This is a genomic window from Variovorax sp. VNK109 (assembly GCF_049445855.1).
Taxonomy (GTDB): Bacteria; Pseudomonadota; Gammaproteobacteria; order Burkholderiales; family Burkholderiaceae_C; genus JAGOCV01.
In genome coordinates this window covers 57,672-113,394 of the sequence record NZ_JBMSDV010000005.1, presented here as the reverse complement: position 1 = coordinate 113,394, position 55,723 = coordinate 57,672, and the positions used below count along the sequence as shown (strand labels likewise).

The following is a 55,723-nucleotide window of genomic DNA, read 5'->3' as shown; positions in this document are numbered from 1 at the left end:
CGGCCACAGCGCCGCCTTGGTGAGGAAGGCGACGGCAAGAATGGCCAGGCCCGTGTGCAGCAGGCCCACGTCTTCGGGCGCCGTGAACGGAATGCGCTGCGCGAGGTCGGCCATGTTGAGCGTGCCGCTCACGCCGTAGACCATGGAGACGCCCACCAGGAACAGCGACGACGCGGCAAGGTTGATCGCGATGTAGTGCAGGCCCGACTTCACGCGGGTCGGCCCCGAACCGTGCAGCAGCAGGCCGTAGGACGCGGCCAGCATGATCTCGAAGAAGACGAAGAGGTTGAACAGATCGGTCGTGAGGAACGCGCCGTTCAGGCCCATCAGCTGGATCTGCAGCAGCGGGTTGAAATGCACGCCGGCCTTGTGCCAGCGTGCGACCGAGAACAGCATGGCCGCGCAACCTGCGATGGCGGCCAGCAGCAGCATCAGCGCCGAGAAACGGTCGACGGTCAGCACGATGCCGTAGGGCACGTCCCAGTTGCCGGGCAGGTAGATGCCGAAGGCTGCCGGTTCGGGCTGCGCCTTCACCCAGACCAGCAGCGCGATGGCCAGGCCCAGCCCCATGAACGTGGACACCACGCCCAGGCCTGCCTTGAGGTTGCGGCGGTGCTCGCCGAAGAACAGCATCAGCGCGGCCGTGAGCATGGGCAGCAGGATGGGCGCGATGACCAGATGCGGCATGGCCCAGTCGACCCAGCGCATCATGCGTCGTCCTCCAGCTTGCCGTCCACGTGGTCGTTGCCGGCAAAGCCGCGTGCGGCCAGCAGCACCACGAGGAAGAGTGCCGTCATGGCGAAGCCGATGACGATGGCGGTGAGCACCAGCGCCTGCGGCAACGGGTCGTCATAGTTGGCGAGCGTGGCGGCCAGGCCCGGCAGCAGCACCGGCTCCTTGTCGACCGACAGGCGCCCCATGCTGAAGATGAACAGGTTCACGGCATACGACAGCAATGACAGGCCCATGATCACCTGGAAGGTACGCGGACGCAGCAGCAGCCAGACGCCCGAGCCCGTGAGCACGCCGATGGCAAGGGAGAGCATGAGTTCCATCAGCGGCCTCCCGTTGCGACGTGGTGTTCCGGTCGCGCGTCGGGCACTTCGTCGGGCCGGGCCGGACGGCGGTGACCGCGCACGGACTGGTGGCCCAGTGCGGTGAGCAGCAGCAGCGTGGAGCCGACCACCAGCGTGAACACGCCGATGTCGAAGAACAGCGCGCTGGCGATGTGCACGTCGCCGATGACGGGCAGGTGCAGGTGCGCGGTGTGGGTGGTCAGGAACGGGTATCCGAAGAAGAGCGCGCCCAGTCCCGTGCCGGCGGCCGCCAGCATGCCGAAAGCAATCCAGCGCTGCGGCATCAGGCGCATGTGCGCCTCCACCCACTGCGTGCCCGCGATGATGTACTGGATGAGGAATGCGGTCGAGAGCACCAGGCCGGCCACGAAGCCACCGCCGGGTTCGTTGTGGCCGCGCATGAAGAAGTACACCGAGATCACCGCGCAGATGGGCAGCAGCAATCGCACCAGCACGGCTGGCACCATGAGGTAGCCCCGCGCCGTGTCTTCATTGCGCGGGTTCACGAGGTCGGTGGCGAGGTCGGGCGGCACGGCCTGCTGCTGCGGTGGCAGCATCACCGTTTCTGCGGCGGGGCGGAAGCGGCGCAGCAGCGCATAGACGGTGAGTGCCACGGCGCCCAGCACGGTGATCTCGCCCATGGTGTCCAAACCCCGGAAGTCCACCAGCATCACGTTCACCACGTTCGTGCCACCGCCTTCGGCCAGCGCCTTCTCCAGGAAGAACGGCGAAATGCTCTGTGGGAACGGCCGCGTCATCACGGCATACGCCAGTGCCGACATGCCGGTGCCTGCAGCGATGGCGATGAACAGGTCGCGCGAGCGCCGGCCCAGCGTTCGCGCGCGCGTGCCGCCGCGCTGCACGTTCTCCAGCCGCTTGGGCAACCAGCGCAGCCCGAGCAGGAAAAGGATGGTTGTCACCACCTCTACCGCCAGTTGCGTGAGAGCGAGGTCGGGCGCGGAGAACCACACGAACGTGATGCAGGTGACGAGGCCCGCGGCCCCCATGAGCGTGAGCGCCGCCAGCCGGTGGTACTTCGCCTGCCACGCCGCGCCGACGGCACAGGCCATGCCGATCAGCCACAGCAGCAGGAAGATGGGCGACAGCGGCAACGTCTCGCGCGTGCCGGGACTGGCGCGATGGCCGGCCGACTGCATCCACATGGCAGCGATGCCGGCCAGCAACGTGATGCCGATCATGGCGGCCATCTGGCCCTGCAAACGTCGCGTGCCGAGCCAGCGCACGGCGAGACGCGCCAGCTGGCTCAGTGCGGCCATCGTCCATTCGAAGTTGCGCTTGCCGCTGAAACGCCCGACGATCGGCGCCACTTCCAGCCGGCCCTGCTGGCGCTGGTAGCGCAGCAACAGGTAGAACGCGATGCCGCCGACCATGGCGACGATGGACATCATCAGCGGCGTATTGAAGCCGTGCCAGACAGCGAGGCTGTATTCGGGCAGCGTGCCGCCGACGACAGGCCGCGCCGCAGCGGCGAGAAACGCACCGACGGCAAAGGCCGGCGCAACGCCCACCACGAGGCAGGCCATCACGAGCAGCTCGACCGGCACGCGCATCCAGTGCGGCGGCTCATGCGGCTCGCGCGGCAGGTCGTCGGCCTTGGGGCCGAAGAACACGTCCACGGTGAAGCGCAGCGAGTAGGCCACGCTGAACACGCCGGCCAGCGTGGCCGCGATCGGCAGGCCGAAGTTCACCAGCGGTGTCGCGCTGATGTACACCGTCTCGGCAAAGAACATTTCCTTGGAGAGGAAACCGTTGAGCAGCGGCACGCCGGCCATGGCCGCACTGGCCACCATGGCGAGCGTGGCGGTCACCGGCATCATGCGCGCGAGACCGGAAAGGCGGCGTATGTCGCGCGTGCCGCTTTCGTGGTCGATGATGCCGGCCGCCATGAAGAGCGACGCCTTGAAGGTCGCGTGGTTCATGATGTGGAAGACGGCGGCCACCGCAGCTACCGGGCTGTTCAGGCCCAGCAGCAGGGTGATGAGGCCCAGGTGCGAAATGGTCGAATACGCCAGCAGGCTCTTGAGGTCGTGCTGGAACATCGCCGCCCACGCACCCACCAGCAGCGTGCAGATGCCGGCGGTGCCGACGATCCAGAACCATTCCTCTGTTCCTGCGAGTGCTGGCCACAGGCGCGCCATCAGGAACACGCCGGCCTTCACCATCGTCGCCGAGTGCAGGTAGGCCGAGACGGGTGTGGGCGCGGCCATCGCGTTGGGCAGCCAGAAGTGGAAGGGGAACTGCGCGCTCTTGGTCAGCGCGCCCAGCAGGATGAGCACGAGCGCCACGCTGTACAGCGAATGCGACTGCAGCTTCTGCACGCTGTTGAACAGCACGTCCATGTCGTAGCTGCCGATGATGTGGCCCACCACCAGCACGCCGGCCAGCAGGCACAGGCCGCCAGTGCCGGTGACGGTGAGCGCCATGCGCGCGCCGCGCCGTGCGTCCTTGCGGTGATGCCAGTAGCCGATGAGCAGGAACGAGAACAGACTGGTCAGCTCCCAGAACACGACGAGCTGGATCAGGTTGCCCGAGAGCACCACGCCCATCATCGCGCCCATGAACGACAAAAGGAAAGCGAAGAAGCGCGGCACCGGATCCGACGGCGACATGTAGTAGCGCGCGTACAGCGCGACCAGCGCGCCGATGCCCAGCACCAGCATGCTGAACATCCACGAGAAGCCGTCCAGACGCAGGACGATGTTCAGGCCGAGTGAGGGAATCCAGGCGATGTCCTGGCGGATGACGCCGCCGTCGGCGACCTGGGGAAAGAGGGTGGCTGCGTAGATGGTGCAGCCGAGTGCGGTGAGGCCGGCCAGCGTGGACTCGCGATTGCGCGCGTCCGCCGGCAACATGGCGGCGATCAGGCTGGAGAGGAAGGGTAGTAGGACAAGGTAGACCAGAGACATCTGCGGTCGATTCTAAAGGCGCATGCCCCCGCGCGCCCAATGTCCGTGGCCCCTGCGGGTTAGTCGGGACGATCAGTTTTGTGTCAGCGCAGCATCTGCACCGTGCGGATGCCCACCCATGTCAGCGCGAGCGAGCCGCCCAGGTGCAGCATGGCCGTGCCCAGTGCGATGCCCAGACGCCCCTGCATGAGGAAGCCCGTCACTTCGGCCGAAAAGGTGGAGAACGTGGTGAGGCCGCCGAGAAAGCCGGTGACCAGCATCAGCCGCCACACCGGATCGAGCTGCGGCATCGTCTCGAAGCTCGCCACCGCCACGCCGACCAGATAGCCGCCGATGAGGTTGGCCGCGAGCGTCCCCCACGGGATGAGGCCCGCCGGCTGCGAAAGCCACTGCGCCAGCCCCCACCGTGCAAGAGCGCCGGCAGACGCACCGATGCAGATGGCGAGGACGGGCAGCAGCATTTGCACAAGCCGTTCAGAGTTTCATGTTCTGCGGCATCCATGTGACGATGCCGGGGAAGAAATAGATCAGCAGCACGGCGGCAACCATCAGGATGAACATCGGCAGCGTGACGCGTGCGATGTAGGGCAACTGTCGTCCTGTCATGCCTTGCAGCACGAAGAGGTTGAAGCCGACGGGCGGCGTGATCTGCGCCATTTCTACCACGAACACGACGAAGATCCCGAACCACAGCGGATCGATACCGGCGGCAATCACCGTCGGCATGATGACGCCCATGGTCAGCACCACCATCGAGATGCCGTCGAGGAAGCAGCCCAGGATGATGAAGAACACCATCAACGAGCAGATCAGCTGGAACTGGGTGAGACCGAGGGACGCGATCCACTCTGCCAGATGGCGCGGCAGGCCGATGTAGCCCATGGAGAGCGTGAGGAACGCAGCGCCCGCGAGGATGAGCGCGATCATGCAGTACAGGCGCGTGGCCCCCATCAGCGAATCGCGGAAGGTCTGCCAGTTCAGCGAGCCCTGCGCGGCCGACAGCACGAGCGAGCCCACGACGCCGACGGCAGCGGCCTCGGTCGCCGTGGCGATGCCGGAATAGATCGAGCCGAGCACTGCCGCGATCAGCAGGATCACCGGGATGAGCGCGCGCGATTCGCGCAGCTTGTCCATGAAACTCATCGACTTGTCGGCAGGCGGTACCAGCGAAGGATGGCGCAGCGCCCACAGCGCGATGTAGCCGGAGAACAGCACGGCCAGCAGGACGCCCGGCAGCACGCCGGCGATGAACAGCTTGGCAATGGACACATCCGCCGCCACGCCATAGACGATCATGATGATCGATGGCGGAATGAGCAGCCCCAGTGTGCCCGCGCCGGCGAGCGTACCGATGACGATGTCGTCCGGGTAGCCGCGCTTTTTCAGCTCGGGCAGCGTCATGCGGCCGATGGTCGCGCAGGTGGCAGCGCTCGAGCCCGAGACGGCCGCGAAGATCGCGCAGCCGACGACGTTGGTGTGCAGCAGCCGGCCCGGCAGCGACTGCATCCAGGGCGCAAGGCCCTTGAACATGTCCTGCGAAAGCCGCGTGCGGAAGAGGATCTCTCCCATCCATACGAAAAGCGGCAGGGCGGTGAGGGTCCAGCTCGACGCGGAACCCCAGATGGTGACGGCCATGGCGTCGCCTGCGGGACGCGAGGTGAATAGCTGCATGCCGATCCATGCGACGCCCGAGAGCGTCAAACCGATCCACACGCCGCTGCCCAGGATCAGGAACAGCGACAGCACCAGCAGGCCGGTGATGAGAAGGTCATTCATGGAAAGCCGTCATTCGTTGTGCAGGGCGTCCTGCGATTGATTCACCACCCGCTTGCCCATCAGCTCCATCACGAAATCGTCGAGTAACGCGATGGCCAGGACCACGCCGCCGATCGCCATCGTGAGCTGGGGGATCCACAGCGGCGTGGCGTCGTTGCTGGTGGAGATGTCGTGGAAGGCGTGCGATTGCCACACCAGCCGGCAGCTGTAGAAAGCCGCCAGGCCGGCGAGCATCGTGCCTGCGAACAGCGCCCAGATTTCCAGGCCACGCGCAGCCTTGCCTTTGAGGCGGGCGATGAACAGCGTCACGCGGATGTGCTCGCCATGCTTGAGCGTGTGCGCGAGCGAAAGGAAACCCGCGCCGGCCATCAGGTAGCCCGCATAGGCGTCGATGCCAGGGATGTTGAAGTGGAGCTGCCGGCCGGCGATGGACAGCAGGACCGCGATGAGCAGCCCGATCATGAAAAGCGCCGCGAGGGCCGCGGCGCTGTCATACAGGGCATCGAGTGCCTTGCGCATGCTTACTTCTTGAACCCGTCGATGACCATCTTGCCTTCAGGACCGGCCTTTTCCAGCCATTCCTTCAGCATCGTCTCGCCGACCTTCTGCAGGTCCGCCTTCAGCTGGGGCGAAGGCGGCAGCACCTGCATGCCGTTGGCCTTGAGCGTGGCGAGCGTCGTTTCGTTCACCTTTTCGCTGGCGGTCCAGCCGCGGGTTTCCGCGTCGGCGGCGGCCTTCATGACGGCTGCCTTGGTCGGTGCGTCGAGCGCGTCGAAGGCGGCCTTGTTCGCGATGACCGCGTTCTTGGGCAGCCAGGCTTGCGTGTCGTAGTAGTACTTCAGGTGTTCGAAGAGCTTGCTGTCCACGCCGGTCGCGCCGGAGGTCATGGTGGACTCGACCACGCCGGTGGCCAGCGCCTGCGAGAACTCGGCAGCCTGCACGGTGACCGGCTGCGCGCCGATCAGTTCGGCAATGCGTGCGGTGGCGGGGCTGTACGCACGCCACTTGATGCCCTTGAGGTCGGCCACGGAAGAGATCGGCTTCTTGGTGTAGATGCCCTGGGGCGGCCATGCCACTGCGTACAGCAGCACGATGCCCTGTTCGGCGAGTTTCTTCTCCAGCACCGGCTTCTGGGCGGCATAGAGCTTTTTCGACTCGGCGTAGCTGGTGGCCACGAAGGGCAGGCCGTCGGTGCCGAAGACTTGCCATTCGTTCTGGAAGTTCGGCAGCAGGATCTCGCCGAGCTGGGCCTGGCCGCCTTGCACCGCACGCTTGATTTCCGGCGCCTTGAACAGCGAGGCGTTGGCGTGCACGGTGATCTTGAGCTTGCCGCCCGTTGCCTTGTCGATGTCGTTGGCGAACTCGGTCAGGTTCTGCGTGTGGAAGTTGGTCGCCGGGTAGGCGGCGGGCAGGTCCCACTTGGTCTGGGCGAATGCGCTGCCGGCGGCCACGGTGAGGGCCAGGGCGGTCAGCGAGAACAGGCGACGTTTCATGAAGAGCTCCGTTGAGGTTGAAAAGGACGGTGACGGCACTGTAGTGCTGCCACCGATCCGGGCTGATTGGTGTTTTCCCTAAATGTCAACAAATTATCGACAAATTATCTATTTGCTCCCTACAATTCGTGACATGCAATATCAATGCCAGTCAGGAGGCCTTTGATGGCGAGCAAAAAGCCGGGACGTACGGGTGAGGTCATGCCGCCCATCGTTTCTTCCGCGCATCTCGTGTCCCCGCGCAGCGCGGAGATGAGCGAGTTCGAATTCGGCCTCATCGTGGCCGGCAATGCCTTCCATCGATGGGTCGTGCACTGCATGAGTGCGGCAGGCCTGAAGGACCTCACACCGCTGGACGTGCTGGTGCTGCACCACGTCACGCACCGCGCGCGGGACAAGCGCCTGGCCGACATCTGCTTCATCATGAATGTCGAGGACACGCACCTCATCAACTATTCGCTGAAGAAGCTGCAGGGGATCGGCGTGGTGGCGTCCAGCAAGAACGGCAAGGAAGTCACCTACGCCTCCACCGACGAAGGCCGTTCGTTCGTCGACCGCTATCGCGAGATCCGCGAGCAGTGCCTCATCAATGCGCTCAAGGCCGACGAGGGCCTGAACCGCGACATCGGCGAGCTCGCGCGGCTGCTGCGCGTGCTCTCGGGCGTGTACGACCAGGCGGCGCGTGCGGCCGCGTCGCTCTGAACCAGGAAGGTGCATCGTGCAACGCCGGCAATTCATCCATTCACTCGGTGCGGCAGCAATCGCATCGCCGCTGGTGGCGACGGGCGCATCCGCGCAGACCGCCACCTGGCGCTTCGCCACTGCGTACGGCGACGCCGTGCACCACACGCGCAATGTGCGCCTCTTCTCGACCGAGTGGCAGGCTGCATCGCGTGGCGCGGTGGAGGTGGACCTGCAGGTCAATGCGGCGCTGAAGAAAATGCCCGAGATATTGCCCGCGCTCGAAGCCGGCGAGATCCAGCTCGGCGAAGTGCTGATGTCGGCTTACGCGAACCTCGTGCCGGCGCTCAACATGGATGCGATTCCTTTCATCGTGCGGGGTCCGGAAGATGCGCGGCTGATGTGGCAGGTCTCGCGGGCTTCGATCGAGAAGGCGCTGGCGGCGCGTGGCCTCGAACTGCTCTACGCGGTGCCATGGCCGGGGCAGGGCCTGTTCTCGCGAAAGGCTGTCGCGCGACTGGAAGACCTGAAGTCGATGAACTTCCGCGTGTACAACGACGCGACGCGCCGCATGGCGGAGCTCTCCGGCGCGACACCGGCCAACATCGCGGCGAGCGAACTCGCGGCTGCCGTGGCCGACGGCCGCGTGGACGCGATGATCACCTCCAGCGTGACCGGCGTGGACAGCCAGGCATGGTCGCGCATGAAGGTGTTCTACGAATTGCGTGCGTGGATTCCCAAGAACATGGTTTGCGCCAATGCCAGGGCGGTGGCTGCATTGCCTGCGCCCGCTCGCGAGGCATTGCGCACCATGGCGGCGCAGGCCGAGAAGCGCGGGTGGAGCCTGGCCGATGCGGCCGACGACGATGCGAAGCTGCAACTCACCCGAAGCCGCATGAGCGTGGAGCCCGCGCCCTTCGAACTGCGGCGCACGTTGTCGTCGCTGGGCGAGAAGATGAGCCGCGAATGGGCGGCTCGCGCGGGCATCGACAACGCGATCGTACTGCTGGATTTCTTCAACAGGCGTGGCTGATATCAGCGGCCGCGCATTCACTTCATCCATTCCCCATTTACCGATATGAGCGAAACACAGACTCCGGTCACAGCGCGCTGGCAATTCTGGATCGACCGCGGCGGCACGTTCACCGACATCGTCGCGCGCAAGCCCGACGGCACGTTGACCACGCACAAGCTGCTCTCCGAGAACCCCGAACAGTACAAGGACGCCGCGGTGGCCGGCATCCGCCATCTGCTGGGGCTGCAGCGCGGCGAGCCTGTCACGCCCGGACTGGTGGAGTGCGTGAAGATGGGCACGACAGTTGCCACCAATGCACTGCTCGAACGCAAAGGGGAGCCGACGCTGCTGGTCACCACGCGCGGCTTCCGCGATGCGCTGCGCATTGCCTACCAGAACCGGCCGCGCCTGTTCGACCGGCGCATCCTGCTGCCCGAGTTGCTGTATGCGCGCGTCATCGAGGCCAACGAACGCATGGGCGCGCATGGCGATGAAGTCGAGCCGCTCGATGCTGACGCCCTGCGCACCGGACTGGCGGCGGCACGCAAGAGCGGGCTGGCGAGCGTGGCCATCGTTTTCATGCACGGCTATCGCCACGTGGCGCATGAGCTGGAGGCGGAGGCGCTGGCGCGCGAAGCCGGCTTCACGCAGGTGAGCGTGAGCCACAAGGTCAGTCCGATGATGAAGTTCGTGAGCCGTGGCGACACGACGGTGGTGGATGCGTACCTCTCGCCGATCCTGAGGCGCTATGTCGACCAGGTGGCGGGCGAGATGCCCGGTGTGCAGTTGTTCTTCATGCAATCGTCCGGCGGCCTGACAAACGCACACGCCTTCCAGGGCAAGGACGCGATCTTGAGCGGTCCGGCCGGCGGCATCGTCGGCATGGCACGCACGGCGCAACTCGCGTTCGGCGGTCATGCGGGTTCGGGCAGCGCAACCGGCGGGCAGGTTCGCGTGATCGGCTTCGACATGGGGGGTACCTCCACCGACGTGAGCCACTTCGCGGGCGAATTCGAGCGCGAGTTCGAGACGCAGGTGGCCGGTGTGCGCATGCGTGCGCCGATGATGAGCATCCACACCGTCGCAGCGGGTGGTGGCTCGATTCTTCAGTACGACGGCGCACGATTCCGCGTGGGCCCCGAGAGCGCGGGTGCCAATCCAGGCCCGGCGTGCTACCGACGCGGCGGTCCGCTCGCCGTGACGGATGCGAACGTGATGGTTGGCAAGATCCAGCCCGAGCATTTCCCGCGCGTGTTCGGCCCGTCGGCGAACGAAGCGCTCAGCCGTGATGCGGTCGTCGAGAAGTTCTCGAAACTCGCGGATGAAACGGGGCGCACGGCGGAAGAAGTGGCCGAGGGTTTCATCAGCATCGCGGTGCAGCAGATGGCCAACGCCATCAAGAAGATTTCCGTCGCGCGCGGCTACGACGTGACGCGCTATACGCTGCAGTGCTTCGGCGGCGCAGGCGGGCAGCACGCCTGTCTGGTGGCCGATGCGCTGGGCATGACGCGGGTGTTCGTGCATCCCTTGGCCGGCGTACTGTCGGCCTACGGCATGGGTCTGGCCGACCAGAACGTGATCCGGGAGCAGGCGGTCGAAGTACGCCTCACGCAGGACGCGCTGGCAGGCATCGGCGAGAAGCTCGATGCACTGGCTGCCGAGGCAAAAGAAGAACTGCTGCGCCAGCAGGCGGGCAGCGGTGCGGTGCAGATGCACCGGCGCGTGCACATCAAGTACGAAGGTACCGATTCGGCGCTGGTGGTGCCGCTGGGCTCCATCGCGGAAATCGAGTCGGGCTTCGAACGCGCGTACCGCCAGCGATTCGCCTTCCTCATGCAGGGCAAGGCGTTGATCGTGGAGGCCGTGTCGGTGGAGGCGGTACTTGCGGGTGATGCGCCTCAGGAGCCGCGGCACGCCTTGCACGAGCCGCGCGAGGTGCCACGTCGAAACACCGTGCGCATGTACTCGGGTGGACAGTGGCACGACGCCGCGCTCGTGGTGCGCGAGGACATGCGCGCAGGCGACGTGTTGCCCGGCCCGGCCATCATCGCCGAGAAAAACGCCACGACCATCCTGGAGCCCGGCTGGGAGGCGCAGCTCACCGCGCTCGATCATCTGGTGCTGGAACGGCGTGTGCCGCGCACGGTGAGCTTTGCCGCTGGCACCACGGTGGACCCGGTGTTGCTCGAGGTGTTCAACAACCTGTTCATGAACATCGCCGAGCAGATGGGACTGCAACTGCAGAACACGGCCTATTCGGTGAACATCAAGGAGCGGCTCGACTTTTCCTGCGCCCTGTTCGACGCACAGGGCAACCTGATCGCCAACGCGCCGCACATGCCGGTGCACCTGGGCAGCATGGGCGAGAGCATCAAGACGGTGATCCGCGAGAACACCGGCAAGATGCAACCGGGCGATGTGTACGTTCTCAACGACCCGTACCACGGCGGCACCCACTTGCCCGACGTGACGGTGATCACACCGGTCTACCTGGGCACGGGCGGTGGCGACAAGCCGTTGTTCTACGTGGGCAGTCGTGGCCACCAGGCCGACATCGGCGGCACCACGCCGGGCTCGATGCCGCCGTTCTCCACGCGCATCGAGGAAGAGGGCGTGCAGATCAACAACTTCAAGCTCGTGGCGCAAGGCGTGCTGCGTGAAGCAGAGATGATCGCGTTGCTCAGGAGCGGTGAGTACCCCAGCCGCAACCCGCAGCAGAACATGGCTGACCTCAAGGCGCAGATCGCGGCCAACGAGAAGGGCGTGCAGGAGTTGCGCAAGATGGTGGCGCAGTTCGGTCTCGACGTGGTCCAGGCCTACATGAAGCACGTGCAGGACAACGCCGAGGAGTCGGTGCGTCGCGTCATCACACGGCTGAAGAACGGTGAATTCACGCTGCCGCTGGACAACGGCGCGCAGATCCGCGTGGCCATCCGCGTCAACACGCTGGCGCGCAGCGCCGAGATCGACTTCACCGGCACGTCGCCGCAGCAGGTGAACAACTTCAATGCGCCGACCGCGGTCTGCATGGCGGCGGTGCTTTATGTGTTCCGCACGCTGGTGGACGACGACATCCCGCTGAACGCAGGTTGTCTCAAGCCATTGAAGGTCATCATTCCGGCGGGCTCGATGCTGAACCCGAACCCGCCGGCCTCGGTGGTGGCGGGCAACGTCGAGACTTCCAGCTGCATCACCAATGCGCTGTACGGCGCGCTCGGCGTCATGGCCGCGAGCCAGTGCACGATGAACAACTTCACTTTCGGCAATGCGCGCTACCAGTACTACGAGACGATCTCCGGCGGCAGTGGCGCAGGTGACGGCTTCAACGGCACGAGCGTGGTGCAGACGCACATGACCAATTCGCGCCTGACCGACCCCGAAGTGCTGGAATTCCGCTTCCCTGTGCGGCTGGACAGTTATGAGATCCGTGCCGGCTCCGGGGGTGCGGGGCAGTGGAAGGGCGGTGACGGCGGCGTGCGGCGTGTGCGGTTCCTCGAGCCGATGACCGCAAGCATCCTGTCCAACGGTCGCGTCAACGGCGCGTTCGGAATGGCGGGCGGCCACGATGGGGCCGTCGGCATCAACCGTGTGGTGCGCGTGGACGGCAGCGAAGAAACGCTGGGCCATATCGGCCAGGCGGAGATGGCGGAAGGCGATGTGTTCGAAATCCTCACACCGGGCGGCGGTGGTTACGGACAGGCCTGACCGGGCGCATCGACCAGAAAAGATCGGCAGAAGAAAAAATGCCGCCCGAGTCCGGGCGGCATTTCATGCATGCGTCGTTGGCGGAAGTTTGCCGCCTGACGCATGACGCCTCATGGCGCGGTCAGGGCTTGGCGGGCGCTGCCTCTGCCTTCGCAGCCGCCTTGTCTGCCACCTTGGCAGCCGCCTTGCCGGCGGGCTTGCCAGCACCCTTGAACGCTTCACCATTCACCGTCAGGCCTTCGGCCGAGAGCTTGGCGGCGCGTGCGTCCTTGACGCCCTTCATGCGCTGCATGAAGTCGTCCCAGTTCTTGAACTCACCCTTCTTGCGTTCGTCCAGGATGCGTGTGGACAGGCTGGGGCCGATGCCCTTGACGCTGTCGAGTTCTGCGGCGCTGGCCTTGTTGACGTCGGCCGCGAACGAGGCGCTGGCCCACAGCATGGCCGTGGCCAGCAGGATTTTCTTGAGCATGAGTTTTCCTCCGTGCATGTTGATATGGAAGCTCCGCGATTGCGAAGCCGCCGTCCAACGCCGTGTGGAAAAAGCAGGTTGACCCTCAGGTCTGTTGCAACTGTTTTATTTGGTCAGCACGCCGGCCGGCTGCTTAGAGTTCTTCGACGCGCTGTGGCGGGTAGCTGTCCCAGGCCTGGCAGCCGGGACATTGCCAGAAGCGCTGCTGGGCCTCGAAGCCGCATGCGGCGCAGCGATAGCGCAGCAGCGGCCTGGCTGCATGGTCGAGCGCGCGCTGCACCTGCGGATGGAACTGCTCGTGCTCGAACTTCTCGCTGGCGATCCAGCGGGCAGCTGCGACCAGTGAGGGCTCGCGTTCCAGATGCCGCGCATACCAGTCGCGCGGCTCGGCCTGCGCGGCGGACGCGCTACCAGAGGCGCCACCAGAGGTGCCGTCTGGCGGGACGGCGCCGCTTTCGATCAGTGCTTCCAGCACGTCCAGCGACGGCATGGCCTGGTAGCTGTGCAGCAGAAGCGCGCGGGCCGCATCGACTTCGCCGCAGGCCTTGCCCGCAGTCAGCAAGGCGCGCGCGAAAAGGGGAAGTGTCGCCGGGTTGGCCTGCGCCAGCGTGCGCAGATGTTCCCAGGCCTGCTGCCCGTGTCCCTGGACGAGCAGCAGCGAGGACAGGTCCATGCGCGGACGCGGCGCTTGCGGTGCGGTTTGTACGGCAGTCTCCAGCAACGCGATGGCCTGCGTCTCGTGGCCTGCAGCCAGCTGTGTGGCCGCCTGCTCGCACAGGTAGTGCGCCTGCCGGATGCTGAAGCTGGCAGTGCCCGATTCATCAAGCTTGCTGGCGATGGCAGCGGCGTTCGCCCACTCGCGCGAGCGCTCATAGATGGCCAGGAGCGCGAGCCGTGCCTGGCCTTCGTGTGCGGTACCTTCCAGGCGGCGCAGCGCATCCTCGGCACGGTCCAGCAGGCCAGCCTTGAGGAAGTCGAGTGCGAGCGCATGTTGCGCGCGGTCGCGATCGACCTGCGACAGGTCGGCACGGGACAGCAGATGCTCGTGCACGCGTACGGCGCGTTCGTACTCACCGCGCCGGCGGAACAGGTTGCCGAGCGCGAAATGCAGCTCGGACGTGTCGGGGTCGTTCTGTACCGCTTCGATGAAGGCATCGATGGCCTTGTCCTGCTGCTCGTTGAGCAGGAAGTTCAGGCCCTTGAAATAGGCCTTGGGTGCCTGGCGGTTCTCGATGCGCAACTGCCGCAGGTCGACACGCGAAGCCAGCCAGCCCAGGACGAAAGCCACCGGCAGACCCAGCAGCAGCCAGCTGAAATCAAATTCCATGGTGGCTGCCAGGCGGCATTTCTGATTCGCCGCTTGTGGGCTCGACCTGCGACTTGCGCGCCGCAGTGCGATGACGCCACCAACGCGGAACCATCGCAAGGGTTCCGGCAGCAAGGCCCAGAGCGAAGGCGGCCAGCACCACCAGCACCAGCGGCGCGCGCCATTGCGTGCCGAAGAAGAAGTGCACGGTCACGTCATGCTGGTTGTTCAGCGCAAAAGCGAAGAGCGTAAAAAAAATGGCTGCCTTGAGCAGCCATGCGAGGTATTTCATTCGTCTCCCGGGGGCAGCGAATGAATTCTAGTCGTCTCTACTCACCGACACCGAGTTCGGCCGTGCGTTTGTCCACGGCTTCGCGCAGGGCTTTGCCCGGCTTGAAGTGGGGGACGCGCTTTTCGGGAATGGCCACGCTCTCGCCGCTGCGGGGATTGCGTCCCATGCGCGGTGGCCGGCGGTTGATGGAGAAACTGCCGAAGCCGCGGATTTCGATGCGGTGTCCGCGCACCAGTGCGTCGCTCATTGCGTCAAGAATCGTCTTGACGGCGAACTCGGCGTCGCGGTGCGTGAGCTGGCTGAAACGCGCGGCCAGTTCTTCAACAAGGTCGGAACGGGTCATGATTTCTGGGTTGGCAGGGTCTGCTGCGGCGCAGACCGGGCCACGAAGGCCCTGCCTGCGCCGTGCGCATCGCGTCAGTTGCCGCTGTTGTTGTCCAGCTTGGCACGCAGCAGCGCGCCCAGGCTGGTCGTACCGGCGTTCTCGCGGGCAGACTGCTGGCTCAGGCTGGCCATGGCTTCCTGCTGGTCGGCAGCGTCCTTGGCCTTGATCGACAGCTGGATGTTGCGGGTCTTGCGATCCACGTTCACCACGACTGCCGTGACTTCGTCGCCTTCCTTCAGCACGTTGCGCGCGTCTTCGACGCGGTCGCGGCTGATTTCGGATGCGCGCAGGTAGCCCAGGATGTCCTGGCCGAGGTCGATCTCTGCGCCACGGGCGTCAACCGTCTTGACCTTGCCGGTCACGATCTGGCCCTTGTCGTTGACCGACACGAAGGTGGTGAACGGGTCGGCGTCCAGTTGCTTGATGCCCAGGCTGATGCGTTCGCGGTCCACGTCCACGGCCAGCACCAGGGCTTCGACTTCCTGGCCCTTCTTGTAGTTGCGCACAGCGGCTTCGCCGGGCTCGTTCCAGGACAGGTCGGACAGGTGCACCAGGCCGTCGATGCCGGCAGCCAGGCCGACGAACACGCCGAAGTCGGTGATCGACTTGATCGGGCCCTTGACGCGGTCGCCGCGCTTGGTGTTCTGCGCGAATTCCTGCCACGGGTTGGCCTTGCACTGCTTCATGCCAAGGCTGATGCGGCGCTTGTCTTCGTCGATCTCGAGGACCATGACTTCGACTTCGTCACCCAGCGACACGATCTTGGAGGGCGCCACGTTCTTGTTGGTCCAGTCCATTTCGGAGACGTGCACCAGGCCTTCGATGCCGGGCTCGAGTTCCACGAACGCGCCGTAGTCGGCGATGTTGGTGATCTTGCCGAACATGCGTGTGCCTTGCGGGTAGCGGCGGTTCACGCCCATCCACGGGTCGTCGCCCATCTGCTTGAGACCCAGCGACACGCGGTTCTTCTCGGTGTCGAACTTGAGGATCTTGGCGGTGATTTCCTGGCCGGCCTGAACGACTTCGCTCGGGTGGCGGACACGGCGCCATGCCATGTCGGTGATGTGCAGCAGGCCGTCGATGCCGCCCAGGTCCACGAACGCACCGTATTCGGTGATGTTCTTGACCACGCCGCGGACGATGGAGCCTTCCTTCAGGGTTTCCATCAGCTTGGCGCGCTCTTCGCCCATGGAGGCTTCCACCACGGCGCGGCGGCTCAGCACCACGTTGTTGCGCTTGCGGTCGAGCTTGATGACCTTGAATTCGAGGGTCTTGTTCTCGAAGGGGGTCAGGTCCTTGATGGGACGCGTGTCGATCAGCGAACCCGGCAGGAAGGCGCGGATGCCGTTGACCAGCACCGTGAGGCCACCCTTGACCTTGCCACTGGTGGTGCCGGTGACGAATTCGCCGGATTCCAGGGCCTTCTCGAGCGCGAGCCACGAGGCCAGGCGCTTGGCCTTGTCGCGCGAGAGGATGGTGTCGCCATAACCGTTTTCGATGGCGTCGATGGCCACCGACACGAAGTCGCCGACCTGGACTTCGACTTCACCCTGGTCGTTCTTGAATTCGTCGACAGGCACGTAGGCTTCGGACTTGAGGCCAGCGTTGACGACCACGAAGTTGTGCTCGATGCGCACGACTTCGGCGGTGATGACTTCACCCGAACGCATTTCCGAGCGTTGCAGGGATTCTTCGAACAGGGCGGCAAAAGATTCAGACATTGAGGTTCCTTCCGTCCACAGGTTCACAGCTGCACCATGCGGCCATTTCCAAGACTGAGGACGGTTTCGTTTGCGGAAAATGATTCCGCGGTTGGTTGATGAACCACCTGGCCTGTGCGCATGCAGCGCGGAGGGGGCCGGGTGGGCCGTTCTCCAGCCGCTCAGGTTGCCCCGAACGGCTGCTTTGCCTGCCACCACGTCAGCACCTGATTCACCGATTCTTCGATCGAGAGATCCGAGTTGTCGAGGAGGTGGGCATCTGCTGCTGGCTTCAAGGGCGCAACGGTCCGGGAAGAGTCCCGGGCGTCGCGCGCTTCAAGATCAGCGCGCAAGTCGGCGAGTATAGACGAAAAACCCTTTGAAATCAACTGCTTATGGCGCCGCTCCGCACGCTTGGCGGCGCTGGCGGTCAGGAACACCTTCATCGTGGCCTGCGGGAAGATCACGGTGCCCATGTCGCGCCCGTCGGCCACGAGTCCCGGCAAGCGGCGGAAGCTGTGCTGCAGCACGATCAGCGCATCGCGCACGGCGGGCAGGGCGGACACACGGGAGGCATCCATCCCTGCCTCTTCGGTACGGATGGCGTCCGAAACGTCCTCGCCGTCCAGCAGGATGCGGCCTTCCGAAAAGCGGATCGGCAGGCGTCGGGCCAGCGCAGCGATGGCGGTTTCATGCTGCGGCTCGGGCGACATGCCGGCGCGGCGGCCGGCAAAGGCGGTCACGCGATACAGCGCGCCCGAGTCGAGGAAGTGGTAGCCGAGCGACTTCGCGACTTCGGCGGCCACCGTGCCCTTGCCGGAGGCAGTCGGGCCGTCGATGCACAGCACGGGCACATCGTCATTCGCGGCGTGGACGACCGAGAACAATGTTTCGAAATAGTCGGGAAAGGTTTTGGCGACGCACTTCGGGTCTTCAATGCGCACCGGCAGGCCGGCGGGGTTGAAGGCGGCCAGCGAAAAGCACATGGCGACGCGGTGATCGTCGTAAGTGTGGATGCTGGCGGCGCGCCAATCGGCCGGTTCGGCGGGCGGCGTCACGCGGATGAAATCGGCGCCCTCTTCGACAGTGGCGCCGAGCTTGCGCAGCTCGGTGGCCATGGCCGCAATGCGGTCGGTCTCCTTCACGCGCCAGCTTGCGATGTTGCGCAGGACGCTCGGACCATCTGCGTACAGCGCCATGACGGCCAGCGTCATGGCGGCATCGGGGATGTGGTTGCAGTCCAGGTCAATGGCGCGCAGCGGCCACTCACCCCGATGGATCCGCAACGAGTTCGGTCCGCTTTCGATGCGGGCGCCCATGGCGCGCGCTGCATCGATGAACCGGATGTCGCCCTGGATGGATGCTTCGCCGACCCCTTCGATGCCGATACCGTCGCCGTCGGCAATCGCACCGAGGGCGATGAAATAGCTGGCAGACGACGCGTCCGATTCCACGTGCACATCGCCAGGGGATACATACCGGCTGCCGGCGGGGATGGTGAAGCGCTGCCACCCGTCGCGACGGACCTGGATGCCAAAACGCGCCAGCAGCGCCAACGTGATTTCGACGTAAGGACGCGAGATCAGCTCACCCACGACCTCGATGACGATGTCCCGTGCCGAAACGAGGGGCAGGGCCAGCAGCAAGGCCGTGAGGAACTGGCTCGAGACATCACCGCGGACCTGGATCGGCGCATCCAGGCGGAGCGAGGGCAGACCGATCCGCAGCGGCGGGTAGCCGTCCTGGCCGATGTAGTCGATGTGGCAACCGAGTTGGCGCAAGGCTTCCACCAGGTCGCCGATGGGGCGCTCGTGCATGCGGGCCACGCCACTGAGGGTGAAGTCGCCGCCGAGCACCGCAAGTGCTGCCGTCAACGGGCGCATGGCCGTGCCGGCGTTCCCGAGGAAGAGTTCCGCGGGCGATTCCGGCGGTTTGCGGCCCAGTCCACGGATCACCGTGGCACTGCCGTCCTGGCTGACGCCACAGCCCAGCCGCTCCAGCGCGGTGAGCATCACGCGGGTGTCGTCGGAGTCGAGCAGGCCATGCAGCGTAGTGACGCCTTCGCTCAGGGCGGCCAGCAACAGCAGGCGATTGGAGATGCTCTTCGAGCCGGGCAGGGCGACAGTGCCGTGCGCGCCGGACAGCGGCGGAACGTCCAGGAATTCGGTGGCGAACATGAAAGGAGAAGCGCGTTGGCGCTTCAATGCGAAGGCTTGTTGGAGGTCATGCGCCAGTTGGCGCGCGTCTGGCTGGCCTGGTGGATGAGGCCTTCGAGCGCCTCGCCATTGCCGCTTTCGATCATGAGTTCGAGCGCCTGCAGCGTGCGGCGGAACAGGTCGGCCTGAGCGAGCAGTTCCTCGCGGTTGGCCAGCATCACGTCCCGCCACATCTTGGAGTCGCTGGCGGCGATCCGGGTGAAGTCGCGGAAACCCGGGCCTGCCAGTGAGAGGAAATCGCGCCCGTTGGGCTGACCGGTGATGGTGTTCATGAGCGCGAAGGCGATCAGGTGCGGCAGGTGGCTCACTGCAGCGAAGGCCGCGTCATGCGATTCGGGCGACATGCGCACCACGTTGCAACCCAGTGCCTGCCACGTGGCCGCCGCCTTCTGGAGGTTGGCAGTCAGCGTGCGTTCGATGGGGGTGAGGATGACCTGTTTGCCGGTATAGAGATCGGGGTCGGCATGTTCGACGCCGGACAGTTCCTTGCCCGCCACAGGATGCGCCGGGACGAAGGTGCCGACCTGCTCGCGCAGCACGCGGCGGGCGGCATCCACCACGTCGCGCTTGGTCGAGCCCACGTCCATGATCAACATCTGGGGTGTGATCAGGTGGCGGATGGCCTTGAGCGTGGCTTCCGTGGCCGCCACAGGCACGGCGATCAGCACGATGTCGGCGCCCGATACCGCCAGCAACGCCGACGGCGCTTCCACATCGATCACGCCCATCAGGCGGGCGCGCTCGGTCGTGGACGGCGACTTGCTGTAGCCCACCACGCGTTTCACCAGTCCGGCGCGTTTGAGCGCCAGTGCGAAGGAGCCGCCCATCAGGCCGCAGCCGATCAGTCCCAGTTGCTCGAACATGGCGCGTCAATCCCCCGTGGCGTAGGTGCCGAGCACCTTGTAGAAGGCACACAACGCCTGCAGCTCACCCAGCGCCGTCGCCATGCGGGGCTGCGAAGGATGGCCTTCCACGTCGATGTAGAAGTAGTAATCCCACTGCCCGGAGCGGGCGGGGCGCGATTCGAAGCGCGTCATCGAGACGCCGTGCTTCTTGAGCGGCACGAGCAGGTCGTGCACGGCGCCGGGACGGTTGGGCACGGACACGACCAGGCTCACGTGGTCCTTGCCCGATGCGGCGGGTGCGTCCATGACCGAGGGCAGGCAGATCACGGCGAAGCGCGTGCGATTGATGGCCAGGTCCTGGATGCCGGGCGATACCACGTGGAGTCCGAATTCGGCGCCCGCACGTTCACTGGCGATGCCGGCCCAGGCCGGGTTGGTGGACGCGAGGCGCGCGCCTTCTGCATTGCTGGCGACGGCACGCCGCTCGGCATTCGGCAGGTGGGCGCTCAGCCAGCCCTGGCATTGCGCCAGCGCCTGCGGGTGTGCGCAGACGACCTCGATGCCCTCGAGCGAGGCCGACAGGCGCAGCAGGTTGTGCCGCACGAGCAGGCTGACCTCGCCCACGATGTGCAACGGCGAATTGAGGAACAGGTCCAGCGAACGCGTGACCACGCCTTCGGTGGAGTTCTCGACGGGCACGATGCCGTATTCGGCCGCCCCGGACGTGGCCGCGTGGAAGACCTCGTCGAAGCTGCCGCAGGGCACGCGTTCGATGCTGGAGCCGAAGAATTGCAGGGCAGCTTCTTCACTGAACGTGCCGGTCGGCCCGAGATAGGCCACGCGCTGAGGTGCTTCCAGCGCACGGCAGGCCGACATGATCTCGCGCCAGATATGAGCAATGTGCGGTGCCTTGAGGGGGCCGGCGTTCCGGTCCTGCAGGCCCCGGATGACCTGGGCTTCGCGCTCCGGGCGGAATACGGGGGATTTCTCCACGCGCTTGATCTCGCCGACTTCATGGGCAAGTTGCGCGCGACGGCTCAGCAGCGCCAGCAGTTCCTGGTCGACGGCGTCAATCTGCGTGCGCAGCTCCGGCAGGGTCTTTGGCATTGCGGTCAGCTCTGGGTCTTCTCGAATTCTTGCAGGTAGTCCACGAGGGCCTGGACGCCGGCCAGCGGCATGGCGTTGTAGATGCTCGCGCGCATGCCGCCCACCGACTTGTGGCCCTTGAGCTGAAGCAACCCGCGTGCCTTGGCTCCGGCCAGGAATGCGTCGTTGCGCGATTCGTCGGCCAGGAAGAAGGGGATGTTCATGCGCGAACGGCAGTCGGGCGACACCTTGTTCACGTAGAAAGGCGACCGGTCGATGAAGTCGTACAGCAGCTTCGCCTTGGCGATGTTGCGCAGCTCCATCGCCGCCACACCGGTGAGCGAGCCTTCCGTCTGTGCCTTCAGCCACTGGAAGGTCAGGCCAGCGATGTAGATGGCCCATGTCGGCGGCGTGTTGTACATCGAGCCGTTGTCCGAGACGACCTTGTAGTCGAACGCGCTCGGGCAGATGGGCAAGGCATGCCCCAGCAGGTCTTCGCGCACCACGACCAGCGTGACGCCAGCCGGCCCCAGGTTCTTCTGCGCGCCACCGAAGGCCAGGCCGACGCGCGACCAGTCGACCGGGCGCGTAGCGACGTGCGAGGAGAAGTCGATCACCAGCGGTGCGTCGCTACCCAGCCCCTTGAGATCCGGCAACTGATGGACTTCCACGCCGTGGATCGTTTCGTTGGAGCACAGGTGCACATAGCGCGCGCGGCTGTCCAGCTTCCATGTGGCGGGGTCGGGCAGCGTCGTGAAGCCGGACGCCTCGTTGGACGCCGCCAGATTCGCGGTGCAGTATTTCCGTGCTTCCTTGGCGGACTTCTGGCTCCAGCTGCCGGTGACGACGAAATCTGCCGCTTCACCGCGCGAGAGGTTGAGCGGCACGATGGCGTTCTCGCCGATACCGCCGCCCTGCATGAACAGCACGCGATAGTCCGGCGGGATGGCCAGAAGTTCGCGGAGATCGGTCTCGGTCTGCTCGTAGATGGAGATGAACTCGCGGCCGCGATGGCTCATTTCCATCACGCTCATGCCGCTGCCGTGCCAGTCGAGCATTTCGGCAGCTGCCTTCTGGAGCACCTCTTCGGGAATGGCGGCGGGGCCGGCGGAAAAGTTGAAAGGGCGTTGGGCCACCGGTGTTCCGTTTATTTCTTGGCAGGAGCTGCGGGCTGGGCCGGTTGTGCGGCAGGTTGCGGCGGCACGCCGACGATCTTGTTGATGTTGGCTTGCAGTGTGCGGATCTTCGGGTCGATCTGCGGTTTCGTGTCGGCCACGAGCTTGCGCAGCAAGGCGTTGCGCAGTTCAGGGTCGATCTGAACGTACTTCTTGTAGACCGGCGAGTCGATCATGGCGACGAGCTGCTTGAGCTCATCCTCCGTGAACTTCTCTTCCAGGATCGGACCGACCGCCGTGCGTGCGGTTTCCACGGCTTTCTGCTGCACGAACGGAATGGCCTCGTCCAGGTACTTCTTGATCTCCGCGTCCGATGCCTTGATGGCCGCGTCACGCTTGTCGGCCGCCACGCGGGCGCGGATGGCGAGGGCGGCTTCCTGAGCCGCCTGCGCTGCGGGCTGCTCTGCCAACTGGCGGGCGAGCTGTTCCACGCCGGGCTGCTGCAGTTGCAGGAGTTTCTGCACCAGGTCTTTCCTGGCGTCGGCCTGGGCGTGAACGACGGCAGCCGTCAGCGCGAGGCTGGCTGCAATGAATCGGATGTACTTCAATTGGATTCCTCGGTTGGGGGTTCGGCCGCATCGTCACCTGCTTCGGTGCCCGTTTCGGCGCCAGACTCCGCATTCGCGTCGTTCTCCACGATGCGTTGCAGCCCGCTGAGCTGTGCGCCTTCGTCCAGCGAGATCAGGGTCACGCCCTGCGTCGCGCGGCCGAGTTCGCGGATTTCGCTCACACGTGTGCGCACGATGACGCCACGGTCAGTGATCAGCATGATCTCGTCGTCTGCATGCACCAGCGTGGCTGCGACCACCTTGCCGTTGCGTTCGGACTGCTGGATGGCGATCATGCCCTTGGTGCCGCGGCCATGGCGCGTGTATTCGGTGATCGACGTGCGCTTGCCGTATCCGTTCTGGGTGGCGGTCAGCACGCTCTGTGTCTCGTCCTCGGCCACCAGCATGGCGATGACGCTCTGGCCTTCTTCCAGCATCATGCCGCGCACGCCGCGTGCTGCACGGCCCATGGGGCGCACGTCGTTCTCGTCGAAGCGCACGGCCTTGCCGCCGTCCGAGAACAGCATCACGTCGTGCTTGCCGTCGGTGAGTGCTGCACCGATCAGGAAGTCGCCGTCGTCCAGGTCCACGGCAATGATGCCGCCCTTGCGCGGGTTGCTGAATTCGTCGAGCGCGGTCTTCTTCACCGTGCCCATCGACGTGGTCATGAACACATAGTGGTCGGCCGGGAAGCTGCGGAATTCGCCCGTGAGCGGCAGCACGACGTTGATCTTCTCGCCGTCGGCCAGCGGGAACATGTTGACGATGGGCCGGCCGCGCGAATTACGGGAGCCGGCGGGCACTTCCCAGACCTTGAGCCAGTACAGCCGGCCGCGGTTGGAGAAGCACAGGATGTAGTCGTGCGTGTTGGCAATGAAGAGCTGGTCGATCCAGTCGTCTTCCTTCGTCGCCGCGCCTTGCTTGCCGCGGCCGCCGCGCTTCTGCGCACGGTATTCGGACAGCGGCTGGCTCTTGATGTAGCCCGAATGGCTGAGCGTGACGACCATGTCGGTCGGCGTGATCAGGTCTTCGGTGGCGAGATCCTGCGCGTTGTGCTCTACCACGCTGCGGCGTGCGCCCAGCTTGGTCTGGCCGTACTCGGTGCGGATGGTGGTGAGTTCCTCGCCGATGATGGTCGACACGCGCTCCGGCTTGGACAGGATGTCCAGCAGGTCGTCGATCTCGGCCATGACTTCCTTGTACTCGGCAACGATCTTGTCCTGCTCGAGGCCCGTCAGGCGTTGCAGGCGCATCTGCAGGATTTCCTGGGCCTGCGTCTCCGAGAGGCGGTACAGGCCGTCGCCCTGCATGCCGAACTCGCGTTCCAGCCCTTCGGGGCGGTAGTCGTCGGCATTGACCACGCCACCGTCGGCGCGCGAACGGGTGAGCATTTCGCGCACCAGGCTGCTGTCCCACGAGCGCGTCATCAGCTCGGCCTTGGCCACCGGCGGGGTTGGGGATTCGCGGATGATGCGGATGAATTCGTCGATGTTGGCCAACGCGACGGCCAGGCCTTCCAGCACGTGGCCGCGCTCGCGTGCCTTGCGCAGTTCGAACACCGTGCGGCGCGTCACCACCTCGCGGCGGTGCTGCAGGAAGACGTCGATCAGGTCCTTCAGGTTGCACAGGCGCGGCTGGCCGTCCACCAGCGCCACCATGTTCATCCCGAAAGTATCCTGCAGTTGGGTCTGTTTGTAGAGATTGTTCAGCACGACCTCGGGCACTTCGCCGCGCTTGAGCTCGATCACCACACGCATGCCGGACTTGTCGGACTCGTCCTGGATGTGGCTGATGCCCTCGATCTTCTTCTCGTGGACCAGTTCGGCGATGCGCTCCAGCAGCGTCTTCTTGTTCACCTGATAGGGAATCTCGTCGACGATGATGGCCTGGCGCGAACCCTTGTCGATGTCCTCGAAGTGGCACCTGGCGCGCATGACCACGCGGCCGCGGCCGGTTCGATAGCCTTCCTTCACCCCGTTGATGCCGTAAATGATGCCGGCGGTCGGGAAGTCCGGTGCAGGCACGATCTCCATCAGCTCGTCGATGGACGCACCCGGGTTGCGCAGCAGGTGCAGGCAGGCATCCACCACTTCATTCAGGTTGTGCGGCGGGATGTTGGTGGCCATGCCCACGGCGATGCCGGATGAGCCGTTGACCAGCAGGTTGGGCAGCCGCGACGGCAGCACCGACGGCTCTTTCAGCGACCCGTCGTAGTTGGGGATGAAGTCGACCGTTTCCTTGTCGATGTCCGCCAGCATCTCGTGGGCGATCTTGGTCAGGCGGATTTCGGTGTACCGCATGGCCGCCGCGTTGTCGCCGTCGACCGAGCCGAAGTTGCCCTGGCCGTCCACCAGCATGTGGCGCAGCGAGAACGGCTGGGCCATGCGGACGATGGTGTCGTAGATCGCGCTGTCGCCGTGCGGGTGGTACTTACCCATCACATCCCCGACGATACGGGCGCTCTTGCGGAAGGGCCGGTTCCAGTCGTTGTTCTGCTCGTGCATCGCATAGAGCGCGCGGCGGTGCACGGGCTTCAGGCCATCGCGTGCATCGGGGAGGGCGCGGCCCACGATCACGCTCATGGCGTAATCGAGGTAGCTGCGCCGCATCTCCTCTTCCAGGCTGATGGGCAGTGTTTCTTTGGCGAACTGGGTCATGGAGGAGGGCTGGAACAGCGGCGGAAACGCCGATTTTAGGGCCAACGGGATGTCGCAACAGAGCAACACCCTGTTTGCTCGCGCTTTTGTCCTACGCGAGTGCGAGACGTTTCTGATTGCCTGCCTACAGCCATATGGCACAATCGGCTCAACGTTTTTCGTGATGGTCACTGAAAGCGTCTTGATTCGCAGCGCGGCTGCGGCTTTTTCCCTATGAGGAGAACCATGAAGAAACTGAATAAAGTGGCGATGTTGTTTGCTTCCGCAGCGCTCGCTACCGCCGCTGGCGCCCAAACGATTGACAACTGGCGTAACGGCACGTCCGAACTCGTGTGGAAGAACGGCACGAACGAACTGTGCTGGCGCGATGCCAACTGGACGCCGGCGACTGCCGCCGCCGGTTGCGACGGCGCCATCGCCCCGGCTCGTCCGGCTGCTCCTGCCCCGGCCCCGGCTCCGGCCCCCGCCGCCGCACCGGCTCCCGCACGCGCTCCTGCCCCGGCCGCAGTTGCCCCCGCAGTTGCGACCAAGGTGACCTACGCCGCTGACGCGTTCTTCGACTTCGACAAGTCGGTCCTCAAGCCCGAAGGCAAGGCCAAGCTCGACGACCTGACCAGCAAGGTCAAGGACATCAACCTGGAAGTGATCATCGCCGTTGGCCACACCGACTCGGTGGGCTCTGATGCTTACAACCAGGGCCTGTCGGTGCGTCGCGCCGAAGCTGTCAAGGCTTACCTGGTGAGCAAGGGCATCGAAAAGAACCGCGTGTACACCGAAGGCAAGGGTGAAAAGCAACCCGTCGCTGACAACAAGACCTCCGAAGGCCGTGCGAAGAACCGTCGCGTGGAAATCGAAGTGGTCGGTACCCGCGCCAACAAGTAATCTCCGGATTGCTTGAACAAACCCCGCCCCGGCGGGGTTTTTTTATGCCTGGGCCGGATTGCCCGAACGGATAATGCCTCCGATGACGACAGCAGATATCTCCGACGCGAACGCAGACCCGGCGGAACTGGCCAAGTTTTCCGAACTGGCCCACCGCTGGTGGGACACCGAAAGTGAATTCAAGCCCCTGCACCAGATCAACCCGCTGCGGCTGGACTGGATCGACCAGCAGGCGTCGCTGGCCGGCAAACGTGTGCTGGACGTCGGCTGCGGCGGGGGCATCCTCGCGGACTCCATGGCTCGCCGTGGGGCCACGGTGACAGGCATCGACCTGGCCACCAAGGCCTTGCGTGTGGCGCAACTGCATGCGCTGGAGGCCCGGACGCCGGCTATCGAGTATCGCGAGATCAGCGCCGAAGCATTGGCAGCCGAACAGCCTGCGAGCTTCGATGTCATCACCTGCATGGAGATGCTCGAGCATGTGCCGGACCCGGCGTCGGTGGTGAGCGCATGCGCAACGATGGTCAAGCCGGGCGGCTGGGTGTTCTTCTCGACGATCAACCGCAACGCGAAGGCCTTTGCCTTCGCCATCGTTGGCGCGGAGTATGTGCTGGGGCTTGTCCCGCGCGGTACGCACGAATACGCCCGGCTGCTTCGGCCCAGCGAGCTCGCGGGCTTCTGTCGCGCGGCCGGTCTGGATCAGGCGGCGAGCCGCGGGCTCTCCTACAACCCGCTGACGCAGCGCTATGCGCTGAACGGTGACACCAGCGTCAACTACATGATTTCCACGCGCAAGGCCTCCGATGTTCAATGACGTCCGTGCCGTGCTGTTCGACCTGGACGGCACGCTCATCGACAGCGCCCCCGATCTTGGCGCTGCTGCCGACCGCATGCGGGTCGAGCGCGGGCTGAGTTCCTTTCCGCTCGACCACTACCGCCACATGGCTGGCGCTGGTGCGCGGGGGATGCTGGGCATTGCCTTCAACATGACGCCGGACCACCCGGATTTTCCGTTGATGCGCGAGGAATTCTTCCGTAACTACGAGTCGTGCATGACCGAGCGCACCTACGCCTTCGACGGCGTCGCCGAGCTCATCGAGCGTTTGCATGCGCAAGGCCTGGCGTGGGGTGTGGTGACGAACAAGTCCGCGCGGTTCACCGATCCGCTGACGCGCGGCATGCCGCTGTTCGCAACCGCCGCCGCCGTGGTCAGCGGAGACACGACGCCGCATGCCAAGCCGCATCCGGCACCATTGCTCGAGGCGGCGCGCCGGATGGGGGTGTCGCCTGCGCATTGCATCTATGTCGGCGACGACGAGCGCGACATCATCGCCGGGCATGCCGCTGGCATGCGGACCGTGGCGGCCCAGTACGGGTACCTCGGTGACCATGTGGACACGGCGAACTGGGGCGCTCACGCCACTGTGCACTCGCCGTTGCAGGTACTTTCGCTCCTGTCTGACTTGCAATCGGCGAAGCAGGCCTAAAATACCCGGTCCGGGGCTGCACTGGTTTCGACACGGGTTCGGACACGCAGCAGGGCATGTCGAGGTTCAGTCACCTCGTGAAACCGCTGAAAACAAACTAACTGCAAACGACGAACGTTTCGCACTCGCCGCTTAATACCGGTGAGCCTTGCAACAGTTGGCCAATGGGCTGGGCAAGGGGATCGCAAGATCTCCAGGCTGCAAGGGAATCTACATAGGCTGGCCGCGCACCGGGTACCTTGGCGCGTGGCGAGAAAAAAGGGTACTGGCCGGCTTCATAGCGTGCGACTGCGCGATGGAGTTGGTGAGATCCAAATCAGACCGCTAAACATGTAGAACTGCGCGGAGAAGGCTTGTGGACGGGGGTTCAAATCCCCCCAGCTCCACCAGTACGCATGAAACGCCACCCAGCTGGAATCGGCTGGGTGGCGTTTTTCTTGCATGGGAGATTGGTCTGTTCGAGCACCAGTTGACGCCATGCCCCCGACCGTATCTCCGAGACTGTTTCATTTCTCCGCCGGGGACGTCGGGGACTGGGCCATCACAAAGATTGTCCGGATCAAGGGGGAGGGGCTGCCAGACGCCCCACGTCTGCGCATGACCTCCACACATGGCAACGCTGCAGCCGCGTGGACGCTGAGCGGCACCACCAGCAACGAGCGCTACGTGACGCGCGAAGAGAAAACCTCGCTGGTTGCGAAGCAGGAAGGATTGGGCCGGGCGCAGTCTACCCTCGCGGTTCTCATACCGATCAGGAAGACCGACGCCTGGTGGGCCCTGACGCAGGATGAGCGACGAGACGTGCTGGAAACCCAGTCACGCCACATCGAGACAGGGCTGCGTTATCTGCCGGCGATCGCTCGAAGGCTGCATCACTGTCGCGACCTGCCGACAGTGCAACCCTTTGATTTCCTGACCTGGTTCGAATTCGAGCCTTTGGAAGCACCCGCATTTTCCGAACTGCTGGAGAAGCTTCGCGCCACGCCGGAGTGGCGATTTGTCGAGCGCGAGGTCGAGGTGCACCTCGAGGCCACGCGGGGCTAGCCCCCTGTGCGCGTCAGCGCAGTTCGCCCAGCCGGCTGTCCAGCGGAGCCAGGAATGAATTGGGCTCGCTGCGCGGGTCGAATTCCTCGAGTTGCTTGCTGTTCATGAAGTCGGCGGGGTCCGAGGTCATCGGGTCGAATTCGACCACGCGCTTGCTGCTGCGTTTGCGTTCGAGGGTGGCGCGCAGTTCGCCTTGCGCATTCGTGACTTGCGGGTTGACGGTCGGTCGGCTGCCGGGCTGGACGGCCGCAGCCTCGGGGCCGAGGAACTCGCGCCGGATGTCGGCCAGCGCGGGCAGGCTGCTCGAGGTGACCACCCAGTAGCTGATGCCGCACTGGTCCAGCAACGACTGCTTGAGCACGCGTGTCGATTTGCTGATGCCGACGTGGCCCGGTACATCCACACACCCCACGACGCGGCCTTCGGAATCGACGATGGTGAAGGTGCAATAGGCGGCATTGAGCATCTCGTGCCACTCGCCGCCTTCGTCCTTGGAGCGGGGCAGGGTAAAGCGCGTGACCGGCATCTTGATCATCACGTGATGATCGAAAAATGCCCGCGACAACCAGCGCCAGACGCGCCGTTCCTCGCTGTTGGCCACCAGGCGCATCGTCAGCGGCCAGTACGCCGGAATGCGGCGCTGGGCCCGTGCCTGGCGCACGACCCACCAGGCGTGAAGAAAAGCGCCGAGAACCACGCCGGCCAGCAGTGCGGCCCCCGCGATCATCCAGGCTCCGAAGCCGTCCACGCGCATTCGTCCTTTGCAGAATGAGTTGTAGCCAAGTGTAACTTCAGCCGGCGTTCCATATCACGAAGCTGTTACACAATCGGGCATGCCCGACATGCAGTTGCAAGACATTCTCTATTCCCAAGGTTTCGGCACGCGACGCGTTTGTGTCGGTCTGGTGCAACAAGGTCACGTTCTGGTAACCGGCCGCGTCTGCAATGACCCGTTCGAAGCCTTTGAAGTCGAAGGCCTCGAGTTCGACGTGATGGGGCAGCGCTGGCAGTACCACGCCAAGGCCTACGTCATGCTGCACAAGCCTGCCGGCGTCGAATGCTCGCAGAAACCTTCGACGTGGCCGAGCATCTACACACTGCTGCCCGCGCCGCTGCGCCAGCGGCCGCAGAAGGGGGCGGTGCAAGGCGTGCAGGCAGTGGGCCGCCTGGACCAGGACACGACGGGCCTGCTGCTCCTGACGGACGATGGACAGTTCATCCACCGCATGAGCTCTCCGCGCAAACACGTGCCCAAGGTCTACGAGGTCGTCACGAAGCATCCCGTGGACGCCGCGCAGGTGGACAAGCTGATGGCAGGTGTCGTGCTGGACGACGATCCGAAGCCCGTGCGCGCAGCGGCATGCGAGGCGACGGGAGCGTGTTCATTGCGGCTTACCTTGCTGGAGGGCAAGTACCACCAGGTCAAGCGCATGGTGGCGGCCGCGGGCAACCGGGTCGAGGGGCTGCATCGCTCGCACATCGGCGGGCTTGTTCTGCCGGAAGACCTGCCGCCCGGCCAATGGCGCTGGCTGACGCCGGCCGACCTGGCGCTGCTGACGACCTGAGGCGGGCAGACCGTCACGTCGCCCGGACGCCTCATTGCGACGCGAGGAATTCGCGGATGGCGTCCGTCGTCTGCAGGGGTTGGTCGCGATGCGGCGAGTGGCCGCAGGCCGCGAGCTTGCGCCGCTCGATGGGCCCGGCGGGCCGGATGTCGTCGATCTGCACCATCGTGCCGTAGGGATCGTCCACGCCCTGGATGGCGAGCACCGGCGCGGTGATCGCACGACATTCCTCCCGGATGTCGAAAGCCCTGAATTCGCGACTGAGCCAGATGTCGTTCCATTGCCAGAACGCGACGTCGACATCGGCGTGGTAGCGCGCCAGCCGGTCGCGCAGGCCGCCGGCCTCGAATGCATCGCGTGCCTGGGTGATCGACGCAATGGAAACCTCTTCGACGATGACGTGGGGTGCCATCACGACGCATGCCGTGACCGCGTACCGCGCCGCATGCAGCAGCGAAATGCTGCCGCCGTCCGAGTGGCCCACGAGAACCGGCTTCTCGATGCCCAGCGACTTCAACAGGGCAGGCAATACGTCCCAGGCCTCCCGGTGCAGGTAGTCGGCTTCCAGCCGTCCTGAACCGCGCACGTCCGGCACGGGCTCCGATCGACCATAGCCCCGGCGTGAGTAGACCCAGCCTTCGCGGCCGGTGGCGGCGCAAAGTTGTTCGGGCCAGTCGCGCCACATGGCCACGCTGCCCAGGCCTTCATGAAGAAACACCAGCGGGGCTTTCGGGGGTAAACCGGGAGGGCTTGCAACGCGTTGCACTTCAAGCCCCACGCCATCAATGCGGGTCAGGTCCATCGCCAAATCCTAGCAGCAGGCCCCGGCTACACTCCAAGGCTGCTCCAAAGCTGTTTTCCCACGGGTTCTTTGTGAATTTTCTCGCGCGTTGTGTGGCCGCTCTGGCCGTTGTTGCGGCGGTGGCATGGCCGGGCGCCGCTTCGGCCCTGTCCAGCGTGGTTTTCGTGCTCAACTCGCTCGACGCCACGGTCAGCGTGATCGATCCGGCCAACTGGACTGAACTGCGCCGCATTCCCACCGGGAAGGAGCCCCATCACCTCTACCTGACGCCCGACGAGAAGTCGCTCATCATCGCGAACTCGGCGGGCGACTCACTGCTGTTCGTCGACCCGCGCACGGCTGAAGTGCAGCGCACCGTGCGTGGCACGCTCGACCCCTATCACCTGCGTTTCTCGCCCGACATGAAGTGGTTCGTGACGGCTGCCAACCGGCTCAATCACATCGATATCTATCGCTGGGACGGCAAGGATCTCGCGCTGGCCAGGCGCATTCCGTCGGGCAAGACGCCGAGTCACATCTGGATCGACTCGCGCAGCACCACAGCCTTCATCACCATGCAGGACAGCGACGAGCTGGTCGCGGTTGATCTGGCGACGCAGAGCATCAAGTGGCGCACCAGGACCGGCCCGATGCCGGCCGATGTGTTCGGCACGCCGGATGACCGTTACATGCTTGTGGGCCTGACAGGCAGCGACAGCGTGGAAGTTTTCGACGTCACAGGCGGTACGCCGCGCTCGGTGCAGAAGATCAAGACGGCCGCAGGCGCGCATGCATTCCGTTCGGCCGGCGATCGCAAGCACGTATTCGTGAGCAACCGTGTGGCGAACTCGATCAGCAAGATCGACTATCACACCATGACGGTGGTGGACAGCTTCCCCGCGCCCGGCGGACCGGACTGCATGGACATCTCGGCCGACGGCAAGCTGCTGATGGTGACATCGCGTTGGGCCCGCAAGCTGACGGTGATCGACACGACCACCCGCAAGATCGTGCGGCAGGTCAAGGTGGGAACCTCTCCCCATGGCGTCTGGACACTTGATCACGCGGCGCGCTGAGCATGTGCCGTCGCGCGCGATCCGGCGTGGCCTGACGCGCAGGGGCTTGTCCTGCGCGGCGCTGGCTGCCGTGCTTGCGGCATGGCATCCCGGCGTCCTCGCGCAGGGCGAGCCATCCGGCGCACAGTGCGGCAAGCCCGCGTATCTCACCTTCGACACCGGACACATGGCCATCGCACCACTGGTGGCCGACGTGCTCAACCGCCAGCAGGTGCGCGTGACCTTCTTCGGCGCGAACGAGAAGACCGTGGTGGGCGACGGCAGTCTCGGCGACCACTGGGCGTCGTGGTGGCGTGCCCGCGCGGCGGAAGGGCATGAGTTCGCTTCGCACACCTGGGACCACGCCTACTGGCGCGCAGACATCAACCGCGCGGACGGCACGCGCTTCCGCATTCGCGCGTCGGCCGGCGACAAGGCCGGGCGTGACCAGATATGGACCGCTGCCGAGTATTGCCGGAACATCGAGCATGCCGCGCTGCGACTTGAGGCCATCACCGGCAAGAAGACGCTCCCGCTGTTCCGCGCCGCGGGTGGCAAGACGTCCCCTGCGCTGCTCATGGCGGCGCGCCAGTGTGGCTGGCAGCACGTCGGCTGGTCGCCGGCGGGCTTTCTGGGCGACGAGTTGTCGAGCGAGCAATACCCCAACAGCGTCCTGCTCGATCGGGCGCTGGGCAGCATCCGCAGTGGCGATGTGCTGCTTGCACATCTGGGCATCTGGTCACGCAACGATCCGTGGGCGCCGGCAGTGCTGGAGCCATTGATCGTCGGCCTCAAGGCGAAAGGCTTCTGCTTCCGCACCTTGCGTGAACATCCGCAATACCAGGACTGGATCGCCGCCAAGGCGCACAAGTGATGGACGCATTGACCGACTTGTTCGCGCAGGCGCAGGAGGCACTGTTCGAGTCGGTGATCCAGCCCCTCATGGTGGCGCTCGGCCTGTCCAACCTGCTGGAAGACGGTTTCGCAGCCACCGGCTGGCTGCTGGTCGGGCTGCTCCAGATCGCCGTGCTGCTGCTCGTATTCGGTCCGTTGCAGCGGCTGCGACCGGTCGAGCCCGTCACCGATCGCGCAGCCATCCGTATTGACATCCTCTACACACTGATCCATCGCCTCGGACTGTTCCGTCTCGCACTTTTCTTCACGCTCACCCCGTTGCTCGACGACGTCTTCGGCATGTTGCGCGTTGCCGGGCTGCACACGCTGCATCTGGACGAGCTCTGGCCGGGCGTGACCGACCAGGCCATCGTGGCGTTCCTCATTTACCTGGTGGTGTTCGACTTCGTGGACTACTGGATCCATCGCGGCCAGCACGAGCTGAACTGGTGGTGGAGCCTGCACGCGTTGCACCACTCGCAGCGCCAGATGACGATGTGGAGCGACAACCGCAACCACTTGCTGGACGACGTGCTGCGCGACACGATCATCGTCGTGGTGGCCTGGCTGATCGGCGTTCCTCCGGGGCAGTTCGTCGCCATCGTTGCGCTCACGCAACTCAGCGAGAGCTTCCAGCATGCGAATCTGAAGCTGTGGTTCGGGCAAATGGGCGAGCGGCTCTGGATCAGTCCGCGCTTCCATCGGCGACATCACAGCGTCGGCATCGGCCACGAGGGCGCCGAACGCGGCACACTGGGCGGCTGCAACTTCGGCGTGCTGCTGCCGTGGTGGGACATGCTGTTCCGCACGGCCGATTTCCAGTTGCGTTACGACCCGACCGGCATCCGTGATCAGGTGGAGCAGGCGCGCGATTACGGTCGCGGCTTCTGGTCCCAGCAATGGCTGGGCCTCAAGCGTCTGTTCGGACGGCGTGCGTAAAGGTAAGCTCCGGCCATGACCCTGCTTCTCGATTCGTTCTGGCGTGCGGTGGCGTATTGCCTGCATCCGCGTGTGATCGCACTCTCTTTCCTGCCGCTGGTGCTCATGGTCGCGCTGTCGTTCGGGCTCGGCTATTTCTACTGGGACCCGGCCGTGGAATGGGTGCGTGCGATGCTGGACTCGTCGTCGCTGCTGACCAGCCTTTGGGGATGGCTCGAGCGCTTCGGTGCCAGTAACCTCAAGACCGTCGTCGCGCCGCTGATCGTCATCTTCGCGGTGACGCCGGTGCTCGTGCTCGTATCGCTGCTGGTTGTCGCCGCACTCATGACGCCCGCGCTGACCTCGCTGGTGGCGGAGCGCCGTTTTGCAGCGCTCGAGCGCAAGCGCGGCGGCTCTTTCATCGGCAGCATGCTGCGCTCGCTGGGTGTGACGCTGCTGGCCATCATTGCGCTCGTGGTGTCCATGCCGCTGTGGCTGATCCCGCCACTGATCCTGGTGTTGCCACCACTCATCTGGGGCTGGCTGACCTATCGCGTGATGAGTTTCGACGCGCTGGCTGACCACGCCAGCGCAAACGAGCGTCGTGAACTTCTGCGCCGCCATCGAGGCTGGCTGCTGGGTATCGGTGTGCTCACAGGATATCTCGGCGCAGCGCCGAGCATCGTGTGGGCGTCGGGCGCGCTGTTCGCAGCCGCCTTCGTCATCCTTGTGCCGGTGGCAATCTGGATCTACACGCTGGTGTTCGCCTTCTCGTCGCTCTGGTTCGCGCACTACTGTCTCGATGCCCTGCAACGGCTGCGGCAGGAAGAGTATGCGACGACCATGCAGGGTGCCCCCTCGACCATGGTGCTGGAACCCATCGAGCCGCCAACGGCCCCGTCGCCAGAACGGCTAGCATTGCCGGATGACCCTCCCCCTCCCGCAGGCCGCTGAAGCGGCAGACACGCCCCCTGTTCCCCGCTTCGGCCTGATCATCGTCGGCGACGAGATCATGTCGGGCAAGCGAGCCGACAAGCACATGCCCAAGGTGATCGAGCTGCTGGGCGCGCGGGGACTTCACCTGGACTATGCCGAATACGTAGGCGACTCGCCCGAGCGCATCACCGCCGCACTGCGTCGTGCCTGGGCCAGCGGAGAGATCGTTTTTTCCTGCGGCGGCATCGGCGCAACACCGGACGACCACACGCGGCAATGCGCCGCCGCCGCGCTGGAGGTGCCGCTGGAACTCCATCCCCAGGCCGAAGCACTGATCCGCGAGCGCATGCAGGACACCGCGCGCGAGCAGGGCGTGCCCTATGAGCCGGATCGCGCGGACAACGTTCATCGCCTGAACATGGGTGTGTTTCCCAGAGGCGCCCGCATCATCTCCAATCCGTACAACAAGATTCCCGGTTTCTCGGTAGGCCATGTCCATTTCGTGCCCGGATTTCCGGTGATGGCCTGGCCGATGATCGAATCGGTGCTCGACCAGCAGTATGGCGCGCTGTTCCGTCGCGCGGCGTGGCTGGAAAAGTCTGTCATCGTCTTCGGTTCGATGGAGGCGACGCTCACCCCGTTGATGGAGGAGATCGAGCGCGGCCACGAAGGAGTGAAGGTGTTCAGCCTGCCCAGCGTGGATCATCCTGAATACGGCCGCCACATCGAACTGGGAGTGAAAGGCGAACCAGGGCGCGCGGAATCCGCCTACATTGCCCTGCTGGAAGGTCTCCGGCGGTTTCCGGTCAAGCTCGGCCCCGAATTGGTGCGTCAATAAATTGCCCGTTGTTGGTGCAATCTTGTATGTTCCGATTTGGTGCGAACTGCTGCACTCGTGTTGACCTGCAGGGCATTTTCAGGGGCTGGTTTGCGGTGCCGGCTACGCCACCCGGCGTACTGGCTGCATGCACCACGTTTGGCACAATAACTGCATTCCCCCCGGCAACCATTTTCAACAACCATCCAACCAGGAGAACCAGATGGCAAAGTCCGTCGCTGACGTACTGAAACTCGTCAAGGAAAACGAAGTCAAGTTTGTAGACTTCCGCTTTACTGACACCCGCGGCAAGGAACAGCACGTCACGGTGCCCGTCTCGCATTTCGACGAAGGCAAGTTCACCGACGGTCACGCTTTCGACGGTTCTTCCATCGCCGGCTGGAAGGGCATCGAAGCGTCCGACATGCTGCTGATGCCCGATCCGGGCACCGCCGTCATCGACCCGTTCTTCGAGGAAACCACGCTCAACCTGACCTGCGACGTGCTCGAGCCCGCCGACGGCAAGCCGTACGACCGCGATCCGCGTTCCATCGCCAAGAAGGCTGAAGCCTACCTGAAGGCCTCGGGCCTGGGCGACACCGCCTACTTCGGTCCGGAACCCGAATTCTTCATCTTCGACGACGTGAAGTGGGGCTCGGACATGTCCGGCTCGTACGTCAAGGTCGACGCCGATGAAGCTTCCTGGAACACCGGCAAGTCCTTCGAGGGCGGCAACACCGGCCACCGTCCCACCGTCAAGGGCGGCTATTTCCCCGTTCCCCCGGTCGACAGCGCACAGGACATCCGCGCCGAGATTTCGCTGGTGCTCGAATCGCTGGGCATCCCGGTCGAAGTGTTCCACCACGAAGTGGCGGGCGCCGGCCAGAACGAAATCGGCACGAAGTTCAGCACGCTCGTCGAGCGCGCCGACTGGACGCTGAAGCTCAAGTACGTCATCTGGAACGTCTGCCACGCCTATGGCAAGACGGCCACCTTCATGCCCAAGCCCATCGTTGGCGACAACGGTTCCGGCATGCACGTGCACCAGTCCGTGTGGAAGGACGGCAAGAACCTGTTCGCCGGCGACGGCTATGCAGGCCTGTCTGATTTCGCCCTGTACTACATCGGCGGCATCATCAAGCACGCACGCGCCTTGAACGCCATCACGAACCCCGGCACCAACAGCTACAAGCGCCTGGTTCCCGGCTTCGAAGCCCCGGTGAAGCTGGCCTACTCGGCCAAGAACCGCTCGGCCTCGATCCGTATCCCGTTCGTGTCCAACCCGAAGGGCCGCCGCATCGAAGCGCGCTTCCCGGATCCCCTGGCGAACCCGTACCTGGCCTTCTCGGCCCTGCTGATGGCCGGTCTGGACGGCGTGGAAAACAAGATCCATCCCGGCGAAGCCGCCACGAAGGACCTGTACCACCTGCCGCCCGAAGAAGACGCGAAGGTGCCGACCGTCTGCCACAGCCTGGACCAGGCGCTCGAGTACCTGGACAAGGGCCGCAGCTTCCTGACCAAGGGTGGCGTGTTCACGGATTCGTTCATCGATGCCTACATCGAACTGAAGATGCAGGAAGTTACGCGTTTCCGCATGACGACGCATCCGATCGAGTTCGACATGTACTACTCGCTGTAAATTCGGCGGGAAGTGTGAAAAAAGGACGGCGCAAGCCGTCCTTTTTTGTTTCCGGTCCCAAGGAGCTTTGACCTTTGTGCCGATTCAGGGATACTGTCAGGCCCCGCATTCACGGCGGGGTGACAAAGACCATGACGCGTGTACTGAAATCATCCATTGCTGTCGCAGGCCTGCTGGCGCTGTGCGGCGGTGCCGTGGCGCAAGACCGCATCTACCGTTGCGGCAACGAGTACACCAACAACGTCAACGACGCGACGGCGCGTGGTTGCAAGTTGGTGGAAGGCGGCAACGTCACGGTCGTGCAGAGCCAGCCCGTGCCAGCCGGGGGCGTCACCAACACTTCGGCCCCGGTGCGCTCGCCGGCTGCTTCCGCGGCGCCTGCGGGCAGCCCGCGTGTCGACAGTGCCGACCAGCGTGCCCGAGACAGCGATGCACGCAACATCCTCGAGGCCGAGTTGCGCAAGGCTGAAACGCGCCACTCCCAGCTGCTCAAGGACTACAACAACGGCGAACCCGAAAAGACCGGCATCGAGTCGCGCAACTACGCCCGCTACCAGGAGCGGGTGGAAGAGATGAAGGTCGCCATACAGCGCAGCGAAGCAGATATCGGCGGCCTCAAGCGCGAACTTTCGCGCCTTCCCGCGTCAAAATAGGCGGCTTGGACAAGCTCGCCTCCCATTCCGCCCGTTACCAGTCGTTCGACCTGCTGGCCACGCTGATCGCAGTGGTCCGCCCGGACGGCGTTGTGCTTTTCGCCAACGCTGCGCTGGAAGACGCGCTCGGCATCTCGCGCCGCACGATCGAAGGCTCGCAGTTCCCCGAATGCTTCAGCGAACCGCACATCCTCCAGAGTGCACTGACCGGTGCCGGCAGCAACGAATTCGCCGCGCTGCGCTATGACGCCCACCTGAACCGGCCCAACCATGACCCGTTGCTCGTGCATGTGGTGGTGGCGCAGTCGGACCAACCGGGAGAGATCGTCGTCGAACTGCTGCCGCTGGAGCAGCAGGCCCGGCAGGACCGGGAGGAACGCCTGATCGACCAGGCGCAGGCCAACAAGGAACTCATCCGCAATCTCGCCCACGAGATCAAGAACCCGCTGGGAGGTATCCGTGGTGCTGCGCAGCTGCTCCAGATGGAAGTCGAGTCGAAGGACCTCATCGAATACACGCAGGTCATCATCCATGAAGCGGACCGTCTTCAATCGCTGGTGGACAGGCTGCTCGCGCCGCATCGCAGGCCGCACGTCGTGGGCGACGTCAACATCCACGAAGTCTGCGAGCGCGTGCGTTCGCTCATCCTCGCCGAGTTTCCGCGGGGGCTGCGCGTGGTCCGCGACTATGACACGTCGATCCCCGAATTCCGTGGTGACCGCGAGCAACTCATCCAGGCCGTACTGAACATCACCCACAATGCGGCGCAGGCGTTGGCGGACCGGATGACCGCCGGCGATGCGCAAATCGTGTTGCGCACGCGCATCGTCCGACAAGTAACTTTTGGCAAGCAGCGCTATCGACTGGCACTGGAATTGCATGTCATCGACAACGGGCCAGGCGTGCCCGACTCGATCAAAGATCGCATCTTTTATCCGCTGGTTTCCGGGCGGGATGGCGGTTCAGGGCTGGGGTTGACGTTGGCACAAACCTTTGTGCAGCAGCATCACGGGCTCATTGAGTGCGACAGCATGCCGGGCCGGACCGATTTCAAGATACTGATACCGCTGCCTTGACGCAGCCTTGACCTGGGGTGACCAAAAGAACATGAAGCCGATCTGGATCGTAGATGATGACCAATCCATCCGCTTCGTGCTGGAGAAGGCGCTGCTACGCGAGGACCTTCCCACCCGCAGCTTCACCAATCCACGCGAAGTGCTGCAGGCTCTCGAAGCCGCCAATGACGAAGAGGGCCCCCAAGTCCTGGTGAGCGACATCCGCATGCCGGGTGGCTCGGGCCTCGATCTGCTGGGCAAGGTGAAGGAGCGCCATCCCGGCCTGCCGGTCATCATCATGACGGCGTTCTCCGATCTGGACAGCGCTGTGTCTGCCTTCCAGGGTGGCGCTTTCGAATACCTGCCCAAGCCTTTCGATCTGCCCAAGGCGGTGGAACTCATCCGTCGCGCCGTCGAAGAAAGCCAGCGCGAGGAGGTGGCCGAAGAGCGCATGAGCGCTGCGCCGGAAATGCTCGGCCAGGCACCGGCGATGCAGGACGTGTTCCGCGCCATCGGCCGCCTCTCGCAAAGCAATGTGACGGTGATGATCACGGGCGAATCGGGCTCGGGCAAGGAACTCGTCGCCCGCGCGCTGCACAAGCATTCGCCGCGAGCCAACGGGCCGTTCGTCGCCATCAACACCGCAGCCATTCCGAAGGACCTGCTGGAGAGCGAACTCTTCGGCCACGAACGCGGCGCGTTCACCGGCGCGCAGACCATGCGCCGCGGTCGTTTCGAGCAGGCCGAAGGCGGCACGCTGTTCCTCGATGAAATCGGCGACATGCCGTTCGACTTGCAGACGCGTCTGCTGCGCGTGCTGAGCGATGGTCATTTCTATCGCGTGGGCGGCCACAACTCGGTAAAGGCCAACGTGCGTGTGATCGCTGCGACCCATCAGGATCTCGAGCAGCGTGTGAAGCAGGGCGCATTCCGCGAGGACTTGTTCCATCGGCTGAACGTCATCCGCCTGCGCCTGCCCGCATTGCGCGAGCGCCGCGAAGACGTGCCGATGCTGACGCGTCACTTCCTGCAGCAGAGCGCCAAGCAACTGGGCGTGGAGCCCAAACGCATTTCAGACTCGGCGCTGGCGCTCATGAGTGCCTTCACCTTCCCTGGCAACGTTCGCCAGCTGGAGAACATCTGTCACTGGTTGACCGTCATGGCTCCGGCACAGGTGATCGAAGCCAAGGACCTTCCTCCCGAAGTGCTGGGCGCGCCGGCGGATACGTCGAGCAAGCTCGGTTCCGTCATGCCCGATGCGCCGCGCATCGATGCTGCGGAGTTCAAGCCCGTCGTCCCGTCCATGCCTGCCGCGTCGGTGGAGCGTCCTGTGGCCGTCTCTGCAGAAGCGCCTGCGGCTTTCCCTGTCGCCATGCCTGCCGGTGGTGCGTGGGAGACCGGGCTCGAAGCTGAAGCGCAGGAATTGCTGGCCACGGGCCGTCACGATGTGTGGGACGAACTCTCGCGCCGGTTCGAATCGCGCCTGATCCTCACGGCACTGGCGAATACGCGTGGTCGTCGCATCGAGGCCGCGCAGAAGCTGGGCATCGGCCGCAACACCATCACGCGCAAGATCCAGGAACTCGGCCTGGAGTAAACAGACTCCCCCCGAAGCGGCCTCTGGCCGCCTTCCCCCAGGGGGCAATGCAGCGGCCCGGCAGAGCCGGTTCCGCGCATTCACACTTTGATGAGCTGCTTCAGGAAAATTCTGCGATCACCGGCGCGTGATCGCTGGGCTTTTCCCATTTGCGGGGCACGCGGTCGACGACGCATGAAGTCACCGCCGGCACCAGGGGCGTACTCACGAGGATGTGATCGATCCGCAGGCCGCGGTTCTTCTGGTAACCGAGCATCCGGTAGTCCCACCACGAATAGCTTTTCTCCGGCTGCTCGAACAGGCGGAAGGCATCCGTCAGCCCGAGCGCGAGCAAGGCCTTGAAATGGTCGCGTTCTTCGGTGGTGTGGTGGATGGTCTCGCGCAGGCCGACGGGGTCGAACGAATCGCGGTCTTCGGGCGTGATGTTGAAGTCGCCCAGCAGTACGAGGCGGGGCGACGCCGCCAATTCTTCGCGCAACCAGTCATGCAGGGCCTTCAGCCAGTTCATCTTGTAGGCGAACTTTTCGGAGCCCGGTTCCTGCCCGTTGACGAAATAGCCGTTGACGATACGCAGCGGGCCCACGGGGGTGTCCAGCGTGCCCGCGATCACGCGGGACTGTTCGTCGGTGAAGCCGGTGATGTTGCGGATCACCCCCGTCAGCGGTGTGCGGCTCAGGATGGCCACGCCGTTGTATGTCTTCTGCCCGAAGATCGCGCTGTGGTAGCCGGCCGCCTGTAGGACGTCGAGGGGAAACTTGTCATCGGTGAGCTTGAGCTCCTGAAGGCACAGCACGTCGACGGGGTTGGCCTCCAGCCACTTCATGACATGCCCGAGGCGGGCGGTCAGGGAGTTCACGTTCCACGTTGCGATTTTCATGTGACGGGCCCTCAGCTGGAGGGAAAGTAGACTGATGGTCGATTGTCCCTGATGTCATTGGACAATCACCGCACACCACATGGAGAAGATCGCGTGAAGAAAAACATCGGAATGATCGGCATCGGCATGATGGGGCTGGGCATCGCGGGCAACATCGTCAAGCACGGCCATGCCTTGTCGGTGCTGGAGCATGCCGGCAACCAGCCGCTGGATGCGCTCAAGGCGGCGGGCGCACGCAGTTTCGCCACGGCCGCAGAGGTGGCTGCGCAGGCGGACATCGTCATCCTCGTGCTCACCGGTTCGCCGCAGGTCGAGGCGGTGCTCACGGGCCCAGGCGGCGTCCTGTCCGGCCTGAAGCCCGGAGCGATCGTGATCGACTGCTCGACAGCGCTGCCTTCGTCCACGGTGCGCATGGCCGAAGCGGTGAAAGCCGCGGGCGGCCGTTTCCTCGACACACCCATGACGCGTACGCCGAAGGAGGCCGCCGAAGGCCGGTTGAATCTGCTCGTCGGCGGCGACGCAGCGTTGCTGGAGGAATGCCGCCCGGTGCTGTCGTGCTTCGCGGAAAACATCTTCCACGCCGGCCCGATCGGTGCGGGCCACAGCATGAAGCTGCTGCACAACTTCGTTTCGCTGGGCACGATCGCGCTGATCTCCGAAGCCGCCGCATGTGCGAGCCACCACGGCGTGGCGCCCGAGGCGTTCGTGGACATCCTGGCCAAGGGCGGTGGCGGTGGCGTGGCACTGGAGCGGCTGCGGCCCTACATCCTCGCGCACGACTCATCGAACCTGCGCTTCTCCGTGGCCAATGCGACCAAGGACCTGGGCTACTACAACACGATGGCGAGTGATGCCGATGTGGCGCGGAGCATTGCCGGATCGGTGCTGTCTACATTGCAGGGCGCGCAGCGCGCCGCGCCCGAAGCCATGGTGCCTGAACTGGTGACCCTGCTGGAGAAGAAGGGCTGACTGCCTTCTTCTCTCGGGCTGTCAGCCCTTGGTGTAAGTCACGAAGCTGTAAGCAAGGCCGGTTGTCGAGACGCTCGATGTGCGCGCCGCCTCGTGCCATTGCGCACCGAGTGTCGGCGCGTGGGCGTCGCCATCGAAAGCCTGATCGATCTCAGTGACTTCGACCCGCTGCGCCATCGGCAAGGTCTGCTCGTAAATTTGTGCACCACCGATCACCCAGATGTCGGGCGCCGTGCTCGCAAGCTTCACTGCTTCGTCGAGGCTGGACGCACGCAGCGCGCCGTCCGCCGACCAGCCAGCCTGGCGCGTGACCACGATGTTGGCGCGGCCCGGCAGCGGCCGGAACTTCGGCGGCAGCGAATCCCAGGTCTTGCGGCCCATGATGACGGGGCAACCCATGGTCGTCTGCCTGAAGTGGGCCATGTCCTCCGGCAAGCGCCAGGGGATGGTGTTGTCGCGGCCGATGACGCCGTTGGCAGCGCGCGCGAAGATCACGTTGATGCGCGGCGCAGCGGCCGCACTGCTGGCTCCCGTCATACGGCCACCGGTGCCTTGATCGCGCCGTGGCATTGATAGTCCAGCACCTCGAAGTCCTCGTACTCGTAGTCGAAGATCGACGCCGGGCGGCGATTGATCTTGAGCGTGGGGTAGGGGAAGGGCGCGCGGCTCAGTTGCAGCTCGACCTGCTCGAAGTGGTTGTTGTAGATGTGGCAATCGCCGCCCGTCCAGACGAAGTCGCCCACCTGCAGGTCGCACTGTTGCGCGACCATGTGCGTGAGCAGCGCGTAGCTCGCGATGTTGAACGGCACGCCCAGGAAGATGTCGGCGCTGCGCTGGTAGAGCTGGCAGGAAAGCTTTCCGTCGGCCACATAGAACTGGAAGAACGCGTGGCAGGGCATCAGCGCCATCTTCGAGAGATCGGCAACGTTCCACGCGCTCACGATGATGCGGCGCGAATCCGGGTTGCTCTTCAGCGTCTTGATGACATCGGCGATCTGGTCGATGTGACCGCCATCGGGCGTCGGCCAGCTGCGCCACTGCACGCCGTACACGGGCCCCAGGTCGCCGTCTTCACGCGCCCATTCGTCCCAGATGGTGACGCCACGTTCCTTGAGCCAGTTGTTGTCGCTCGATCCCTTGAGGAACCACAGCAGTTCGTAAATGATGGACTTGAGGTGCACCTTCTTCGTCGTCACCAGCGGAAAGCCTTCGGCCAGGTCGAAGCGCATCTGGTGGCCGAACACGCTTTTCGTGCCGGTGCCTGTGCGGTCGGTCTTGGGTGTGCCCGTGGTGTACACGTGGCGCATGAAGTCTTCGTACTGGGAGCGCACGGGGCGCGACTCGCGGACGGCCTGCAGCATGTCAGAAACCTCCAAATAGGCAATCGATGGCGGAGACGATTTCATCATGTCGTCCGCGCAGTGATTCGATGCTCGGACCCAGCTCCCGGGCAGGAAATGCCGCCATCGAGGCCGTGTCCAGCACGACGGATTTTCCCCGGATTTCGAAAACCGGATTGAGATCGCGCAACCGCGCCCGGTAGGACGACGCCGGACGCATCGGGATCACGATCCGCGAGTCGAGGCCGTTGATGAAATCGTTCTGCACATCGACCAGGTAAGGGACAGTCTTGCGCATGGCAGCGACCGGGTGGGCATGCACGTCAAAGCGGGCCATGAGGGGAATTCCAGGGTTGCGCTCAGAAGTTGCGGTATGCCGCTAGCGGCAGTCCTTCGCGCGCCATGCGGTCGTTGTATTCGGCGATGGCGTCCTTGTTGTCTTCATTCCACCGCTCCCAGTACCGGCGCTGGAGTTCAGCGGCCAGCAGCTGATCCACGGTCTGTGACACGTTGATGCCCATCTCGCGCGCGGCTTCGAGCACCTTCGCGTTGAGTGAAAGGTTGACGGGCTTCTTGGGCGCATTGTCGAAGTTGAGCACCATGGTTCTCCGCATCAGGGATGCGCATATTGTATGCGCATCCCTGATGCCTTGGGCTGGCCGAAGTTCAGGCCCGTACGACGCGACCGGGGTTGAGGCAGTTGGTGGGATCAAGGGCCTTCTTGATGGCACGCATCATCTCCAGCGCGACAGGCGACTTGTGCTCCTCCAGTGTCTCGACCTTGAGGCCGCCGACGCCGTGTTCCGCAGAGAACGAGCCCTTGAACTGCTTCACCGAATCGTAGACCAGTGAATTCACGCGGTCTTCCTCGTCGCGCAGGAAGGCTTTCGAATCACCCTCGGCCGGCGCCTGCACGTTGTAGTGCAGATTGCCGTCACCCAGATGACCGAAGTTGACCAGCCGTACGCCGGGGATTTCGCGCTGCAGCAATGCGTCCGTCTCGGCCACGAAAGCCGGAATGCTGGACACGGGAATCGAAATGTCGTGCTTGATGTTCAGGCCTTCTTCGGCCTGGGCCAGTGGAATGCTTTCGCGCACGTGCCAGAGCTGATGGGCCTGCGTCAGGTTCTCGGCCACCACGGCGTCGAGCACGCAACCGTCCTCGAACGCTGTTTCCAGAAGGCGCTCGAACTGCGAACGCGCATGCGCTTCCGATTCGCTGTCGGAATTTTCAAGCAGCACGCAATAGGGCGCCCCTTCCAGGCCGAGGAAGGGCACGCGCAGTTGCGGCATGTGCTTGCCGACGAGGCTCAACGCGAACTGGCCCATGACCTCGAAGCCCGTCAGCCCCGCACCCAGATGCCTGTGCGCAAGGCCCAGCAACGTGACGGCGTGATTCAGCGAAGGCACGGCGGCCCAGGCCGTCAATTGTGCAGCCGGCAACGGATACAGCTTCATCGTCGCGGCGGTGATGATGCCCAGCGTGCCTTCGCTTCCCACGAAGAGGTCGCGCAGGTCGTAGCCGGTGTTGTCCTTGCGCAGACCGGAGAGACCGTCCCAGATTTCGCCCTGCGCGGTCACCACTTCGAGGCCCAGGCACAGATCGCGCGAATTGCCATAGCGCACGACCTGCGTGCCGCCCGCATTGGTGGCCAGATTGCCGCCGATGGTGCAACTGCCTTCGGCCGCCAGGCTCAACGGGAACAGGAAGCCGGACTTCTCCGCTGCTTCCTGAAGTGTCTGCAGGATGCAGCCCGCCTCCACTGTCACCGTGAGGTTGGCTGCGTCGAAATTGCGCACCGCATTCATGCGCTGCAGGCTCAGCACGACTTGTGTGCCGCTGTCGTCCGGGGTGGAACCCACCGACAGACCCGTGTTGCCGCCCTGCGGCACGATGCTCGCGCCAGCTGAGACGCAGGCCTTCACCACAGCCGCGACCTCCTGCGTGCTCGCGGGGCGCACCACGGCGAGCGACTTGCCGCGCGCTCGGCGCCGCCAGTCCTGTTCGTAGGCCGTGAGGTCGCCATCGGTCAGCACATGGGCCGCGCCGGCAATGCCGCGCAGCGTCTCGATCAGGTCAGTCATTGAAGCAGTTCCGGTATTCAGGCCTGCGCAGCGCGGCGCGCATGGCCCAGGCGATAGCGCACGTGCAGCGCACATGCAACGAACAGCACGAGGCACAGCACGATCTCGATCATCGCGAGGTAGTTGCCGGGGGCGCGATCGCTCCATGCGCGCACCACGCCTTCGGTGAAATACAGCCACACCATCAGACTCATCCAGCGATAGGTGTACATGCGATGCTTGAGCAAGCCGGCCAGCGGGATGCACAGTGGCAACACCTTGAGTGCGATCCACGAGCCGCCAGGACGCACGGGCGCGAGCCACAGTTCCCAGGCAAGGCCGAGCAGGATCAGGCCCAGCAGACTGCCCACGGCCAGCCGCCGTGTCCACAGAACCGTTACGTCTTGAGAAGTCATCGCGATGGCATCATAGCGGCCATGAATTTCCCTGATTCCGTGAAGACGTTGGTTGCCGACCTGTCCACGTTCCCGTGGCGCAGCACGGCGCTGACCCTGCGGGAGCGGTATCGCGAAGACCACCTCGGCCTCACGGCAAGCAGCCTTACCTTCACCACAACGCTGGCACTGGTGCCGTTCTTCACCGTGGCGCTGGCGGTGCTGACGGCGTTCCCGGCGTTCGCCAAGATGCAGGACGTGCTGCAAAAATGGTTGGTGGCCAGCCTCGTGCCTGATGCCATCGCGCGGCAGGTGCTCGGTTACCTGACGCAGTTCGCCGGCAAGGCGAGCCGGCTGGGGTCGGTCGGCTTTGCGCTCACGGTGTTCACCGCGCTTGCGCTGATCCTCACGATCGACCGCACGCTCAACGGGATCTGGCGCGTGAAGCGTCCGCGTCCGCTCGGCCAGCGCGTGTTGATCTACTGGGCGGCCTTCACACTCGGTCCCATCCTGCTGGGCGGCAGCCTGCTGCTGACCACGCTCGCCGTGTCGTCATCGCGGACGGCTTTCGGGGCTGTCCCGGACGGCGTGCGGCTGGTTCTGGATGCCGTGGAGTTCCTGTTGCTCGCGGGCGGCACGACCTTGATGTACCGCTACGTCCCCAACACCTCGGTGAAATGGAGCCACGCGTGGGCGGGCGGTGTGTTCGTGGCTGTCGGCATCGAGGTGGGCAAGCGTCTGCTGGCCTACTACGTGGGCAAGATCCCGACGTATTCCATGGTCTACGGCGCGTTTGCGACAGTGCCGATCCTGCTGATCTGGATCTACGTTGCCTGGGTGATCGTGTTGCTGGGCGCGGTGATCGCCGCTTACCTGCCTAGCCTGATGATGGGCGTGGCGCGTCGTGCGAGCGAGCATGGCTGGCAGTTCCAGCTGGCGCTGGAAACGCTGGGCCACTTGCACCGCGCGCGGCAAGGCGCCGCGAAGGGATTGAGTGGCAGCGACCTCGCCGAGCTCACGAAAGTAGATGTGCTCCAGTTGGAGCCGGCGCTGGAGACCCTGATGGCGCTCGACTGGATCGGGCGTCTGGCGAGCGACGAAGAGGCGCAGGGTACGACTGAGCCCGAGGCGCGCTTCGTCATGCTGGCGCATCCCGAAGCCACGCTGCTCGAGCCACTGATGCAACGGTTGCTGCTGGACCGGACGGCCACCACCGAGCCGCTGTGGCAGAACGATCGCTGGGCGTCGCTGCGGCTGGCGGATGTGATGAACGCCTGATCGGGAGGGGACTGACGGACTTCAGCGTCCGCGCATGAACAGCGCGTCCAGCTCGCGCAGGCTCAGTTGACGCCAGGTCGGACGGCCATGGTTGCACTGGTCCGAGCGCTCGGTTTCTTCCATCTGTCTCAGCAGCGCATTCATTTCTTCCACGGTCAGCTTGCGGTTGGCGCGAACCGCGCCGTGGCAGGCCATCGTGGACAGCAACTCGTTGCGCGCGCGTTCGATCACCGTGCTGGCGTCGTGCTGGGACAGTTCGGCCAGCACGCTGCGCGCCAGCTCCACCGCGTCGCCATTCACCAGCGTTGTCGGTACGGCGCGCACGGCGAGCGTTTTCGGCGAGAAGGCGCTGATGTCCAGCCCGAGCGCCTGCAGCGTTCCGGTGTGCGACTCGGCGGCAGCCACCTCCTGCGGCGTCGCGGCAAACGTTGCAGGGATCAGCAAGGGCTGGCTGGCCAGGGCAGCGCCGGGTGCGGCGGTGTCCATCTGCCGCTTGAGGCGCTCATAGACGATGCGTTCGTGCGCTGCGTGCATGTCCACGATGACGAGGCCCTGGTTGTTCTCCGCCACGATGTAGATGCCTTGCAGCTGGAACATGGCGCGGCCGAGCGGCCATTCGCCGTCTGGCAAGGGTCGAATGGCCGTTTCGCTGGAGGACGGCCCGGTCAGGTAGCCGGAAGAGGTTTCCGGGTCCGCTGCGGAGATTTGAGAACGCGGCTGCCACAGCGCCGCCAGTTCCTCCACCCGATTGCCTTGCGCCGCGCCGGTCGCCAGATTCAGCCCCGGTTGCCCCCATGCCTGGAATGCCGGACGGTCCGCTGGCGCTTCGTGAACTTGCCCGTCCTGCAGCCCGGCAAGTCCCGGCAACGACACACCGCCCGTGGCCGCACGTGGCGCAGCCAGCGCGTTGTCCACCGCATGGCGCACGGCCTGGTGCACTTCGCGGCTGTCGCGGAAGCGCACCTCGATCTTCGTCGGGTGCACGTTCACGTCGACGCGAGCCGGGTCCAAGCGCACATACAGCGCATACACAGGCTGGCGATGGCCGTGCAACACATCCTCATAGGCGCTGCGCGCTGCGTGGGTGATGACCTTGTCGCGCACGAAGCGCCCGTTCACGTAGGAGAACTGTTGATCGGCCCGCGAACGCGACGCGTCCGGCGTGCCGGCGCGGCCCCACACATGCACGGCACCGCTGCGGTGATCCACCGCGACACTGCCTGCCATGAATTCGTCGCCCAGCACATCGCGCAACCGCTGGTCGACGGCCGCGTCGGCCGTGCCGGCACAAGCGCGCCACTGCTCGACGAGCTTGCCTTCATGCCAGATCGCAAAGCCCACATCGGGCCGGGCCAGCGCATGGCGGCGCACCGCTTCCACACAATGGGCGAGCTCGGTGGCATCGGTCTTCAGGAACTTGCGACGCGCAGGCGTGGCAAAGAAGAGCTCCTTCACTTCCACCGTGGTGCCAGTACCGCGTGCGGCGGGCTTGAGTTCGCCGCTGCGCGCGTCCAGCAGGATGGCGTTGGGCTGGCCGTCGGTGCGGGAGAGCACCGACATTTCGGACACCGAGGCGATGGCAGCGAGCGCCTCGCCGCGAAAGCCCATGGTGGCCACGGATTCGAGATCTTCGAGGCTGGCGATCTTGCTCGTGGCATGCCTGCGCAGCGCCAGCGGCAATTCCTCGCGGGCAATGCCGCAGCCGTTGTCTTCGACGGAAATCAGCCGCACGCCGCCAGCCAGCAGCCGCACGGTGACCTGGGTCGCGCCGGAATCCAGTGCGTTGTCCACCAGTTCGCGCACGACGGAAGCCGGGCGTTCCACCACCTCGCCGGCGGCGATCTGGCTGACCAGTTCGTCGGGCAATTCCCGGATGGGGCGTCGGGCGGAGTCGAGAAGTACGGCGTTCACGAGGGGCATTCTAGGGCGGCTGTGATAATGCGGCGGCCTCCAGAAGGAACCCATGGAAATCGCCAGCTTTCTGCTTGACTTCATCCTGCACGTCGACCGCTATCTCGAGGCCTTCGTGCGCGACTATGGCCCCTGGGTCTATGCCTTGCTGTTCATCATCGTCTTCGTGGAAACGGGCGTCGTGGTCATGCCGTTCCTGCCCGGCGATTCGCTGCTGTTCATCGTCGGTGCGCTGTGTGGCGCAGGGCTGATGAGCCTGCCGCTGGCGATGGCGCTGCTCGTGGTGGCGGCTGTGCTCGGCGACCAGTGCAACTACTCGATCGGGCGTTATTTCGGGCCCAAGGTTTTCCAGTGGGAACAGTCGCGCTTCTTCAACCGGCGCGCGTTCGACCAGGCCCATGCGTTCTACGAACGCTATGGTGGCATCACGATCATCCTGGCGCGCTTCATGCCGTTCATCCGCACCTTCGCGCCCTTTGTGGCCGGTGTGGCCGAGATGGACCGTCGCCGCTTCACCGCGTACAACGTCGTCGGTGCGTTGATCTGGGTGGTGGGCATCTGCGTGGCGGGTTATTTCTTCGGCAACCTGCCGGTCGTGCGCGAGCATCTGGACAAGATCATCTGGGCACTGATCTTCGTCCCCGGCTTGATCGCCATCTTCGGTGCATGGCGTGCGGGCCGGGCGGGCAAAGCCGCTGCGATCGAGGCAAAAAGCGCGGCGGATTGAGGGAAAGTGCCTAGTCTGCGGTGCACTGAAAATTAATAAGTAAGCGTATTATTTCGGGCAGGAGACAAGCCTGCCATGAACGCACCCCAAACGCTTTCGCGCTGGGAGGGCCGCGGTTCCAGCCGCGTGCCTTTCTGGGCCTATACCGACGCGCAGCTCTACCAGCGCGAACTCGGAAAAATCTTCTACGGCAAGCACTGGAGCTACGTCGGTCTGGTCATCGAAGTGCCCAACGCGGGCGACTTCAAGCTCAGCTGGATCGGTGAGCGGCAAGTCATCCTGGTGCGGGATCGCGTCGCTCCGCGCGACCGGGCGACCGACCACGGCATCCGCGTCGTCGAGAACCGCTGCGCGCACCGGGGCGTCCGCTTCTGCCAGCAGTCGCACGGCAATGCGCGCAGCTTCGTGTGCCCTTATCACCAGTGGACCTACAAACTCAACGGCGATCTGGCCGGCCTGCCGTTCAAGGACGGTGTGAAAGAAGGCGATTGCGTGAACGGTGGCATGCCGGAGGACTTCGACATCCGCAACCATGGCCTCACCAAACTGCGCGTCGCTGTGTTGCACGGACTGGTGTTTGCGACCTTCAGTGATGACGCCGAGCCGCTGGAGGACTATCTCGGCCCGGACGTCATGCCGTGGCTGGATCGCATCTTCAAGGGCCGCGAGCTCACGCTGCTGGGCTACAACCGCCAGCGTATTCCAGGCAACTGGAAACTGATGATGGAGAACATCAAGGACCCGTACCACCCCGGGTTGCTGCATACCTGGTTCGTCACCTTCGGCCTGTGGCGCGCCGACCAGAAGAGCCGCATGGTGATGGACCAGCACGGCCGCCATGCGGTGATGATTTCGCGCCGGAACGAGGGTGGCCAGAACGCGGTGGTGACCGAGGGCGTGACGAGTTTCAAGGCCAACATGGCGCTCAACGACACACGGTTGCTCGATGTGGTCCCGGAGCCGTGGTGGAAGGTGCCCGATCCATCCGTGCCGGGGCAGGACATCATGCCCACGGTGACCATGATCACGCTGTTCCCCAGTCTCATCGTGCAGCAGCAGGTGAACTCGTTGTCCACGCGCCATATCGTGCCGCGCGGCGAAGGCGAGTTCGATTTCATCTGGACGCATTTCGGCTTTGCCGACGACACGCCCGAGATGACGCAGCGCCGCCTGCGGCAGGCCAACCTGTTCGGCCCGGCCGGCTTCGTGAGCGCGGACGACGGTGAAGTGATCGAACTCAGCCAGGACGGATTCCGCCAGTGGGGCGAGGCTGGCGAGACACTGTGCGAACTCGGCGGCACCGGCACCGAAATGACCGAGCACATGGTGACTGAAACGCTCATCCGCAGCATGTACGCATACTGGAAGAAGGTGATGGAGGTATGAGCGCGCAGCGGATGGAAAAGGCGTTGATGGAAAAAGCCCTGCTGCAGCACGAAGTGGACAGCCTCAACGCCGACTACGCGGCTGCGCTCGACGAACGCCGGTTCGACGACTGGCCGCAATTCTTCGTGGAAGATGGCCGCTACACGGTGCAGGCGCGCGAGAATTTCGAGCGCGGACTGCCGCTGGCACTGATGGCGCTCGAGAGCCAGGGGATGATGAAGGACCGTGTCTATGGCATCACGCAGACGATCTACCACGCGCCTTACTACACGCGGCACGTCGTGAGTGCTGCGCGCGTCATCGAAAGCGGGGAGATCATCCGGGCCGAGGCAAGCTACGCGGTGTTCCGTACCAAGCCGGGCGGCGTCAGCGAGGTCTACAACGTGGGCCGTTATATCGACGGGTTCATTCGCGTGGAGGGCGTGTTGAAGCTCAAGTCCCGGCTGTGTGTGTATGACAGCGAGATGGTGCTCAATTCGTTGATCTATCCGGTCTGACCTCAGGCCCCGTTTCCGGACAACTGCGAAGCGGCTTCGAGCGCGCTGCGCACGGCCCCTTCGAGCGTGGCAGGGTAGGGGCCTTCGACATAGTCGCCGCAGGCCAGAAGACCGGGCGCGACGCGGATGGCCGGTCGGTCGAGTGCGGGGGTGCAGGCGAACGTTGCGCGTTTCTCCACGACGGTCTGCAGCGGCTGCACGAAGTGGATGCCGAGGCTGCCGAGCTGGTCGAGCGCCTGGCGGAGCACCTTCTCCTGAAGCTCTTCGCGATCGCCATCGCTCGCACTCACGACGAACGCCAGCAAGCCATGCGGTCCGCCCAGGTGTCCGCGGTCAAAGACGAATTGCGCTGGCGCATCGGCCGTGTTGCGAAGTGCCAGCATGGCGCGCGGCAGTCCCGCGTTGGCGATGCAGTAGACCGTGGCGATCGATTCGAAACGCAGCGCTTCAGCGGCCTGGGCCCAGCCTGCAGATTCGGGTGCGGCCTGCGCCACGAGTCGTGCCGCCTCCCACGGCGCACATGCCACGATGACACGATCGAATAGCTGGCTGTCCACCTGCCATTGCGTTCCGGCACGGGTGAGGTTCTGGACGCGATGGCCGGTCAGCACGGCCGCTTGCCTGGCCTGCAGCCATGCAGCCGCCGCATCCGGAAAGAGCGTGCCCAGGTCAAGCCGGGGCACAAGCAAGTGCGAGCCGCCCCGCACGCTGAACAGCGCATCGTTCAGCACGCGCAGGAAAACCTGTCCGCAGGCTGCGTTCGCGGGGGTGTTCAGCGCGGACACGCACAGAGGGTCGATCAGCTCTTCGATCACGCGTGCCGGCAGGCCCCTGCACACATCGGCCACTGTGGCTGCTGCATCGCACACGAAACCGTTGCGTCGCCATTCGCTGGCGACACGCAGCAGGGCTTTCTTCTCGCTCCAGCGCCAGCCGCGCGCACGCAGGATGCCCATCGCGACGTCCACCGGTGCGGGGAGGCGGGGCAGGCAGATACCGTCGCCCCCGGGAAACCGCAGGTCCAGCGGCTGACGCAGGAAGGCCGTGCGCAGGTTCACGCCGGCCTTGCGCATCAAGGCCAGCGTCTGTACGTAGGCGCCGATGAGGATGTGCTGGCCATTGTCCAGCAGGTAGGTTTCACCGGCGGCGTTGGTCAACGGCACGCTGCGTGCCCGGCCGCCGAGCGTGCGTGCGGCTTCGTACACGGTGACAGCATGTCCGGCTTCGACAGCGGCCATCGCTGCGGCCATGCCAGCCCAGCCACCGCCGATGACGGCCACGCGCAGGCCGGATGGCGGCGCGCTGCGCGGCTTCACGTCGTGAGCCCGAGCGCCTGGACTTTCCAGGCCAGCCAGAACTTGCGCAGCGGCGTGAGGCTCACGCGCTGGTGCAGCACCTGGAAACCGTCGCGCTCGATCTCGCGCAGCAGCGTGCGGTAGATGCTGGCCATCATCAGGCCGGGTTTCTGCGTGCGGCGGTCCGCATCGGGCAGCAGCGCGAAGGCTTCGTCGTAGATGCGGTGTGCGCGGTCCGCCTGGAATTTCATCAGCGCCGTGAAGCGTGGCGAATACTCCCGCTTGAGCAGTTCATTCGCTTTCACATCGAACTGCTGCAATTCGTTCACGGGCAGGTAAATGCGCCCGCGCATCGCGTCTTCACCCACGTCGCGGATGATGTTGGTGAGCTGGAAAGCGAGTCCCAGCTTGTGGGCGTAGGCGGTGGTCGCGTCCTCGGTCTGGCCAAAGATGCGCGCTGCCACTTCACCCACGATGCCGGCCACGAGATGGCAATAACGCTCGAGACCCGGAAAGTCGAGATACCGGTTCTGCGACAGGTCCATCTGGCAGCCTTCGATGACGGCCAGCAGATGGCGTTGCTCGATGCCGTGCACTGCGGCAAGCGGCATCAGCGCCTGCATCACCGGGTGCGAAGGCTGGCCTGCGAATGCGCGCGCCACTTCGTTCTGCCACCAGGCGAGCTTGGTCGCGGCGACGCCGGGGTCGCTCACTTCGTCCACCACGTCGTCCACTTCGCGGCAGAACGCATAGAACGCGGTGATGGCCGCGCGTCGCGTCTTCGGCAGGAACAAGAAGGCGTAGTAGAAGCTGCTGCCGGAGGCGGCGGCTTTCTGCTGGACGTACTGCTCGGGGATCATCCCCGCATTGTTACATCCGGAGCGCGCGCCAGAGCAGCAACGGCGCATCGCGTTTACCTACGGTGGGCCGTTTCGCGATGGTCGCGCAGTCCAGCGCCTCGATGCGGTCGAGGATCCGCAGTCCGCCTTGCACGACGACGCGCAGTTCCCAGCCGGCGCGACCGGGCACGGTATGAACGAGCGGTGAGCCCTGCAGCATCAGGGCACGCGCCCATTGCACTTCTTCTGAGACGAGTGCACGCAAGGCAGGGGTGTCGTGCAGGGCATCGAGTTGCTGCCGCGTGACGCCATGGCGTGCGCAATCGGCGTCCGGCAGGTAGTAGCGGCGGCGCGGCAGGTCGACGCTCAGGTCCTGCCAGAAGTTGATGAGCTGCAGCGCACTGCAGATGGCGTCGCTGCGCTCAAGCGACACGGCATCGGTCACACCGTACAGATGCAGCAGCAGTCGACCCACCGGATTGGCGGAGCGGCTGCAGTAATCAAGCAACTCCGCGCGATCGGCGTAGCCTTCGCCATCGCGTGTCTTGCGCACATCCTGGGCAAAGGCGTCGAGCAGGTCTGCCAGCAGTTGCTCGGGCAAGGCGTGCGAGGCCATCGCAACCTTCATGGCGCTGAACACCTGCGGCCAGCGTCCGCTGGCGGTCCGTCCTTGCACGGTGGCGGCCAGGTCGGCGCGGTAGGTCGCAAGATCTTCCAGACGCTGTTGCGGTGCAGCATCGCCTTCGTCGGCCAGATCGTCCGCCGTACGTGCGAACCAGTAGATCGCCGCAATCGGCGCGCGCAGGTGGGGCGGGCACAGCCACGACGCCACGGGAAAGTTCTCGTAGTGCGCGGAAGGGTCCGGCACGTTGCTGGTCTTGGGGGAGGCGGCGGTCACGCCCGGATTGTCGCTTGACAGCCCCCGGTGAATACCCTTAGATTACTAACCAGTCAGTCATTAATCTGTCTGGCGGGCGATCGAGGGCGCTTTCATCCCTTTGTTGAATCACAACTTTTGTTGACAGGGCTGCCATGCCAACACCGTCTCTTCGTCCGCTCTCCGGGCTTGTCGTCCTGTCTGCCGTGCTCGTCCTGGTGGGCTGTTCCAAACCTGCTCCGCCCGAAGAGCCTGTCCGCGCGGTGAAAGTGCTGACCGTCGGGGCGCAGGACTTCAGCGCGTCCTACGAATTCGCCGGGGAGGTTCGGGCGCGCGTCGAGTCGCGACTGGGTTTCCGCGTGGGTGGCAAGATCGTCCAGCGGCAAGCAGAAGTCGGCCAGCGCGTTCGCGCCGGGCAATTGCTGGCGCAACTGGACCCCCAGGACTATCGACTCGCGGCCGATGCGGCGCGTGCGCAAGTGCAGTCGGCGCAGACCAATCGGGATCTTGCGGCGGCTGACTTCAAACGGTTCGCGACCCTGAAGGACCAGGGCTTCATCAGCGGTGCGGAACTCGAACGCCGCGAATCCACC

54 protein-coding genes and 1 other RNA gene (2 of these 55 only partly in view) are annotated in these 55,723 nt (G+C 64.7%); 24 read left to right on the top strand and 31 right to left on the bottom strand.

Annotated elements, in window-relative coordinates:
• From ACO2Q9_RS16925 to ACO2Q9_RS16895, 7 genes are all read right to left on the bottom strand, one after another.
• Positions 1-711: the 5' end (the start) of a monovalent cation/H+ antiporter subunit D gene (locus ACO2Q9_RS16925; protein ID WP_423312954.1), read on the bottom strand. Its footprint begins 981 nt before the window's first position; 711 of the gene's 1,692 nt are visible here — the first part of the coding sequence; the start codon lies at positions 709-711; its stop codon lies beyond the left edge, outside the window.
• A complete protein-coding gene (locus ACO2Q9_RS16920) occupies positions 708-1,055 on the bottom strand; it encodes a Na+/H+ antiporter subunit C (protein ID WP_423312953.1) in 348 nt (115 codons plus the stop codon). The genes ACO2Q9_RS16925 and ACO2Q9_RS16920 overlap by 4 nt, the downstream gene beginning before the upstream one ends.
• Positions 1,055-4,003, bottom strand: a complete 2,949-nt coding sequence (locus ACO2Q9_RS16915) for a monovalent cation/H+ antiporter subunit A (protein WP_423312952.1) — start codon at positions 4,001-4,003, stop codon at positions 1,055-1,057. Before ACO2Q9_RS16915 ends, ACO2Q9_RS16920 begins: the two co-directional genes overlap by 1 nt.
• Before the next feature lie 83 nt (positions 4,004-4,086).
• Positions 4,087-4,464 (bottom strand): fluoride efflux transporter CrcB, encoded by a 378-nt coding sequence (gene crcB / locus ACO2Q9_RS16910; protein WP_423312951.1) that lies wholly within the window; start codon positions 4,462-4,464, stop codon positions 4,087-4,089.
• A 13-nt stretch (positions 4,465-4,477) separates the two neighbouring features.
• The gene (locus tag ACO2Q9_RS16905; protein ID WP_423312950.1) at positions 4,478-5,779 is read right to left on the bottom strand and encodes a TRAP transporter large permease; all 1,302 of its coding nucleotides are present in this window, start codon (positions 5,777-5,779) and stop codon (positions 4,478-4,480) included.
• A 9-nt stretch (positions 5,780-5,788) separates the two neighbouring features.
• The gene (locus tag ACO2Q9_RS16900; RefSeq protein ID WP_423312949.1) at positions 5,789-6,298 is read right to left on the bottom strand and encodes a TRAP transporter small permease; all 510 of its coding nucleotides are present in this window, start codon (positions 6,296-6,298) and stop codon (positions 5,789-5,791) included.
• 2 nt (positions 6,299-6,300) lie between these two features.
• Positions 6,301-7,272: a TRAP transporter substrate-binding protein gene (locus ACO2Q9_RS16895; RefSeq protein ID WP_423312948.1), complete on the bottom strand. Its 972-nt coding sequence runs from the start codon at positions 7,270-7,272 to the stop codon at positions 6,301-6,303.
• Positions 7,273-7,437: 165 nt separating this feature from the next.
• Here ACO2Q9_RS16895 and ACO2Q9_RS16890 point away from each other — a divergent pair, with 165 nt between their 5' ends.
• Genes ACO2Q9_RS16890 through ACO2Q9_RS16880 form a run of 3 tightly spaced genes read left to right on the top strand, consistent with a single transcriptional unit; the run spans position 7,438 to position 12,673 of the window.
• The gene (locus ACO2Q9_RS16890; RefSeq protein WP_423312947.1) at positions 7,438-7,974 is read left to right on the top strand and encodes a winged helix DNA-binding protein; all 537 of its coding nucleotides are present in this window, start codon (positions 7,438-7,440) and stop codon (positions 7,972-7,974) included.
• Positions 7,975-7,990: 16 nt separating this feature from the next.
• The gene (dctP, locus tag ACO2Q9_RS16885; protein ID WP_423312946.1) at positions 7,991-8,986 is read left to right on the top strand and encodes a TRAP transporter substrate-binding protein DctP; all 996 of its coding nucleotides are present in this window, start codon (positions 7,991-7,993) and stop codon (positions 8,984-8,986) included.
• Between the two features lie 45 nt (positions 8,987-9,031).
• The gene (locus ACO2Q9_RS16880; protein WP_423312945.1) at positions 9,032-12,673 is read left to right on the top strand and encodes a hydantoinase B/oxoprolinase family protein; all 3,642 of its coding nucleotides are present in this window, start codon (positions 9,032-9,034) and stop codon (positions 12,671-12,673) included.
• Positions 12,674-12,794: 121 nt separating this feature from the next.
• Here the strand turns inward: ACO2Q9_RS16880 and ACO2Q9_RS16875 are convergent, their stop codons facing one another.
• From ACO2Q9_RS16875 to gyrA, 11 genes are all read right to left on the bottom strand, one after another.
• Positions 12,795-13,142 carry a ComEA family DNA-binding protein gene (locus ACO2Q9_RS16875; RefSeq protein WP_423312944.1) on the bottom strand — a complete coding sequence of 116 codons (348 nt, stop codon included), beginning with the start codon at positions 13,140-13,142 and terminating at the stop codon, positions 12,795-12,797.
• A gap of 133 nt (positions 13,143-13,275) precedes the next feature.
• The gene (lapB, locus tag ACO2Q9_RS16870; RefSeq protein WP_423312943.1) at positions 13,276-14,469 is read right to left on the bottom strand and encodes a lipopolysaccharide assembly protein LapB; all 1,194 of its coding nucleotides are present in this window, start codon (positions 14,467-14,469) and stop codon (positions 13,276-13,278) included.
• Entirely contained in the window at positions 14,459-14,740 is a 282-nt protein-coding gene (locus ACO2Q9_RS16865; RefSeq protein WP_423312942.1) for a LapA family protein, read from the bottom strand. The genes lapB and ACO2Q9_RS16865 overlap by 11 nt, the downstream gene beginning before the upstream one ends.
• A gap of 37 nt (positions 14,741-14,777) precedes the next feature.
• Entirely contained in the window at positions 14,778-15,083 is a 306-nt protein-coding gene (locus ACO2Q9_RS16860) for an integration host factor subunit beta (protein ID WP_423312941.1), read from the bottom strand.
• 74 nt (positions 15,084-15,157) lie between these two features.
• Entirely contained in the window at positions 15,158-16,846 is a 1,689-nt protein-coding gene (gene rpsA, locus ACO2Q9_RS16855; RefSeq protein WP_423312940.1) for a 30S ribosomal protein S1, read from the bottom strand.
• A 161-nt stretch (positions 16,847-17,007) separates the two neighbouring features.
• Complete coding sequence (locus ACO2Q9_RS16850; RefSeq protein ID WP_423312939.1) at positions 17,008-19,002, bottom strand: bifunctional 3-phosphoshikimate 1-carboxyvinyltransferase/cytidylate kinase; 1,995 nt, start codon at positions 19,000-19,002, stop codon at positions 17,008-17,010.
• A 23-nt stretch (positions 19,003-19,025) separates the two neighbouring features.
• Positions 19,026-19,904 carry a prephenate dehydrogenase gene (locus ACO2Q9_RS16845; protein WP_423312938.1) on the bottom strand — a complete coding sequence of 293 codons (879 nt, stop codon included), beginning with the start codon at positions 19,902-19,904 and terminating at the stop codon, positions 19,026-19,028.
• Positions 19,905-19,910: 6 nt separating this feature from the next.
• A complete protein-coding gene (gene pheA, locus ACO2Q9_RS16840; RefSeq protein WP_423312937.1) occupies positions 19,911-20,993 on the bottom strand; it encodes a prephenate dehydratase in 1,083 nt (360 codons plus the stop codon).
• Between the two features lie 5 nt (positions 20,994-20,998).
• Positions 20,999-22,108, bottom strand: coding sequence for a 3-phosphoserine/phosphohydroxythreonine transaminase (gene serC, locus ACO2Q9_RS16835; protein ID WP_423312936.1), 1,110 nt, complete (start codon positions 22,106-22,108; stop codon positions 20,999-21,001).
• 11 nt (positions 22,109-22,119) lie between these two features.
• Complete coding sequence (locus tag ACO2Q9_RS16830) at positions 22,120-22,695, bottom strand: DUF2059 domain-containing protein (RefSeq protein ID WP_423312935.1); 576 nt, start codon at positions 22,693-22,695, stop codon at positions 22,120-22,122.
• The gene (gene gyrA / locus ACO2Q9_RS16825; RefSeq protein WP_423312934.1) at positions 22,692-25,352 is read right to left on the bottom strand and encodes a DNA gyrase subunit A; all 2,661 of its coding nucleotides are present in this window, start codon (positions 25,350-25,352) and stop codon (positions 22,692-22,694) included. Before gyrA ends, ACO2Q9_RS16830 begins: the two co-directional genes overlap by 4 nt.
• A gap of 225 nt (positions 25,353-25,577) precedes the next feature.
• Here gyrA and ompA point away from each other — a divergent pair, with 225 nt between their 5' ends.
• The 5 genes from ompA (at position 25,578) to ACO2Q9_RS16800 (ending at position 28,765) form a co-directional block, all read left to right on the top strand.
• Complete coding sequence (gene ompA, locus ACO2Q9_RS16820) at positions 25,578-26,234, top strand: outer membrane protein OmpA (RefSeq protein ID WP_423312933.1); 657 nt, start codon at positions 25,578-25,580, stop codon at positions 26,232-26,234.
• Between the two features lie 82 nt (positions 26,235-26,316).
• Entirely contained in the window at positions 26,317-27,048 is a 732-nt protein-coding gene (gene ubiG / locus ACO2Q9_RS16815; RefSeq protein ID WP_423312932.1) for a bifunctional 2-polyprenyl-6-hydroxyphenol methylase/3-demethylubiquinol 3-O-methyltransferase UbiG, read from the top strand.
• The gene (locus tag ACO2Q9_RS16810; protein WP_423312931.1) at positions 27,038-27,721 is read left to right on the top strand and encodes an HAD-IA family hydrolase; all 684 of its coding nucleotides are present in this window, start codon (positions 27,038-27,040) and stop codon (positions 27,719-27,721) included. Before ubiG ends, ACO2Q9_RS16810 begins: the two co-directional genes overlap by 11 nt.
• A gap of 12 nt (positions 27,722-27,733) precedes the next feature.
• Positions 27,734-28,110: a transfer-messenger RNA gene (ssrA, locus tag ACO2Q9_RS16805) on the top strand.
• A gap of 208 nt (positions 28,111-28,318) precedes the next feature.
• The gene (locus ACO2Q9_RS16800) at positions 28,319-28,765 is read left to right on the top strand and encodes a chlorite dismutase family protein (protein ID WP_423312930.1); all 447 of its coding nucleotides are present in this window, start codon (positions 28,319-28,321) and stop codon (positions 28,763-28,765) included.
• 13 nt (positions 28,766-28,778) lie between these two features.
• Here the strand turns inward: ACO2Q9_RS16800 and ACO2Q9_RS16795 are convergent, their stop codons facing one another.
• Positions 28,779-29,513 carry a DUF2726 domain-containing protein gene (locus ACO2Q9_RS16795; RefSeq protein WP_423312929.1) on the bottom strand — a complete coding sequence of 245 codons (735 nt, stop codon included), beginning with the start codon at positions 29,511-29,513 and terminating at the stop codon, positions 28,779-28,781.
• Between the two features lie 94 nt (positions 29,514-29,607).
• Between ACO2Q9_RS16795 and ACO2Q9_RS16790 the strand changes: the two genes are divergently transcribed.
• The gene (locus ACO2Q9_RS16790) at positions 29,608-30,330 is read left to right on the top strand and encodes a 16S rRNA pseudouridine(516) synthase (protein WP_423313249.1); all 723 of its coding nucleotides are present in this window, start codon (positions 29,608-29,610) and stop codon (positions 30,328-30,330) included.
• Between the two features lie 31 nt (positions 30,331-30,361).
• Here the strand turns inward: ACO2Q9_RS16790 and ACO2Q9_RS16785 are convergent, their stop codons facing one another.
• A complete protein-coding gene (locus ACO2Q9_RS16785) occupies positions 30,362-31,132 on the bottom strand; it encodes an alpha/beta fold hydrolase (protein ID WP_423312928.1) in 771 nt (256 codons plus the stop codon).
• A 101-nt stretch (positions 31,133-31,233) separates the two neighbouring features.
• On the opposite strand from ACO2Q9_RS16785, the gene ACO2Q9_RS16780 reads away from it, so the two are divergent.
• The 9 genes from ACO2Q9_RS16780 (at position 31,234) to ntrC (ending at position 40,675) form a co-directional block, all read left to right on the top strand.
• Entirely contained in the window at positions 31,234-32,187 is a 954-nt protein-coding gene (locus ACO2Q9_RS16780; RefSeq protein ID WP_423313247.1) for a YncE family protein, read from the top strand.
• Positions 32,153-33,040, top strand: coding sequence for a polysaccharide deacetylase family protein (locus ACO2Q9_RS16775; RefSeq protein ID WP_423312927.1), 888 nt, complete (start codon positions 32,153-32,155; stop codon positions 33,038-33,040). The genes ACO2Q9_RS16780 and ACO2Q9_RS16775 overlap by 35 nt, the downstream gene beginning before the upstream one ends.
• Complete coding sequence (locus tag ACO2Q9_RS16770) at positions 33,040-33,999, top strand: sterol desaturase family protein (protein ID WP_423312926.1); 960 nt, start codon at positions 33,040-33,042, stop codon at positions 33,997-33,999. The genes ACO2Q9_RS16775 and ACO2Q9_RS16770 overlap by 1 nt, the downstream gene beginning before the upstream one ends.
• 15 nt (positions 34,000-34,014) lie before the next feature.
• Positions 34,015-34,932: an EI24 domain-containing protein gene (locus ACO2Q9_RS16765; protein WP_423312925.1), complete on the top strand. Its 918-nt coding sequence runs from the start codon at positions 34,015-34,017 to the stop codon at positions 34,930-34,932.
• Positions 34,904-35,752, top strand: coding sequence for a competence/damage-inducible protein A (locus tag ACO2Q9_RS16760; RefSeq protein ID WP_423312924.1), 849 nt, complete (start codon positions 34,904-34,906; stop codon positions 35,750-35,752). The genes ACO2Q9_RS16765 and ACO2Q9_RS16760 overlap by 29 nt, the downstream gene beginning before the upstream one ends.
• A 202-nt stretch (positions 35,753-35,954) precedes the next feature.
• A complete protein-coding gene (glnA, locus tag ACO2Q9_RS16755; RefSeq protein ID WP_423312923.1) occupies positions 35,955-37,370 on the top strand; it encodes a type I glutamate--ammonia ligase in 1,416 nt (471 codons plus the stop codon).
• Between the two features lie 131 nt (positions 37,371-37,501).
• Positions 37,502-38,023, top strand: coding sequence for a hypothetical protein (locus ACO2Q9_RS16750; RefSeq protein WP_423312922.1), 522 nt, complete (start codon positions 37,502-37,504; stop codon positions 38,021-38,023).
• 5 nt (positions 38,024-38,028) lie between these two features.
• On the top strand, positions 38,029-39,099 hold the full coding sequence (gene glnL / locus ACO2Q9_RS16745; protein ID WP_423312921.1) for a nitrogen regulation protein NR(II): 1,071 nt from the start codon (positions 38,029-38,031) through the stop codon (positions 39,097-39,099).
• 31 nt (positions 39,100-39,130) lie between these two features.
• Entirely contained in the window at positions 39,131-40,675 is a 1,545-nt protein-coding gene (gene ntrC, locus ACO2Q9_RS16740) for a nitrogen regulation protein NR(I) (protein ID WP_423312920.1), read from the top strand.
• A 100-nt stretch (positions 40,676-40,775) separates the two neighbouring features.
• Here ntrC and xth read toward each other — a convergent pair whose 3' ends face one another.
• Positions 40,776-41,552 (bottom strand): exodeoxyribonuclease III, encoded by a 777-nt coding sequence (xth, locus tag ACO2Q9_RS16735; protein WP_423312919.1) that lies wholly within the window; start codon positions 41,550-41,552, stop codon positions 40,776-40,778.
• A 51-nt stretch (positions 41,553-41,603) separates the two neighbouring features.
• On the opposite strand from xth, the gene ACO2Q9_RS16730 reads away from it, so the two are divergent.
• Positions 41,604-42,521, top strand: coding sequence for an NAD(P)-dependent oxidoreductase (locus tag ACO2Q9_RS16730; RefSeq protein ID WP_423312918.1), 918 nt, complete (start codon positions 41,604-41,606; stop codon positions 42,519-42,521).
• Positions 42,522-42,542: 21 nt separating this feature from the next.
• Here ACO2Q9_RS16730 and ACO2Q9_RS16725 read toward each other — a convergent pair whose 3' ends face one another.
• Genes ACO2Q9_RS16725 through ACO2Q9_RS16700 form a run of 6 tightly spaced genes read right to left on the bottom strand, consistent with a single transcriptional unit; the run spans position 42,543 to position 46,341 of the window.
• Positions 42,543-43,058 (bottom strand): dihydrofolate reductase, encoded by a 516-nt coding sequence (locus ACO2Q9_RS16725; protein ID WP_423312917.1) that lies wholly within the window; start codon positions 43,056-43,058, stop codon positions 42,543-42,545.
• The gene (locus tag ACO2Q9_RS16720) at positions 43,055-43,882 is read right to left on the bottom strand and encodes a thymidylate synthase (protein WP_423312916.1); all 828 of its coding nucleotides are present in this window, start codon (positions 43,880-43,882) and stop codon (positions 43,055-43,057) included. Before ACO2Q9_RS16720 ends, ACO2Q9_RS16725 begins: the two co-directional genes overlap by 4 nt.
• 1 nt (position 43,883) lies before the next feature.
• Entirely contained in the window at positions 43,884-44,198 is a 315-nt protein-coding gene (locus tag ACO2Q9_RS16715; protein WP_423312915.1) for a CcdB family protein, read from the bottom strand.
• A 22-nt stretch (positions 44,199-44,220) separates the two neighbouring features.
• Complete coding sequence (locus tag ACO2Q9_RS16710; protein ID WP_423312914.1) at positions 44,221-44,475, bottom strand: type II toxin-antitoxin system CcdA family antitoxin; 255 nt, start codon at positions 44,473-44,475, stop codon at positions 44,221-44,223.
• Between the two features lie 52 nt (positions 44,476-44,527).
• Positions 44,528-45,946, bottom strand: coding sequence for an FAD-binding oxidoreductase (locus ACO2Q9_RS16705; RefSeq protein ID WP_423312913.1), 1,419 nt, complete (start codon positions 45,944-45,946; stop codon positions 44,528-44,530).
• Positions 45,947-45,963: 17 nt separating this feature from the next.
• Complete coding sequence (locus tag ACO2Q9_RS16700) at positions 45,964-46,341, bottom strand: DUF2069 domain-containing protein (RefSeq protein ID WP_423312912.1); 378 nt, start codon at positions 46,339-46,341, stop codon at positions 45,964-45,966.
• A gap of 21 nt (positions 46,342-46,362) precedes the next feature.
• Between ACO2Q9_RS16700 and ACO2Q9_RS16695 the strand changes: the two genes are divergently transcribed.
• Positions 46,363-47,598: a YihY family inner membrane protein gene (locus tag ACO2Q9_RS16695; protein WP_423312911.1), complete on the top strand. Its 1,236-nt coding sequence runs from the start codon at positions 46,363-46,365 to the stop codon at positions 47,596-47,598.
• A gap of 21 nt (positions 47,599-47,619) precedes the next feature.
• Here ACO2Q9_RS16695 and mutL read toward each other — a convergent pair whose 3' ends face one another.
• Entirely contained in the window at positions 47,620-49,518 is a 1,899-nt protein-coding gene (gene mutL, locus ACO2Q9_RS16690) for a DNA mismatch repair endonuclease MutL (RefSeq protein ID WP_423312910.1), read from the bottom strand.
• A gap of 43 nt (positions 49,519-49,561) precedes the next feature.
• Here mutL and ACO2Q9_RS16685 point away from each other — a divergent pair, with 43 nt between their 5' ends.
• From ACO2Q9_RS16685 to ACO2Q9_RS16675, 3 genes are all read left to right on the top strand, one after another.
• Positions 49,562-50,236, top strand: coding sequence for a DedA family protein (locus ACO2Q9_RS16685; protein WP_423312909.1), 675 nt, complete (start codon positions 49,562-49,564; stop codon positions 50,234-50,236).
• Between the two features lie 75 nt (positions 50,237-50,311).
• Positions 50,312-51,622 (top strand): aromatic ring-hydroxylating dioxygenase subunit alpha, encoded by a 1,311-nt coding sequence (locus ACO2Q9_RS16680; RefSeq protein ID WP_423312908.1) that lies wholly within the window; start codon positions 50,312-50,314, stop codon positions 51,620-51,622.
• Positions 51,623-51,633: 11 nt separating this feature from the next.
• Positions 51,634-52,119, top strand: coding sequence for an aromatic-ring-hydroxylating dioxygenase subunit beta (locus ACO2Q9_RS16675; RefSeq protein WP_423313245.1), 486 nt, complete (start codon positions 51,634-51,636; stop codon positions 52,117-52,119).
• A 2-nt stretch (positions 52,120-52,121) separates the two neighbouring features.
• On the opposite strand, the gene hpnE is transcribed toward ACO2Q9_RS16675, so the two are convergent.
• Genes hpnE through hpnC form a run of 3 tightly spaced genes read right to left on the bottom strand, consistent with a single transcriptional unit; the run spans position 52,122 to position 55,151 of the window.
• Entirely contained in the window at positions 52,122-53,435 is a 1,314-nt protein-coding gene (hpnE, locus tag ACO2Q9_RS16670; RefSeq protein WP_423312907.1) for a hydroxysqualene dehydroxylase HpnE, read from the bottom strand.
• On the bottom strand, positions 53,432-54,274 hold the full coding sequence (hpnD, locus tag ACO2Q9_RS16665; protein ID WP_423312906.1) for a presqualene diphosphate synthase HpnD: 843 nt from the start codon (positions 54,272-54,274) through the stop codon (positions 53,432-53,434). The genes hpnE and hpnD overlap by 4 nt, the downstream gene beginning before the upstream one ends.
• A 10-nt stretch (positions 54,275-54,284) precedes the next feature.
• Positions 54,285-55,151, bottom strand: a complete 867-nt coding sequence (gene hpnC / locus ACO2Q9_RS16660; RefSeq protein WP_423312905.1) for a squalene synthase HpnC — start codon at positions 55,149-55,151, stop codon at positions 54,285-54,287.
• Positions 55,152-55,285: 134 nt separating this feature from the next.
• On the opposite strand from hpnC, the gene ACO2Q9_RS16655 reads away from it, so the two are divergent.
• On the top strand, positions 55,286-55,723 hold the 5' portion of the coding sequence (locus ACO2Q9_RS16655) for an efflux RND transporter periplasmic adaptor subunit (RefSeq protein WP_423312904.1). It continues 690 nt past the right edge of the window; only the first 438 of its 1,128 coding nucleotides appear in the window; it begins with the start codon at positions 55,286-55,288; its stop codon lies off the right edge, out of view.

What these genes read in the sequence shown, in the direction of transcription:
- ACO2Q9_RS16920 (WP_423312953.1), bottom strand. Translation starts at nt 1,055, where the DNA reads ATGGAACTCATGCTCTCCCTTGCCATCGGCGTGCTCACGGGCTCGGGC.
- ACO2Q9_RS16915 (WP_423312952.1), bottom strand. Translation starts at nt 4,003, where the DNA reads ATGTCTCTGGTCTACCTTGTCCTACTACCCTTCCTCTCCAGCCTGATC.
- crcB (WP_423312951.1), bottom strand. Translation starts at nt 4,464, where the DNA reads ATGCTGCTGCCCGTCCTCGCCATCTGCATCGGTGCGTCTGCCGGCGCT.
- ACO2Q9_RS16905 (WP_423312950.1), bottom strand. Translation starts at nt 5,779, where the DNA reads ATGAATGACCTTCTCATCACCGGCCTGCTGGTGCTGTCGCTGTTCCTG.
- ACO2Q9_RS16900 (WP_423312949.1), bottom strand. Translation starts at nt 6,298, where the DNA reads ATGCGCAAGGCACTCGATGCCCTGTATGACAGCGCCGCGGCCCTCGCG.
- ACO2Q9_RS16895 (WP_423312948.1), bottom strand. Translation starts at nt 7,272, where the DNA reads ATGAAACGTCGCCTGTTCTCGCTGACCGCCCTGGCCCTCACCGTGGCC.
- ACO2Q9_RS16890 (WP_423312947.1), top strand. Translation starts at nt 7,438, where the DNA reads ATGGCGAGCAAAAAGCCGGGACGTACGGGTGAGGTCATGCCGCCCATC.
- ACO2Q9_RS16880 (WP_423312945.1), top strand. Translation starts at nt 9,032, where the DNA reads ATGAGCGAAACACAGACTCCGGTCACAGCGCGCTGGCAATTCTGGATC.
- ACO2Q9_RS16875 (WP_423312944.1), bottom strand. Translation starts at nt 13,142, where the DNA reads ATGCTCAAGAAAATCCTGCTGGCCACGGCCATGCTGTGGGCCAGCGCC.
- lapB (WP_423312943.1), bottom strand. Translation starts at nt 14,469, where the DNA reads ATGGAATTTGATTTCAGCTGGCTGCTGCTGGGTCTGCCGGTGGCTTTC.
- ACO2Q9_RS16865 (WP_423312942.1), bottom strand. Translation starts at nt 14,740, where the DNA reads ATGAAATACCTCGCATGGCTGCTCAAGGCAGCCATTTTTTTTACGCTC.
- ACO2Q9_RS16860 (WP_423312941.1), bottom strand. Translation starts at nt 15,083, where the DNA reads ATGACCCGTTCCGACCTTGTTGAAGAACTGGCCGCGCGTTTCAGCCAG.
- rpsA (WP_423312940.1), bottom strand. Translation starts at nt 16,846, where the DNA reads ATGTCTGAATCTTTTGCCGCCCTGTTCGAAGAATCCCTGCAACGCTCG.
- ACO2Q9_RS16850 (WP_423312939.1), bottom strand. Translation starts at nt 19,002, where the DNA reads ATGTTCGCCACCGAATTCCTGGACGTTCCGCCGCTGTCCGGCGCGCAC.
- ACO2Q9_RS16845 (WP_423312938.1), bottom strand. Translation starts at nt 19,904, where the DNA reads ATGTTCGAGCAACTGGGACTGATCGGCTGCGGCCTGATGGGCGGCTCC.
- pheA (WP_423312937.1), bottom strand. Translation starts at nt 20,993, where the DNA reads ATGCCAAAGACCCTGCCGGAGCTGCGCACGCAGATTGACGCCGTCGAC.
- gyrA (WP_423312934.1), bottom strand. Translation starts at nt 25,352, where the DNA reads ATGACCCAGTTCGCCAAAGAAACACTGCCCATCAGCCTGGAAGAGGAG.
- ompA (WP_423312933.1), top strand. Translation starts at nt 25,578, where the DNA reads ATGAAGAAACTGAATAAAGTGGCGATGTTGTTTGCTTCCGCAGCGCTC.
- ubiG (WP_423312932.1), top strand. Translation starts at nt 26,317, where the DNA reads ATGACGACAGCAGATATCTCCGACGCGAACGCAGACCCGGCGGAACTG.
- ACO2Q9_RS16810 (WP_423312931.1), top strand. Translation starts at nt 27,038, where the DNA reads ATGTTCAATGACGTCCGTGCCGTGCTGTTCGACCTGGACGGCACGCTC.
- ACO2Q9_RS16800 (WP_423312930.1), top strand. Translation starts at nt 28,319, where the DNA reads ATGACCTCCACACATGGCAACGCTGCAGCCGCGTGGACGCTGAGCGGC.
- ACO2Q9_RS16790 (WP_423313249.1), top strand. Translation starts at nt 29,608, where the DNA reads ATGCAGTTGCAAGACATTCTCTATTCCCAAGGTTTCGGCACGCGACGC.
- ACO2Q9_RS16785 (WP_423312928.1), bottom strand. Translation starts at nt 31,132, where the DNA reads ATGGACCTGACCCGCATTGATGGCGTGGGGCTTGAAGTGCAACGCGTT.
- ACO2Q9_RS16775 (WP_423312927.1), top strand. Translation starts at nt 32,153, where the DNA reads ATGGCGTCTGGACACTTGATCACGCGGCGCGCTGAGCATGTGCCGTCG.
- ACO2Q9_RS16770 (WP_423312926.1), top strand. Translation starts at nt 33,040, where the DNA reads ATGGACGCATTGACCGACTTGTTCGCGCAGGCGCAGGAGGCACTGTTC.
- ACO2Q9_RS16765 (WP_423312925.1), top strand. Translation starts at nt 34,015, where the DNA reads ATGACCCTGCTTCTCGATTCGTTCTGGCGTGCGGTGGCGTATTGCCTG.
- ACO2Q9_RS16760 (WP_423312924.1), top strand. Translation starts at nt 34,904, where the DNA reads ATGACCCTCCCCCTCCCGCAGGCCGCTGAAGCGGCAGACACGCCCCCT.
- glnA (WP_423312923.1), top strand. Translation starts at nt 35,955, where the DNA reads ATGGCAAAGTCCGTCGCTGACGTACTGAAACTCGTCAAGGAAAACGAA.
- ACO2Q9_RS16750 (WP_423312922.1), top strand. Translation starts at nt 37,502, where the DNA reads ATGACGCGTGTACTGAAATCATCCATTGCTGTCGCAGGCCTGCTGGCG.
- ntrC (WP_423312920.1), top strand. Translation starts at nt 39,131, where the DNA reads ATGAAGCCGATCTGGATCGTAGATGATGACCAATCCATCCGCTTCGTG.
- xth (WP_423312919.1), bottom strand. Translation starts at nt 41,552, where the DNA reads ATGAAAATCGCAACGTGGAACGTGAACTCCCTGACCGCCCGCCTCGGG.
- ACO2Q9_RS16730 (WP_423312918.1), top strand. Translation starts at nt 41,604, where the DNA reads ATGTCATTGGACAATCACCGCACACCACATGGAGAAGATCGCGTGAAG.
- ACO2Q9_RS16725 (WP_423312917.1), bottom strand. Translation starts at nt 43,058, where the DNA reads ATGACGGGAGCCAGCAGTGCGGCCGCTGCGCCGCGCATCAACGTGATC.
- ACO2Q9_RS16720 (WP_423312916.1), bottom strand. Translation starts at nt 43,882, where the DNA reads ATGCTGCAGGCCGTCCGCGAGTCGCGCCCCGTGCGCTCCCAGTACGAA.
- ACO2Q9_RS16715 (WP_423312915.1), bottom strand. Translation starts at nt 44,198, where the DNA reads ATGGCCCGCTTTGACGTGCATGCCCACCCGGTCGCTGCCATGCGCAAG.
- ACO2Q9_RS16710 (WP_423312914.1), bottom strand. Translation starts at nt 44,475, where the DNA reads ATGCGGAGAACCATGGTGCTCAACTTCGACAATGCGCCCAAGAAGCCC.
- ACO2Q9_RS16705 (WP_423312913.1), bottom strand. Translation starts at nt 45,946, where the DNA reads ATGACTGACCTGATCGAGACGCTGCGCGGCATTGCCGGCGCGGCCCAT.
- ACO2Q9_RS16700 (WP_423312912.1), bottom strand. Translation starts at nt 46,341, where the DNA reads ATGACTTCTCAAGACGTAACGGTTCTGTGGACACGGCGGCTGGCCGTG.
- ACO2Q9_RS16695 (WP_423312911.1), top strand. Translation starts at nt 46,363, where the DNA reads ATGAATTTCCCTGATTCCGTGAAGACGTTGGTTGCCGACCTGTCCACG.
- mutL (WP_423312910.1), bottom strand. Translation starts at nt 49,518, where the DNA reads ATGCCCCTCGTGAACGCCGTACTTCTCGACTCCGCCCGACGCCCCATC.
- ACO2Q9_RS16685 (WP_423312909.1), top strand. Translation starts at nt 49,562, where the DNA reads ATGGAAATCGCCAGCTTTCTGCTTGACTTCATCCTGCACGTCGACCGC.
- ACO2Q9_RS16680 (WP_423312908.1), top strand. Translation starts at nt 50,312, where the DNA reads ATGAACGCACCCCAAACGCTTTCGCGCTGGGAGGGCCGCGGTTCCAGC.
- ACO2Q9_RS16675 (WP_423313245.1), top strand. Translation starts at nt 51,634, where the DNA reads ATGGAAAAGGCGTTGATGGAAAAAGCCCTGCTGCAGCACGAAGTGGAC.
- hpnD (WP_423312906.1), bottom strand. Translation starts at nt 54,274, where the DNA reads ATGATCCCCGAGCAGTACGTCCAGCAGAAAGCCGCCGCCTCCGGCAGC.